Origin of the sequence: Aquipuribacter aurantiacus (genome assembly GCF_051216895.1) — a bacterium.
Classification (GTDB): Bacteria; Actinomycetota; Actinomycetes; order Actinomycetales; family JBBAYJ01; genus Aquipuribacter.
Genome location: NZ_JBPKAO010000005.1, coordinates 230,687 through 287,635 on the forward strand (window position 1 = coordinate 230,687; position 56,949 = coordinate 287,635).

52 protein-coding genes (2 of these 52 only partly in view) are annotated in these 56,949 nt (G+C 74.4%); 31 read left to right on the plus strand and 21 right to left on the minus strand.

The features are described 5' to 3' along the window. A protein-coding gene (locus tag ACR80Q_RS09300) for a hypothetical protein (protein ID WP_435377322.1) crosses the window boundary here: on the minus strand, window positions 1-104 show its beginning. The gene continues 370 nt to the left of window position 1, outside the view; the window shows 104 of its 474 coding nt (coding positions 1-104); the start codon lies at window positions 102-104; its stop codon lies off the left edge, out of view. A gap of 209 nt (window positions 105-313) precedes the next feature. Here ACR80Q_RS09300 and ACR80Q_RS09305 point away from each other — a divergent pair, with 209 nt between their 5' ends. The 3 genes from ACR80Q_RS09305 to ACR80Q_RS09315 all read left to right on the plus strand — a co-directional run bounded on the left by ACR80Q_RS09305 (window position 314) and on the right by ACR80Q_RS09315 (window position 2,928). Continuing rightward, window positions 314-1,471, plus strand: a complete 1,158-nt coding sequence (locus ACR80Q_RS09305; RefSeq protein ID WP_435377323.1) for an XdhC family protein — start codon at window positions 314-316, stop codon at window positions 1,469-1,471. 121 nt (window positions 1,472-1,592) lie between these two features. After that, entirely contained in the window at window positions 1,593-2,429 is an 837-nt protein-coding gene (locus ACR80Q_RS09310; protein WP_435377324.1) for an SRPBCC domain-containing protein, read from the plus strand. 43 nt (window positions 2,430-2,472) lie between these two features. After that, window positions 2,473-2,928 (plus strand): molybdenum cofactor biosynthesis protein MoaE, encoded by a 456-nt coding sequence (locus ACR80Q_RS09315; protein WP_435377325.1) that lies wholly within the window; start codon window positions 2,473-2,475, stop codon window positions 2,926-2,928. Between the two features lie 12 nt (window positions 2,929-2,940). Here the strand turns inward: ACR80Q_RS09315 and ACR80Q_RS09320 are convergent, their stop codons facing one another. Both ACR80Q_RS09320 and moaA read right to left on the minus strand, forming a co-directional pair. Further along, complete coding sequence (locus tag ACR80Q_RS09320) at window positions 2,941-3,198, minus strand: MoaD/ThiS family protein (protein WP_435377326.1); 258 nt, start codon at window positions 3,196-3,198, stop codon at window positions 2,941-2,943. Next, complete coding sequence (moaA, locus tag ACR80Q_RS09325) at window positions 3,191-4,267, minus strand: GTP 3',8-cyclase MoaA (protein ID WP_435377327.1); 1,077 nt, start codon at window positions 4,265-4,267, stop codon at window positions 3,191-3,193. The genes ACR80Q_RS09320 and moaA overlap by 8 nt, the downstream gene beginning before the upstream one ends. A gap of 145 nt (window positions 4,268-4,412) precedes the next feature. Here moaA and ACR80Q_RS09330 point away from each other — a divergent pair, with 145 nt between their 5' ends. Genes ACR80Q_RS09330 through ACR80Q_RS09360 form a run of 7 tightly spaced genes read left to right on the plus strand, consistent with a single transcriptional unit; the run spans window position 4,413 to window position 11,841 of the window. Then, window positions 4,413-5,300: an FAD binding domain-containing protein gene (locus tag ACR80Q_RS09330; protein ID WP_435377328.1), complete on the plus strand. Its 888-nt coding sequence runs from the start codon at window positions 4,413-4,415 to the stop codon at window positions 5,298-5,300. Further along, window positions 5,297-5,818, plus strand: a complete 522-nt coding sequence (locus tag ACR80Q_RS09335; protein ID WP_435377329.1) for a (2Fe-2S)-binding protein — start codon at window positions 5,297-5,299, stop codon at window positions 5,816-5,818. The genes ACR80Q_RS09330 and ACR80Q_RS09335 overlap by 4 nt, the downstream gene beginning before the upstream one ends. Next, complete coding sequence (locus ACR80Q_RS09340; RefSeq protein ID WP_435377330.1) at window positions 5,815-8,226, plus strand: aerobic carbon-monoxide dehydrogenase large subunit; 2,412 nt, start codon at window positions 5,815-5,817, stop codon at window positions 8,224-8,226. The genes ACR80Q_RS09335 and ACR80Q_RS09340 overlap by 4 nt, the downstream gene beginning before the upstream one ends. A 1-nt stretch (window position 8,227) precedes the next feature. Next, a complete protein-coding gene (locus ACR80Q_RS09345) occupies window positions 8,228-9,121 on the plus strand; it encodes an XdhC family protein (RefSeq protein WP_435377331.1) in 894 nt (297 codons plus the stop codon). Between the two features lies 1 nt (window position 9,122). After that, entirely contained in the window at window positions 9,123-9,734 is a 612-nt protein-coding gene (locus tag ACR80Q_RS09350) for a nucleotidyltransferase family protein (RefSeq protein WP_435377332.1), read from the plus strand. Next, entirely contained in the window at window positions 9,731-10,636 is a 906-nt protein-coding gene (locus ACR80Q_RS09355) for an AAA family ATPase (protein WP_435377333.1), read from the plus strand. The genes ACR80Q_RS09350 and ACR80Q_RS09355 overlap by 4 nt, the downstream gene beginning before the upstream one ends. Then, window positions 10,633-11,841 carry a vWA domain-containing protein gene (locus ACR80Q_RS09360; protein ID WP_435377334.1) on the plus strand — a complete coding sequence of 403 codons (1,209 nt, stop codon included), beginning with the start codon at window positions 10,633-10,635 and terminating at the stop codon, window positions 11,839-11,841. The genes ACR80Q_RS09355 and ACR80Q_RS09360 overlap by 4 nt, the downstream gene beginning before the upstream one ends. Here the strand turns inward: ACR80Q_RS09360 and ACR80Q_RS09365 are convergent. Continuing rightward, window positions 11,825-12,784, minus strand: coding sequence for a LysR family transcriptional regulator (locus ACR80Q_RS09365; protein ID WP_435377335.1), 960 nt, complete (start codon window positions 12,782-12,784; stop codon window positions 11,825-11,827). The genes ACR80Q_RS09360 and ACR80Q_RS09365 overlap by 17 nt on opposite strands. A gap of 79 nt (window positions 12,785-12,863) precedes the next feature. Here ACR80Q_RS09365 and ACR80Q_RS09370 point away from each other — a divergent pair, with 79 nt between their 5' ends. After that, entirely contained in the window at window positions 12,864-14,234 is a 1,371-nt protein-coding gene (locus ACR80Q_RS09370; RefSeq protein ID WP_435377336.1) for a GH1 family beta-glucosidase, read from the plus strand. 46 nt (window positions 14,235-14,280) lie between these two features. Here ACR80Q_RS09370 and ACR80Q_RS09375 read toward each other — a convergent pair whose 3' ends face one another. After that, window positions 14,281-14,571: a WXG100 family type VII secretion target gene (locus tag ACR80Q_RS09375; protein ID WP_435377337.1), complete on the minus strand. Its 291-nt coding sequence runs from the start codon at window positions 14,569-14,571 to the stop codon at window positions 14,281-14,283. 168 nt (window positions 14,572-14,739) lie between these two features. Between ACR80Q_RS09375 and ACR80Q_RS09380 the strand changes: the two genes are divergently transcribed. Continuing rightward, a complete protein-coding gene (locus tag ACR80Q_RS09380; protein WP_435377338.1) occupies window positions 14,740-15,024 on the plus strand; it encodes a DUF4031 domain-containing protein in 285 nt (94 codons plus the stop codon). Here the strand turns inward: ACR80Q_RS09380 and ACR80Q_RS09385 are convergent. Continuing rightward, window positions 14,984-15,634, minus strand: coding sequence for an HD domain-containing protein (locus tag ACR80Q_RS09385; protein ID WP_435377339.1), 651 nt, complete (start codon window positions 15,632-15,634; stop codon window positions 14,984-14,986). The genes ACR80Q_RS09380 and ACR80Q_RS09385 overlap by 41 nt on opposite strands. 22 nt (window positions 15,635-15,656) lie before the next feature. After that, on the minus strand, window positions 15,657-16,949 hold the full coding sequence (locus ACR80Q_RS09390; RefSeq protein ID WP_435377340.1) for a S1C family serine protease: 1,293 nt from the start codon (window positions 16,947-16,949) through the stop codon (window positions 15,657-15,659). Window positions 16,950-17,108: 159 nt separating this feature from the next. On the opposite strand from ACR80Q_RS09390, the gene ACR80Q_RS09395 reads away from it, so the two are divergent. Beyond that, complete coding sequence (locus ACR80Q_RS09395; RefSeq protein ID WP_435377341.1) at window positions 17,109-18,899, plus strand: ABC transporter ATP-binding protein; 1,791 nt, start codon at window positions 17,109-17,111, stop codon at window positions 18,897-18,899. A 22-nt stretch (window positions 18,900-18,921) separates the two neighbouring features. Here the strand turns inward: ACR80Q_RS09395 and ACR80Q_RS09400 are convergent, their stop codons facing one another. The 6 genes from ACR80Q_RS09400 to ACR80Q_RS09425 all read right to left on the minus strand — a co-directional run bounded on the left by ACR80Q_RS09400 (window position 18,922) and on the right by ACR80Q_RS09425 (window position 26,682). Further along, window positions 18,922-20,520, minus strand: a complete 1,599-nt coding sequence (locus ACR80Q_RS09400) for a sensor histidine kinase (RefSeq protein WP_435377342.1) — start codon at window positions 20,518-20,520, stop codon at window positions 18,922-18,924. Next, complete coding sequence (locus tag ACR80Q_RS09405) at window positions 20,513-21,223, minus strand: response regulator transcription factor (RefSeq protein WP_435377343.1); 711 nt, start codon at window positions 21,221-21,223, stop codon at window positions 20,513-20,515. The genes ACR80Q_RS09400 and ACR80Q_RS09405 overlap by 8 nt, the downstream gene beginning before the upstream one ends. A 59-nt stretch (window positions 21,224-21,282) precedes the next feature. Beyond that, window positions 21,283-21,720, minus strand: coding sequence for a hypothetical protein (locus tag ACR80Q_RS09410; RefSeq protein WP_435377344.1), 438 nt, complete (start codon window positions 21,718-21,720; stop codon window positions 21,283-21,285). Window positions 21,721-21,770: 50 nt separating this feature from the next. After that, window positions 21,771-23,459 carry a DNA repair helicase XPB gene (locus tag ACR80Q_RS09415; RefSeq protein ID WP_435377345.1) on the minus strand — a complete coding sequence of 563 codons (1,689 nt, stop codon included), beginning with the start codon at window positions 23,457-23,459 and terminating at the stop codon, window positions 21,771-21,773. A 5-nt stretch (window positions 23,460-23,464) separates the two neighbouring features. Then, on the minus strand, window positions 23,465-24,259 hold the full coding sequence (locus tag ACR80Q_RS09420; protein WP_435377346.1) for a hypothetical protein: 795 nt from the start codon (window positions 24,257-24,259) through the stop codon (window positions 23,465-23,467). A 62-nt stretch (window positions 24,260-24,321) separates the two neighbouring features. Next, a complete protein-coding gene (locus tag ACR80Q_RS09425) occupies window positions 24,322-26,682 on the minus strand; it encodes a helicase-associated domain-containing protein (protein WP_435377347.1) in 2,361 nt (786 codons plus the stop codon). A gap of 56 nt (window positions 26,683-26,738) precedes the next feature. On the opposite strand from ACR80Q_RS09425, the gene larE reads away from it, so the two are divergent. The 3 genes from larE (at window position 26,739) to ACR80Q_RS09440 (ending at window position 29,515) form a co-directional block, all read left to right on the plus strand. After that, window positions 26,739-27,593 (plus strand): ATP-dependent sacrificial sulfur transferase LarE, encoded by an 855-nt coding sequence (gene larE / locus ACR80Q_RS09430; protein WP_435377348.1) that lies wholly within the window; start codon window positions 26,739-26,741, stop codon window positions 27,591-27,593. Window positions 27,594-27,716: 123 nt separating this feature from the next. Continuing rightward, window positions 27,717-28,100, plus strand: coding sequence for a cold-shock protein (locus ACR80Q_RS09435; RefSeq protein ID WP_435377349.1), 384 nt, complete (start codon window positions 27,717-27,719; stop codon window positions 28,098-28,100). Window positions 28,101-28,102: 2 nt separating this feature from the next. Continuing rightward, complete coding sequence (locus ACR80Q_RS09440; protein WP_435377350.1) at window positions 28,103-29,515, plus strand: DUF3027 domain-containing protein; 1,413 nt, start codon at window positions 28,103-28,105, stop codon at window positions 29,513-29,515. Here the strand turns inward: ACR80Q_RS09440 and ACR80Q_RS09445 are convergent. Then, entirely contained in the window at window positions 29,479-29,733 is a 255-nt protein-coding gene (locus tag ACR80Q_RS09445) for a DUF2530 domain-containing protein (RefSeq protein ID WP_435377351.1), read from the minus strand. The two genes, ACR80Q_RS09440 and ACR80Q_RS09445, sit on opposite strands and share 37 nt — an antisense overlap. 37 nt (window positions 29,734-29,770) lie before the next feature. Here ACR80Q_RS09445 and ACR80Q_RS09450 point away from each other — a divergent pair, with 37 nt between their 5' ends. The 5 genes from ACR80Q_RS09450 (at window position 29,771) to ACR80Q_RS09470 (ending at window position 36,526) form a co-directional block, all read left to right on the plus strand. Beyond that, complete coding sequence (locus ACR80Q_RS09450) at window positions 29,771-30,538, plus strand: SDR family NAD(P)-dependent oxidoreductase (RefSeq protein ID WP_435377352.1); 768 nt, start codon at window positions 29,771-29,773, stop codon at window positions 30,536-30,538. A 70-nt stretch (window positions 30,539-30,608) separates the two neighbouring features. Continuing rightward, window positions 30,609-31,070, plus strand: a complete 462-nt coding sequence (locus ACR80Q_RS09455) for a MarR family winged helix-turn-helix transcriptional regulator (protein WP_435377353.1) — start codon at window positions 30,609-30,611, stop codon at window positions 31,068-31,070. Window positions 31,071-31,080: 10 nt separating this feature from the next. Then, complete coding sequence (locus tag ACR80Q_RS09460) at window positions 31,081-32,382, plus strand: MFS transporter (protein ID WP_435377354.1); 1,302 nt, start codon at window positions 31,081-31,083, stop codon at window positions 32,380-32,382. Then, window positions 32,382-33,617 (plus strand): class I SAM-dependent methyltransferase, encoded by a 1,236-nt coding sequence (locus ACR80Q_RS09465; RefSeq protein WP_435377355.1) that lies wholly within the window; start codon window positions 32,382-32,384, stop codon window positions 33,615-33,617. The genes ACR80Q_RS09460 and ACR80Q_RS09465 overlap by 1 nt, the downstream gene beginning before the upstream one ends. A gap of 137 nt (window positions 33,618-33,754) precedes the next feature. Next, window positions 33,755-36,526 carry an NACHT domain-containing protein gene (locus ACR80Q_RS09470; protein WP_435377356.1) on the plus strand — a complete coding sequence of 924 codons (2,772 nt, stop codon included), beginning with the start codon at window positions 33,755-33,757 and terminating at the stop codon, window positions 36,524-36,526. Between the two features lie 45 nt (window positions 36,527-36,571). Here the strand turns inward: ACR80Q_RS09470 and ACR80Q_RS09475 are convergent, their stop codons facing one another. The 3 genes from ACR80Q_RS09475 to ACR80Q_RS09485 are packed head-to-tail and all read right to left on the minus strand — an operon-like array spanning window position 36,572 to window position 40,019. Beyond that, complete coding sequence (locus ACR80Q_RS09475; protein WP_435377357.1) at window positions 36,572-37,813, minus strand: MFS transporter; 1,242 nt, start codon at window positions 37,811-37,813, stop codon at window positions 36,572-36,574. Further along, window positions 37,810-38,931 carry a phosphoserine transaminase gene (serC, locus tag ACR80Q_RS09480; RefSeq protein ID WP_435377358.1) on the minus strand — a complete coding sequence of 374 codons (1,122 nt, stop codon included), beginning with the start codon at window positions 38,929-38,931 and terminating at the stop codon, window positions 37,810-37,812. Before serC ends, ACR80Q_RS09475 begins: the two co-directional genes overlap by 4 nt. Window positions 38,932-38,942: 11 nt before the next feature. Continuing rightward, window positions 38,943-40,019 (minus strand): citrate synthase 2, encoded by a 1,077-nt coding sequence (locus ACR80Q_RS09485; RefSeq protein WP_435377359.1) that lies wholly within the window; start codon window positions 40,017-40,019, stop codon window positions 38,943-38,945. Between the two features lie 57 nt (window positions 40,020-40,076). Here ACR80Q_RS09485 and pdxH point away from each other — a divergent pair, with 57 nt between their 5' ends. Together pdxH and ACR80Q_RS09495 are read left to right on the plus strand one after the other, a co-directional pair. Then, window positions 40,077-40,784, plus strand: a complete 708-nt coding sequence (gene pdxH / locus ACR80Q_RS09490) for a pyridoxamine 5'-phosphate oxidase (RefSeq protein ID WP_435377360.1) — start codon at window positions 40,077-40,079, stop codon at window positions 40,782-40,784. 295 nt (window positions 40,785-41,079) lie between these two features. Beyond that, window positions 41,080-41,583 (plus strand): NUDIX domain-containing protein, encoded by a 504-nt coding sequence (locus ACR80Q_RS09495; protein WP_435377361.1) that lies wholly within the window; start codon window positions 41,080-41,082, stop codon window positions 41,581-41,583. A 12-nt stretch (window positions 41,584-41,595) separates the two neighbouring features. Here ACR80Q_RS09495 and ACR80Q_RS09500 read toward each other — a convergent pair whose 3' ends face one another. Further along, window positions 41,596-43,623 (minus strand): putative bifunctional diguanylate cyclase/phosphodiesterase, encoded by a 2,028-nt coding sequence (locus ACR80Q_RS09500; RefSeq protein ID WP_435377362.1) that lies wholly within the window; start codon window positions 43,621-43,623, stop codon window positions 41,596-41,598. A 99-nt stretch (window positions 43,624-43,722) separates the two neighbouring features. Next, window positions 43,723-45,153, minus strand: coding sequence for a cryptochrome/photolyase family protein (locus tag ACR80Q_RS09505; protein ID WP_435377363.1), 1,431 nt, complete (start codon window positions 45,151-45,153; stop codon window positions 43,723-43,725). Between the two features lie 331 nt (window positions 45,154-45,484). Here ACR80Q_RS09505 and ACR80Q_RS09510 point away from each other — a divergent pair, with 331 nt between their 5' ends. From ACR80Q_RS09510 to ACR80Q_RS09520, 3 genes are read left to right on the plus strand one after another with little or no spacing between them, the layout of a single operon-like run. Then, complete coding sequence (locus ACR80Q_RS09510; RefSeq protein ID WP_435377364.1) at window positions 45,485-45,982, plus strand: HNH endonuclease; 498 nt, start codon at window positions 45,485-45,487, stop codon at window positions 45,980-45,982. Window positions 45,983-46,019: 37 nt separating this feature from the next. Further along, window positions 46,020-47,876, plus strand: coding sequence for a gamma-glutamyltransferase family protein (locus tag ACR80Q_RS09515; RefSeq protein ID WP_435377365.1), 1,857 nt, complete (start codon window positions 46,020-46,022; stop codon window positions 47,874-47,876). Between the two features lie 56 nt (window positions 47,877-47,932). After that, complete coding sequence (locus tag ACR80Q_RS09520; RefSeq protein WP_435377366.1) at window positions 47,933-48,406, plus strand: hypothetical protein; 474 nt, start codon at window positions 47,933-47,935, stop codon at window positions 48,404-48,406. Between the two features lie 7 nt (window positions 48,407-48,413). Here ACR80Q_RS09520 and ACR80Q_RS09525 read toward each other — a convergent pair whose 3' ends face one another. Further along, window positions 48,414-50,621, minus strand: coding sequence for a Gmad2 immunoglobulin-like domain-containing protein (locus ACR80Q_RS09525; RefSeq protein ID WP_435377367.1), 2,208 nt, complete (start codon window positions 50,619-50,621; stop codon window positions 48,414-48,416). A gap of 183 nt (window positions 50,622-50,804) precedes the next feature. On the opposite strand from ACR80Q_RS09525, the gene zwf reads away from it, so the two are divergent. The 4 genes from zwf to ACR80Q_RS09545 all read left to right on the plus strand — a co-directional run bounded on the left by zwf (window position 50,805) and on the right by ACR80Q_RS09545 (window position 55,094). Then, window positions 50,805-52,193, plus strand: a complete 1,389-nt coding sequence (gene zwf / locus ACR80Q_RS09530) for a glucose-6-phosphate dehydrogenase (protein WP_435377368.1) — start codon at window positions 50,805-50,807, stop codon at window positions 52,191-52,193. Between the two features lie 59 nt (window positions 52,194-52,252). Then, a complete protein-coding gene (locus ACR80Q_RS09535; RefSeq protein WP_435377369.1) occupies window positions 52,253-53,080 on the plus strand; it encodes a MerR family transcriptional regulator in 828 nt (275 codons plus the stop codon). A gap of 71 nt (window positions 53,081-53,151) precedes the next feature. Next, window positions 53,152-54,630, plus strand: a complete 1,479-nt coding sequence (locus ACR80Q_RS09540) for a glutamate synthase subunit beta (protein ID WP_435377370.1) — start codon at window positions 53,152-53,154, stop codon at window positions 54,628-54,630. Between the two features lie 71 nt (window positions 54,631-54,701). Then, the gene (locus ACR80Q_RS09545; protein ID WP_435377371.1) at window positions 54,702-55,094 is read left to right on the plus strand and encodes a DoxX family protein; all 393 of its coding nucleotides are present in this window, start codon (window positions 54,702-54,704) and stop codon (window positions 55,092-55,094) included. Here ACR80Q_RS09545 and ACR80Q_RS09550 read toward each other — a convergent pair. Beyond that, a complete protein-coding gene (locus ACR80Q_RS09550) occupies window positions 55,059-56,555 on the minus strand; it encodes an MFS transporter (RefSeq protein ID WP_435377372.1) in 1,497 nt (498 codons plus the stop codon). The two genes, ACR80Q_RS09545 and ACR80Q_RS09550, sit on opposite strands and share 36 nt — an antisense overlap. A gap of 87 nt (window positions 56,556-56,642) precedes the next feature. Between ACR80Q_RS09550 and ACR80Q_RS09555 the strand changes: the two genes are divergently transcribed. Continuing rightward, window positions 56,643-56,949: the start of an SDR family oxidoreductase gene (locus ACR80Q_RS09555; protein ID WP_435377373.1), read on the plus strand. Its footprint extends 497 nt past the window's final position; only the first 307 of its 804 coding nucleotides appear in the window; the start codon lies at window positions 56,643-56,645; its stop codon lies off the right edge, out of view.

Consider the following 56,949-nt stretch of genomic DNA (forward strand, 5'->3'; position numbering starts at 1 on the left):
TTGCCCTTGCGGTTGGGGGCCGCGGTGGCCGGTGCGGCGAACGCGGTGGCGGCGAGGGCGGCGGCGCCCACGAGGGCAACGGCGGCGGTGGCGGTGCGCTTCATGATCCATCCTTCGGTCGGTGGAGGTCGGTCGGGTGACGGGGTCACCTGCCTGGGGTTACCGGCGGTCGGCGGGGTCCGGATGCACCCGGTTCGCACGGGATGTCGACCGGGTGGTGTCGCCGGGGCCACGGCGGCAGGTCGGGCCGGGTGCGATGCTTGAGCAGTGAACGACACCGCTGTCGCCCCGCCCCCGTCGCCGCGAGCCGTCCGTGCGTGAGGTCCTGACCGAGCTGCTGCACTGGTGGCGGACGGGTGAGCCGGTCGGGGTCGCGACGGTCGTGGGCACCTGGCGCTCGGCGCCGCGGCAGCCCGGGGCGCTGATGCTCGTCGGCCCGCACGGGCAGGTCGTGGGCAGCGTGTCCGGCGGCTGCGTCGAGGGCGCGGTGTACGAGCAGGCCGGTGAGGTGCTGCGCACCGGGACACCGGTCCTGCAGCGCTACGGCGTGAGCGACGACGACGCGTTCGCGGTCGGCCTGTCGTGCGGCGGCGTCCTCGACGTGTTCGTCGAGCGGGTCGACCCGGACGGCTTCCCCGAGCTCGCCGGTGTCGCCGCCGACGTCGAGGCGGGGCGGCCGGTCGCGGTCTGCACGGTCGTCGCGCACCCCGACCCGTCCCGGGTGGGCCGTCGGCTGGTGGTGCGACCGTCGTCGGTCGAGGGCACGACCGGCTCGGCGAGGGCCGACGACGCGGTGGCCGCGGACGTGCGGGGCATGCTGGCGGGCGGGCGGTCGGACGGGTTGACCTACGGCCCCGACGGCGAGCGTCGGGGCGAGGGCATGCGGGTGTTCGTCGCCTCCTACGCGCCGCGCCCCCGCATGATCGTGTTCGGCGCGATCGACTTCGCCTCCGCCCTGGCCCGGATCGGCGCGTTCCTGGGGTACCGGGTGACCGTGTGCGACGCCCGGGCCGTGTTCGCCACCACGACGCGCTTCCCCGACGCCGACGAGGTGGTGGTGCAGTGGCCCCACCGCTACCTGGCGGCCGAGCGCGACGCCGGCCGCGTCGACGACCGCACGGCCCTGGCGGTGCTGACCCACGACCCCAAGTTCGACGTCCCGGTGCTCGAGGTCGCGCTGCGCCTGCCGCAGGTGGGCTACGTGGGGGCGATGGGCAGCCGCCGGACCCACGAGGACCGGTGGCGCCGGCTGCGCGAGGTGGGTCTCACCGAGGCCGAGCTGGCCCGCCTGTCCTCGCCCATCGGGCTGGACCTGGGGGCCCGCACACCCGAGGAGACCGCGGTGTCGATCGCCGCGGAGATGCTGCAGCTGCAGTGGGGTGGGACGGGCGCGCGGCTGGGTGACGTCGACGGCCCGGTGCACCACGGCCTGGACCGGGACGAACCGGTGACGTTCGCCGGTAGTCCTTGACGGTTCAACCTGCCCTGGGCACACTCCGGCCATGCGACCGACCTCGACGACGACGTCCAGGCACCTCCGACCTTCCGACGCGCTCCGGTGCGCCGCCCCCGCCGTGCGGGAGGCCTGACCGATGGAGCTCCAGCACCGCTTCCACGTGCCGATCGGCATCGACGAGGCCTGGACCACGTTCAACGACCTCGAGCGCATCGCGCCGTGCCTGCCGGGCGCGCAGCTGACCAGCCTGGAGGGCGACGAGTTCGCCGGCAAGGCCAAGGTCAAGGTGGGCCCGGTGTCGATGCAGTTCGCCGGGTCGGGCCGTTTCGTCGAGCGTGACGAGGCCGGCTACCGCGCGGTGCTCGAGGCCACGGGCAAGGACAGCCGCGGCAACGGGACCGCCGCCGCGACCGTGACCGCCCGTCTGGAGGCCGACGGTGACGGCACCAACGTGATCGTCGACACCGACCTCAAGGTGTCGGGCAAGGTCGCCCAGTTCGGCAAGAGCATGATCAGCGAGATCGGCGGCAAGCTGCTCGACCAGTTCGCGTCCTGCCTGGCGGAGACGCTCGCCGCGGGCGACGACGTCACCGAGGCCGCCCCCACCACCACGCCCGCCGACGTCGCCACCTCGGCCGGGACCACCGCGTCCGCGGCCGGCGCCGGTGCCGGGGCGAGCGTGCAGGACGTGGCGCCCGCCGACCTGCGTCCCGCCGGCTCCGGCCCCGTCGGTGCGCCCGACCCGGCCGTCCCCTCGCACACCCCGCAGGCGGGCCCCACCGCCAGCACCACCGGGACCACCTCGCCGATCCCGCCGCGTCGGGCCTTCCAGCCGCAGCCCGAGCCCGAGGCGCTCGACCTGGGCTCGGTCCTGCTGCCGACCCTGCTGCGGCGCTACGGGCCGCTGGTCGCGGCCGGTCTCGTCGCCGGCCTGGTCGGCTGGCTGCTCGGTCGCCGCTCGGCCTCCGCCTGAGGTGCGCGTGGGCGGGGCCGCGGCCCCGCCTACCCTCGTGACCATGAGCACCCCAGGCTGCGTCGTGGTCCTCGCCGGCATCAGCGAGGCACCGATCGGCGTCGAGGACCTCCGAGCCCGGGTCGCCGGGCCGACCCACGGCGCCGTCGTCACCTTCGACGGCGTCGTGCGCGACCACGACACCCCCGGTCGTGGTGCGGTGACCCTGCTGGACTACGAGGCCCACCCCGACGCGGCCGCGGTCGTGCAGCGGGTCGCCGAGGAGGTCGCCGCGACGTCGTCCGCGGGGGCGCTCGCGGTGCTGCACCGGGTCGGTCCGCTCGTGGTGGGCGACTGCGCCCTGGCCGTGGCGGTGTCCGCGGCGCACCGCGGCGACGCGTTCACCACCGCCGCCGCCCTGGTCGACGCGGTCAAGGACCGGCTCCCGGTCTGGAAGCACCAGCACTTCGCCGACGGCAGCGACGAGTGGGTCGGCCTGGGCGAGCTCGACCCCCGCTGAACGTCAGTGGGGTCAGCCCCCGCTGAACGGGGGCAGCACGTCGAGCTCGGCGGCGCCGCCGACGGGCGCGTCGGCGCGGGCCGACACCCCGTCGAGCAGGAACGAGCAGGCCGGCACCACGCGGGCCAGCGCGGGCCGGTCGGCGCTGAGGCGCCCCAGCACGTCGGCGACGGAGTCCGCGTCCTGCACGGCGACGGTGGTCTCGCGCGTACCCGCGGCGGCTCGGGCGCCGGCGAAGAACCGCACCCGCACGTCCGGGACCTCAGCCACCGATGGCGCTCATCGGTCGGTCCGGGCGGACGAAGCCCTCGTCGTCGCTGCCGTGCCCGGCCTTCTTGGCCCAGGCGTTGCCGCGCCACGCCGCGGCCAGGGTCTCGTCGTCGGCCCCGGAGCGGATCAGCCCCCGCAGGTCGGTCCCGCTCGCGGAGAACAGGCAGCTGCGCACCTGGCCGTCGGCGGTCAGGCGCATCCGGTCGCAGTCACCGCAGAACGGCCGGGTGACGGAGGCGATGACGCCGACGGTGCCGAGCCGGACGCCGCCCTCGAGCACCTCCCAGCGCTCCGCGGGGGCGCTGCCGCGCTGCGCCACGGGCACCAGCTCGAAGGCCGTCGACAGGGTGGCGAGCACCTCGGCCGCGGTGACCATGCTCGAGCGGTCCCAGCTGTCGTGGGCGTCCAGCGGCATGTGCTCGATGATGCGGAGCTCGACGCCGGTCGCGCAGGCCCAGCGGACCAGGTCGACCGGCTCGTCCTCGTTGACGCCCCGCACCACCAGCGTGTTGATCTTGAGCGGCGTCAGACCGGCGGCCAGGGCGGCGTCGACCCCGAGCAGCACGTCGTGGAGCCGGTCCCGCTGTGTGATGGCCTGGTAGCGGCTGCGCTGCAGCGTGTCCAGGCTGATGGTCACCCGGTCCAGACCCGCGGCGGCGAGGTCGCCGGCACGGCGGTCCAGGCCGATGCCGTTCGTGGTCAGGGCCGTCTTCACCGGCCGGCCGTCGGGGGTGCGCAGCGAGGACGCGGCCTCGACCAGGGCCGGGAGGTCCTTGCGCAGCAGCGGCTCGCCACCGGTGAACCGGACCTCGTCGATGCCCAGGTCGCGCACCGCGAGCCGGACCAGGCGGACGATCTCCTCCGAGCTCAGCAGCTCCGGACCCGGCAGCCACGGCAGGCCCTCCGGCGGCATGCAGTACGAGCAGCGCAGGTTGCACCGGTCGGTCAGCGAGACGCGCAGGTCACGGGCCCGGCGGCCGTAGGTGTCCAGCAGGCCCGTCTCGCCGGCCGGGCGGGGTGTCCTGGCCGTCACGGGGAGGGTGGGCATCCCCAGGCCGACGCTCGTCATCACATCAGGGTAAGCGCGAGCACCGACGGGCTGTTCCGTCGGCCGGGCGCACCGGCTAAGGAATCACTTAGGTGGCTGTTGACAGATCACCTACTTCGGCAGGGATAGTCAGTACTCGCCACCGACACCGACGTCTGGGGTTCACATGCAGGTTCCCGCACCCTTCGAGTACGAGCGAGCGACGAGCGTCGACCACGCCATCGGGCTGCTCGAGCGCTACGGCGACACGGCCCGGCTGATCGCCGGCGGGCACAGCCTGCTGCCGATGATGAAGCTCCGCCTGGTCAACCTTGAGTACGTGATCGACATCAACGGCCTGCACGACGAGCTCGGCTACGTCACCGTCGGCGGCGACGAGGTGCGGATCGGGGCGATGACGCGTCACCGCGAGCTGCTGGACCACGACGCCCTGGCCGGCCTGTTCCCGATCATCCGGGACGCCGAGAAGGTCATCGCCGACCCGATCGTCCGCAACCGGGGCACGCTCGGCGGCTCGCTCTGCCAGGCCGACCCGTCGGAGGACCTGTCGGCGGTGTGCACGACGCTGGACGCCAGCTGCGTCATCCGCAGCGCGGGCGGCGAGCGCGTCGTCAGCATGGAGGACTTCCACCGCGGTCCCTACGAGACGGCCGTGGGCGACGCCGAGATGCTCGTCGAGGTCCGCATCCCGATCCGCCGCGGCGGTTCCAGCGCCTACGAGAAGGTCGAGCGGCGGGCGGGCGACTGGGCCGTCACCTCCGTCGGTGCCGCCGTCTGGATGGCCGACGGCACGATCACCGACGCCCGCGTCGGCATGGCCGCGGTCGGGCCCAACACCACCGGCATCCCCGCGATCTCGGCGGCGCTGCGGGGCAGGGCGCCCAGCGAGGAGCTGTTCGCCGAGGCCGGGGCCATCGCCGCGGCCGCGTGCGACCCCAGCACCGACAGCCGCGGCACCGAGGACTACAAGCGCCACCTGGCCGACGAGCTGACCCGTCGTGCCCTCCGCCGATCCGTCGCCCGACTGATGAGCACCACGGGAGCCTCAGCATGATCGTCACGATGACCGTCAACGGCACCGAGGTCAGCGAGGAGATCGAGGCGCGCATGCTCCTCGTGCACTTCCTGCGCGACACCCTCGGCCTCACCGGGACGCACTGGGGCTGCGACACCAGCAACTGCGGCACCTGCGTGGTGTGGCTGGACGACGAGCCCGTCAAGGCCTGCTCGGTGCTGGCCGCGATGGCCGACGGGCACGCCGTCCGCACCGTCGAGGGGCTGGAGACCGAGAAGGGCCTCGACCCGGTCCAGGAGGGCTTCATGCAGTGCCACGGCCTGCAGTGCGGCTTCTGCACCCCGGGGATGATGATGACCGCGCGTGCGCTGCTCGACAAGAACCCGGACCCCGACGAGCACACCATCCGCGAGGCCATCTCCGGCCAGATCTGCCGGTGCACCGGCTACTCGACCATCGTCCGCTCCGTGCAGTGGGCGGCGAAGCACGAGGCCGACGCCCGCGAGGCCGAGGCCACGCCGGTGGCCGCCGCCGCGACCGAGGGGAGCAACGCGTGACCACCGTCGAGGACCGACCCGACACCGACGCCGGCGCCACGGACCCGCACGCCAGCAACGACCACAAGCCGGTCGGCTACGGCCGGATGATGCGCAAGGAGGACCCGCGCTTCGTGCGCGGGATGGGCCGCTACGTCGACGACGTCGTGCTGCCCGGCATGCTGCACATGGCCATCCTCCGCTCGCCCGTCGCCCACGCCACGATCGTGTCGATCGACACGTCCGCGGCCAAGGCCCACCCCAAGGTCAAGGCCGTCCTCACCGGTGAGGACTTCGCCGCGCTCAAGCTGGCGTGGATGCCGACGCTGTCCAACGACGTGCAGGCGGTGCTCGCCACCGACAAGGTCCGGTTCCAGGGCCAGGAGGTCGCCGTCGTCGTGGCCGAGGACCGCTACGCGGCCCGCGACGCGCTGGAGCTCATCGACGTCGAGTACGACATCCTCGACCCGGTCGTCGACGTCCGGAAGGCGCTCGAGCCCGACGCCCCCGTCATCCGCACCGACCTCGAGGGCAAGACCGACAACCACTGCTTCGACTGGGAGACCGGCGACAAGGACGCCACCGAGGCCGTCTTCGCCAGCTCCGAGGTCACCGTCACAGAGGACATCGTCTACCCACGCGTGCACCCCGCGCCGATGGAGACCTGCGGCTCGGTGGCCCACTTCGAGAAGGTCGAGGGCCGGCTCACGCTGTACTCGACCACGCAGGCCCCGCACGCCCACCGCACCGTCTACGCCCTGGTGGCGGGCCTGCCCGAGCACAAGATCCGGGTCATCAGCCCCGACATCGGCGGCGGGTTCGGCGGCAAGGTCCCGATCTACCCCGGCTACGTCTGCTCCATCGTCGCGTCCATCGTCACCGGCAAGCCCGTCAAGTGGGTCGAGGACCGCTCGGAGAACCTGATGAGCACCGGCTTCGCCCGGGACTACATCATGCGCGGCGAGATCGCGGCCACCAAGGACGGCCGGATCCGCGCCATCCGCACCCACGTGCTCGCCGACCACGGCGCGTTCAACGGCGTGGCCAGCCCGGTCAAGTACCCGGCCGGGTTCTTCGGCGTCTTCACCGGCTCCTACGACCTGGAGGCCGCGTACTGCTCGATGACGGCGGTCTTCACCAACAAGGCCCCGGGCGGTGTCGCCTACGCCTGCTCGTTCCGCATCACCGAGGCGGTCTACCTGGTGGAGCGCCTCGTCGACTGCCTGGCCTACGAGCTGGGCATGGACCCGGCCGAGCTGCGGCTGAAGAACTTCATCCAGCCCGAGCAGTTCCCCTACGAGTCCAAGACGGGCTGGACGTACGACTCCGGCGACTACGAGCCCACCATGCGCCTGGCCATGGACATGATCGGCTACGACGACCTCCGCAAGGAGCAGGAGGAGAAGCGGGCCCGCGGCGAGCTGATGGGCATCGGCATCTCGTTCTTCACCGAGGCCGTCGGCGCCGGGCCCCGCAAGGACATGGACATCCTCGGCCTGGGCATGGCCGACGGCTGCGAGCTCCGGATCCACCCGACCGGCAAGGCCGTCGTCCGGCTGTCGGTGCAGTCGCAGGGCCAGGGCCACGAGACCACGTTCGCGCAGATCGTGGCCGAGGAGCTCGGCATCACGCCCGACGACATCGACGTCGTCCACGGCGACACCGACAACACCCCGTTCGGCCTGGGCACCTACGGCAGCCGCTCCACCCCCGTGTCGGGCGCGGCGGCCGCGCTGGTCGCCCGCAAGGTCCGCGACAAGGCCCGCATCATCGCCTCCGGCATGCTCGAGGTGAACGTCACCGACCTGGTGTGGGACAAGGGTCGCTTCCACGTCGCGGGTGACGACTCCGCGTCGGTCACCATCCAGGAGATCGCGTTCAAGGCCCACGGCGCGGGCGACCTGCCGGAGGGGATCGAGGGCGGGCTCGAGGCGCAGATCTGCTACAACCCGTCCAACCTCACCTACCCGTTCGGGGCCTACATCTGCGTCGTCGACGTGGACCCCGGCACCGCGGTGGTGAAGGTCCGCCGGTTCGTCGCGGTCGACGACTGCGGCACCCGGATCAACCCGATGATCATCGAGGGCCAGGTGCACGGCGGCCTCACCGACGGCATCGGGATGGCGCTGATGGAGATGATCGCCTTCGACGAGGACGGCAACTGCCTGGGCGGCTCGCTGATGGACTACCTGATCCCGACCGCGATGGAGTGCCCCGACTGGGAGACCGGCCACACGGTGACGCCGTCGCCGCACCACCCGATCGGGGCCAAGGGGGTGGGGGAGTCCGCCACCGTGGGCTCGCCCCCGGCCATCGTCAACGCCGTCGTCGACGCGCTGAAGCCGTTCGGGATCCGTCACGCCGACATGCCGCTCACGCCCTCGCGGGTGTGGGACGCCATGCGCGGTGCGCCGACCCCGCCGATCTGACGTGGGCACCCCGAGGCTGGACGAGCGGATCGAGGACCTGCTGAGGCGGCGGGTGCCGTTCGTCCAGGCCACCGTCGTGCGGGCCGAGCACCCCACGTCCGCCTCGCCCGGCGACACCGCGGTCGTCCTGGCCGACGGCTCCCTGGAGGGGTTCGTCGGCGGCGACTGCGCCCGCACGTCGGTCCGGACCGCCGCGCTGCAGGCGCTGGACTCCGGGGAGTCGGTGCTGCTGCGGATCCTCCCCGACACCACCGCGGCCTTCCCGGACGTGCCCGGGGCCGTGGTCGCGGTCAACGAGTGCCTGTCCGGCGGCGCGCTGGAGATCTTCCTGCACGCCCGGGTGCCGGCCCCGGTCGTCCACGTGGTCGGGGACACCGAGAACGCCCGGGCCATCACCGCGGTGGCCGAGTCCGCCGGACTGGCCGTGCGGACGGGACCGGTCGTCGACCTGGTGCCCGGCACGGTCGCCGTCGTCGAGGCGAGCCACGGCGACGACGAGACGACGTCCCTGCGGGCGGCGCTGGACGCCGGCATCGGCTTCGTCGGGATGATCGCGAGCGAGCGGCGCGGGGCGGCGGTGCTGGACGGGATGGGCCTGGACGCCTCCGAACGGGCCCGGGTGCACAGCCCGGTCGGTCTGCCGATCGGTTCGGTGACCCCGGGCGAGATCGGGCTGTCGGTCGTCGCGCAGGTCGTCCGCGCGCTGCGGACGGAGGGCCTCACCGCGCCGGCGGGCCTGGGGGCCGTGGCCGTCACGGTCCGGGTCGAGGTCGACCCCGTCTGCGGGATGGACGTCGTCGTCGACGCCGACGCCCTGCGCGGGGTGCGCGAGGAGCAGGAGTGGTTCTTCTGCGGGGCCGGCTGCCGCGAGTCGTACCTGGCCGGGGTCGGCTGAGGTGCGGGTCACCGGACTCGTCCTCGCCGCCGGCGGGTCGCGCCGGCTGGGCCGGCCCAAGCAGCTGCTGCCCTACCGGGGCACGACGCTGCTCGGCGCGACGCTCGCCCGGGCCTCCGGTCTCGGCCTCGACCAGCTGCTGGTGACGGTCGGCGGCGCGGCCGAGGACGTCCTGGACCAGGTGGACCTCGCGGGCGCCGAGGTCGTGGTCAACCGGGCGTTCACCACCGGCTGCAGCTCCTCGATCGCGGTGTCGGTGGACCGGGTGGACCCGGGCTCGGCCGGGGTGCTCCTGCTGCTGGGCGACCAGCCCGAGGTGCCGGCCGCGGCGGTCGAGGCCCTGCTCGCCGCGGTCGCCGCCGCCCCCGGTGGCCCGGAGGCGGCGATGGGGGCCTGCCGGTACACCGACGGCGTGGGTCACCCGTTCTGGCTGGGGCGGGACGGGTTCGAGGAGCTCCGCGGCCTGCACGGCGACAAGGGCGTGTGGCGGCTGCTGGACGCGCGGCCCGACGCGGTCCTGGTCGACGTGGCCGTCCCCGTGCCGCGCGACGTCGACACCTGGGACGACTACACCGCCCTGGTCGACGCGGCCCCGGCGGAGCTGCCGCGGTGAGCGCGGTCGCGTCGCCGCCCCCGGCCCCGGACAGCCCCGCGGACCTGGTGGCCCGCCTGGACGCCGCGGACTACCTGGTGGACGACGGACTGGCCATGGCGTTGTTCCTGTCGCTGCGCCTCGGCCAGCCGCTGCTGCTGGAGGGCGAGCCCGGCGTGGGCAAGACGTCGGCGGCCAAGGCGCTCGCGGCCGGTCTGGGCGCCCCCCTGATCCGGCTGCAGTGCTACGAGGGGCTCAGCGCGGGGGAGGCCCTGTACGAGTGGAACTACCAGCGCCAGCTGCTGGCCATCCGGCTGGCCGAGTCGCGTCACGAGCGCCTGGCCGACGCCGACCTGTTCACCGAGGAGTTCCTGCAGGAGCGGCCCATCCTGGCCGCGGTGCGCAACCGCGGACCGGTCGCGCCCGTGCTGCTCATCGACGAGGTCGACCGGGCGGACGACGAGTTCGAGGCGCTGCTGCTGGAGTTCCTGGGCGAGGCAGCGGTCACCGTGCCCGAGATCGGGACCTTCACCGCGCAGCGGCGCCCCGTGGTGGTGCTGACCTCCAACCGCAGCCGCGAGCTGCACGACGCGCTGCGTCGACGCTGCCTCTACCACTGGCTGGAGTTCCCCGGCCCGGAGCGCGCCACCCAGGTCCTGCGTCGCTCCGTGCCGCACGCGGGCGAGGACCTGCTGCGCAGCACCACGGACTTCGTCACCCGGGTCCGCGGCCTGGACCTGGACAAGGCACCGGGCCTGGCGGAGGCGATCGACTGGGTGTCGGCCCTCGCGGTGCTCGGGGTCAGCGAGCTGACCCGCGACGACGTCGCGGCCACCGTCGGCTGCCTGGCCAAGACCCTGGACGACCGGGTCGCGGTGCTGGCCGCCCTGGACGGCCCGGGTCACCTCGACGGTCCGCCGTGACGACGGCCGCGCCGGCCCAGCTGCTGCGCGGGGTCGACCGCGCCGCCTTCGCCGTCGCGCTCGCCGTGCGGCTGCGGGACGCCGGGGTCGCGGTCCACCTGTCGTCGGTGCAGGCCCTCGTCGAGGGCTGGGGCGCCTGCCCGCCGCGGGGCCGGACCGCCCTGTACTGGCTGTGCCGGGTCTGCCTGGTCCGCCGCTACGAGGACCTGCCCGCCTTCGACGTCGTGTTCGACGCGGTGTTCGGCGACTCGGTGCTGGCGCTGGACCCGGTCGCCCGCGGCTCGGACCCGGCCGGACCGTCGCCCGGGGACGACGCCCTGGTGCGGCTGCCGTCCGGGGCCGACGACCGCGTGGGCGAGGAGGAGGCCGGCCTGCCGTGGGCGACCGCCGCGGCCGTGGTCGCGGTCGGCGGGGACGACGACGGCACGCTGGTCCCGGAGCTGGGCCCGAGCGGGCTGGACGCCCAGTCCGACACCCCGTTCGACCGGCTGGACCCCGCGCTGCTGGCCGACCTCGAGGACTGGCTCGCGGCCGCGCTGGTCCGTTGGCCGACCCGACGCAGCCGACGGACCCGCAGCCACCCCTCCGGGCGCCGGGTGTCGCTGCGGGCCACCCTGGCCCGCGCCCGCCGGACGGGTTTCGAGACCGTCGACATCGCCCGGTCCCGCCCGGTGCTGCGCCCGCGGCCGCTCGTGGTGGTCTGCGACCTCAGCGAGTCCATGCGGGGGCACGCCTCGGCCTACCTGCACCTGATGCGGGCCGCCGCCCGGGTCACCGACGCCGAGGCGTTCGGCTTCTCGACGCGGCTCACCCGGCTCACCCCCCAGGTGCGGCTGACCTCGCCGGAGGAGGCCGCGCGGCAGGCGAGCTCCGCGTGCAGCGACCGGTTCGGCGGCACCCGGATCGCGAGCAGCCTGCGAAGCCTGCTGCAGTCGCACCACGTCAACCGGCTGCGTGGCGCGGTCGTCGTCATCGCCTCCGACGGCTGGGACTCCGACGACCCCGCCGAGCTGGGCGCCGCCATGGCGCGGGTGCACCGGCTGGCCCACCGCGTGGTCTGGCTCAACCCGCGCGCCGCGGCCCCGGGGTTCCAGCCCCGCACCGGCGGCATGGCCGCGGCCCTGCCGTGGTGCGACGTGCTGCTCCCGGCGCACACCCCGGCCGGGTTGCGCGAGGTGCTGCAGGTGGTCACCGCCAGAGCGTGACGTGGACCGACGGCCGGAAGTGGCCGATGGTCACCCCGGCCCCGTGGATCATCGCCTGGGTCGCGCGCGGGGTCGTGACGAACCGGGCCAGCTCGGCGCCCGCGGCCAGGCCGACCGGCTCGGGCAACGTCATCACGTGCCAGCGGCGGTCCCCGGGCGCGGCCGCCACCGGCACCTGGACCAGCCGCCCCGCCGTCAGGTCGTCCGCGACGACGAACGACGGCACCGGGGTGATGCCGTGGCCCCGCCGGGTCTCCTCCAGCGCCGCGGCCGTGCTCTGGAAGATGCGCTGCCCCTGCTCGGGCACCTCGAGGCGACGCAGCAGGGTCGCCACCGTGCTGGCGGCGCTGTTGGCCGACGGGCCGAGCAGCCAGCTCTGCTGCCGCAGGCCGGCGGTGCCACCGGTCATCGCGGTGAGGTCCGGGTGGGAGGGGCTCGCCACGACGGCCAGCTGGTAGGAGAAGAACGGCGTGCAGCTGATGGTCGCGGGCAGCCGGTCCGGGCGGGGGCCGATGGCGACGTCGACCTCGCGGTTGGCCAGCAGGTCCGCGAACTCCCACGGCTCACGCACGCTCAGCTCGACGTCGAGGTCCTTGGCCCGGCTGGTGAACAGCGCGATCAGCCCGGGGGCGGCGTGCTCGGCGAACAGCGCCGACGCGGCCACGTGCATCAACCGGCGCCCGTGCCCGGCGTGACCGACCTCGCGGATGGTCTGCTCCTGCAGGCCCAGCAGCTCCGTCGCCCGTCGGGCCAGGCGGAGCCCGCCGGGCGTGAACGCGATCCCGGACCCCGTACGGACGAACAGGTCGTCGTCCAGCTCCTTGCGCAGGTGGGCGACGTGCATCGACACGGCCGCCTCGCTCACGCCCAGCTCGGCCGCCGCGGCCTTGACCGACCCCAGCCGCACGACGGCGGCGAAGGCGCGCAGCCGGGTGGGGGTCACGAGGACAGCATGCCTCCGGTCGGAGGGCGCCCGGGCCCGGTCGGCGAGGTGGGAACGATCCCAACGATAGGGTGGCGCCATGGTCTTGCTGCCGACGACGTTCACGTGGGGGGCGGCCACCGCCTCGTTCCAGATCGAGGGGGACCGGGCCGGTCGTGGGGACACGATCTGGGACGCGTTCTGCGACGTCCCGGGTGCCGTGCTGGACGGTACCGACGGCGACGTCACCTGCGACCACGTCCACCGCTACCGCGACGACGTGGCGATCATGAAGGACCTGGGCGTCGACGCCTACCGGTTCTCGGTGGCCTGGGCTCGCGTGCAGCCGACCGGCGACGGCGAGTTCTCCGAGGCGGGGCTCGACTTCTACGACCGCCTCGTCGACGAGCTGCTGGGCGCGGGCATCGAGCCGTGGGTGACGCTCTACCACTGGGACCTGCCGCTGGAGCTGCAGCACCTGGGCGGCTGGGCGTCGCGCCGCGTCGTCGAACCGTTCGTCGAGTACGCGCTCGAGGTGCAGAAGACCCTGGGGGACCGGGTCAAGCGGTGGGCCACCCACAACGAGCCGTGGTGCGCGGCCTGGCTCGGCTACGGCGGCGGCGTCCACGCCCCCGGCATCCGCGACCACGCCCTGGCCACGCGCGCCACCCACCACCTGCTGCTGTCGCACGGGCGCGCCGTCGCCGCGATGCGCGAGCAGGACGCGGACGCCGCCTACGGCATCGTCCTCAACCTGGACAACGTGCGTGCCGTCGACGACGAGGCCGTCACCCGCGACGCGCTGCCCGCCTACGACGCGGTCCGCAACCGCGTCTGGCTCGACGCCCTCGCCGGGCGCGGCTACCCCGGGGACGCCCTCGAGCTGCTCGCCCCGCACCTGGGTGGCGCGGCGCTGGACGGAGACATGGCGCAGATCGCCACGCCGATCGACTTCATCGGCCTCAACTACTACAACGACGAGCGGCTCGAGGCGGCCGACGGGCAGGTGCCGGTCGGCGACACCGTGCAGCCGGGCATGGAACGGGTCCGCACGGCCGACCCGGGCGCCGGGGCCACGGCGATGGACTGGCCCGTGACGCCGGACGGCTTCACCGACGTGCTGCGCCGCATCCACACCGAGTACCCCGAGCTGGGCCCGATCTACGTCACCGAGAACGGCTCGGCCTGGGACGACGACCCCGCACCGGCCGCCGACGGCGTGGTCGAGGACCCCGACCGGGTCGCCTACCTGCACGCCCACCTCGACGCCCTGGCCAAGGCGAAGGCCGACGGCGTGGACGTGCGCGGGTACTTCGCGTGGTCGCTGCTGGACAACTTCGAGTGGGCGCTGGGGCTGAGCAAGCGCTTCGGCCTGGTGCGCGTGGACTTCGAGACCCAGGAGCGCACGGTCAAGCGCAGCTGGCAGGCCTACCGGGACCACATCGCCGCGGCCCGTGCCGAGCAGGCCTGAGGCGCCCGCGCGTCGTCGAGGGGACGGACCGACCCGCCCGGGCCGCTCAGCCCTGGAACATGCGTGCCGTGGCGGCCTCCGTCTCGGCGTACTGCCGGCCCGCCTGCGCCAGGGCGACGCGGATGCTGTCCAGGGTGTCGCGGACCTGCACCTGCGTCGCCCGCCACTGCGCCGTGAGGGTGGCGAACCCGCTCGCGGCCTGACCCCGCCAGACCCCCTGCAGGTCCTCCAGGTGCCGCATCATGGCGTCCACCTCGGCGGTGATGGCCGCCGACGTCGCCCCCACCTGCGCGCTCGCGGCGTCCACCCGTGCGCTGTCGACCTCGAACCTCGTCATCGTCCTGCTCCTCCCGGGCGACCCCCTGCCGCCCCGGTCACCAGGGTGCCCCGGCGGGGCCTCCGCCCGCGGGCGTCGTCCACAGGCCCCGGGGGCGACCGCCGTGGGCGCTGCCCGAGCCTCGCACCCGGGCGCCCGGCCCGGGTGGGCCCGGCCTACGATCCACCGGTGACCGTGCTCATCGACCCGCCGCTGTGGCCGGCGCACGGCCGGCTGTGGTCGCACCTGGTCAGCGACCTGTCCCTCGCCGAGCTGCACGCGTTCGCCGGTGCGAACGGCATCCCGGCGCGCGGCTTCGACCTGGACCACTACGACGTGCCGGACTCCGCCCACGCGGCCCTCGTCCAGGCCGGCGCCGTCCCGGTCGCCGCGGGCGAGCTGCTGCGGCGGCTGCGCGCGTCCGGGCTGCGGGTCACCGCTGCGGAGCGCCGAGCCCGTCGAGCTCGCGGCTGAGGTTGTCCCGCGCGGTCTGCTCCCAGGCCGTCGCGGTCGGGGTCCGGAACAGGTGCCGGTGGGACAGCAGCCGGCGCAGCACCGCCGCCCGACCGGCCGCGAACAGCTCGTCGGGGACGTGCCCGTACTCCTGGCGGACGTCGGCGGCGTACTCGTCGTAGCGGGACCGGTCGGTGGCGAGGATCCCGAGGTCCGCGTCGCAGAGCACCGCCGCGTCCGGCTCGGCGGGGTCACCCGGGTCGTGCGAGATGGTCACCAGGACCAGGTCGGTGACGGCCCGGACGTGGCGCCCGGCCACGCCCAGCGACACCAGCTGCTCGTGGGCCAGCGCGGCGCTGGCGCGCTCGTCGTCACCGGCCCGCCCGTCGTGGACCGCGTCGTGCCACCAGGCCGCGCAGCGGACCAGGTCGGCGTCCTCCGCGTGGGCGGACAGCTGCTCCACCCGCTCGAGCACCTCCTCGAGGTGGCGGCGGTCGTGGTAGGTCCGGTGGGGCTCCGACCAGCGGCCGAGCAGGTCCACCTGGACCTGCTCGGCGGGTCCCGGGGCGGCGCCGAGGCGCAGGAGCACCGGGACGAGCGGGTGGCGCGGCGTGACGTCGGGCGGGCTCACGACCCCAGCCTGCCAGCCCGGCTCAGACCTCGGCGGCCTCCACGGTGACCGGCACCTCGACGGCCTGGCCGTCGCGCTCGACGACGAGGGTCGCGGTGTCGCCCGGCTGCATCACCCGGACCAGGGCGGTCAGCGACTCCGCCCCGGTGGCGGCCCGACCGTCCACGGCGACGACCACGTCACCGGGGCGCAGCCCGGCGGTGTCGGCGGCCGAGCCGGGCTCGACGTCGGCGAGCCCGGCGCCCAGGCGCTCGCCCGCCCACTCGCCGTCGGTGACGGAGGCGGTGGTGTCCTCCAGGTACACCCCCAGGCGCGCGTGCTCGGCGGTGCCGTCCTCGATCAGCTGCTCCGCGACCGCGGCGGCCGCGTCGACGGGGATCGCGAAGCCCAGCCCGATGGAGCCCGCCGTGCTGCCGGTGCCGAGCCCGGCGATCGAGGAGTTGATCCCGATGACCTGGCCCCGCGCGTCGACCAGCGGCCCGCCGGAGTTGCCCGGGTTGACCGCGGCGTCGGTCTGCACGGCCGCGGTGACGACCGGCTCGCCGGAGGCCACCCCGACGGACTGGGTGGTCACCGGCCGGTCCAGCGCGCTGACGATGCCGGTGGTGACCGTGCCGGACAGCCCGAGCGGGTTGCCGATGGCCATCACCGGGTCGCCGACCTGGACGTCCTCGGAGCGGCCCAGCTCGGCCACCGTGAGGTCGTCGGGGGCGTCGACCAGCCGGAGCACCGCGAGGTCGGTCGACGGGTCGAGACCGACGATCTCGGCCGCCAGGACGCGGCCGTCCGACAGCGTGACCCGGACCTGACCACCGCTGGCCGCCGTGGCGACGACGTGGTTGTTGGTGAGCACGTGACCCTCGGCGTCGATCACGACACCGCTGCCCTCGCCGCCCGAGCCGTCGGCGGAGGCCACCTGGATCGCCACGACGCCGGGCTGGACCCGGCTCGCGACCGCACCCCAGTCGACGCCGTCGACGGCAGCCGCCGGGGCGGCGTCGGTCCCGCCCTGCTCGTCGTCCTGCCCGGCGGTCCCCTGGTCGGTCTGCTGCCCGGTCCCGGTCGCCACCGCCGGCGCGGCGCGGAGGGCGGCCAGCACGTCGTCGGCGTTGGAGACCACGACGGCGCCTCCCGCGATCCCCGCGGCGGCCATCACCAGGGTGGCCCCGACCGCCGTGGCGACCAGGGGCAGACGCCGCCGCGGCCGCGGCGGCACGGCGCTGCCGGGCGACGGCCGACCGGTGCCCTGCGTCCGGGCCTCGACGGGCAGGGACGAGGCGGGCTGGGGCTGGGGACGGCTGGGGGTCTCGGTCATGACAGCCATCAGACCCCCTCGGGCTGTCGTGCAGCCGGGAGGAGGCTGGACGTCACCTGTGAACCCGCCGCCCCCGGCTCCCGCGACGGACCCACGAGCCCCTTCTGCCTCCAGGGGAACGGTGCGGGCGCCGCCTCGGCCGTGGGTGAGACTGAGCGGGTGAGCGACGAGTCCCCGCCCGGTCAGGCCGTCGACGACCCGAGCGGTCGACGCGCCGACCTCGCGGTCCTGTTCCGCCTGCTGCGCCCTCACACCACGGCGCTGGCCGTCGCGGGCGGCCTGGGCCTGGCCAACGCCGTGGCCGCCCTGGCCCAGCCGTTGCTGGTCCGTGAGGTCATCGGGGCGATCGAGGAGGCCGCCTCGGTCACCACCCCCGCGGTGTGGCTGGTGGTGGCGCTGGTCGTGGCGGCGGTCCTGTCCGGGATCCAGTCCTACGTCCTGCAGCGCACCGGGGAGGCCGTGGTGCTGCGGACCCGGACCCGGCTGGTCGGGCGGCTGATGCGCCTGCCCGTGGCCGAGCTGGACCGCCGCAGCAGCGGCGACCTGATCTCGCGCGTCGGGGCGGACACCACGCTGCTGCGGACCGTGGTGACCAGCGGTCTGGTCGACCTGGCCTCCGGTGTCGTCATCATCGTGGGGGCGCTGGTCGCCATGGCCGTGGTGGACCCGCTGCTGCTGGGCGTCACGGTGACCGCGGTGGCCGTGGGCATGGCCGGTGCGCTGCTGGTGGTCCGCCGGGTGCGGGCGGCCTCGCTCGCGGCGCAGACCGCCGTGGGCGTCATGACGGCCGGGGTCGAGCGCTCCCTGGGCGGGGTCCGCACCATCCGCGCGGCGGGTGCCGAGGAGCGTGAGGCCGTCACGGTCGGCCGGTCCGCGACCGGCGCGTTCGTCGCCGGTCTGCGCCTGGCCCGGCTGCAGGCGGTGCTCGGCCCCGTCGCCTCGATCGCGGTCCAGGGCGCGTTCCTGGCCGTCCTGGGGGTCGGGGGCGCGCGGGTGGCCGCGGGCGAGGTGTCGGTCGGCGACCTCGTCGCGTTCGTCCTGCTGCTGTTCCTGCTCGTGCAGCCGCTGGCGCAGGGCATCTCGGCCTTCGCCGCGATCCAGACCGGTCTGGGGGCCCTGGCCCGGATCGAGGAGGTGCTCGACCTGCCGGAGGAGGCCGCCGGTGACGTCGTCACGGTGCGCGGGGTGCTGTCCCACGCCCCGGTGTCGGTGTCCCTGCAGGACGTCTCCTTCGCCTACCCCGACCCCGATGCCGCCGGCGGCCTCGGTGAGCCCGTCCTGCTGGGGGCCACCTTCACCGCCCCCGCCGGGCGCCGGACGGCCCTGGTGGGTCCGTCCGGGGCGGGCAAGTCGACCGTCCTGGCCCTGGTCGAGCGGTTCTACGACGTCGACGGGGGGACGGTGCGCGTCGGTGGTCACGACGTGCGGGACCTCGACCGCGCCGAGCTGCGGGCCGCCACGGCCTACGTCGAGCAGGACGCGCCCGCCCTGGCCGGCAGCATCCGCGACAACCTGCTGCTGGGCCGGCCCGGCGCCCACGACGACGAGCTGCGGGCGGTGCTGGCCCAGGTCAACCTCACCGACCTGCTCGCCCGCGGCGACCGCGGGCTGGACACCCAGGTCGGCGACGACGGGATCCTGCTGTCGGGCGGGCAGCGGCAGCGGCTGGCGATCGCGCGGGCGCTGCTGGCCCGACCGGCGCTGCTGCTGCTGGACGAGCCGACGTCGAGCCTGGACGCCCGCAACGAGCAGGCCCTCGCCGACGCCGTGCACGCCATCGGGCCGGACACCACGGTGCTGGTCATCGCGCACCGGTTGTCGACCGTGGTGGACGCCGACCGGATCGTCGTGATGGACGGGGGCCGGGTGGTGGCCGAGGGCACCCACACCGAGCTCGTCGGGTCCTCGCCGCTGTACCGGGACCTGGCGGCCCGGCAGCTGCTGGTCTGAGCCCCTCGCCGGGGTGGCCGCGTCAGGCCCGTCCGGGGGACCCCGGGGGGGCGGGGACGGCCTGGGGGGTGGGCCCGGGCGCGGGCAGCACGACGCGGAACGTGGCCCCGCCGCCGGGGGTGTCCAGGACGCTGACCTCGCCGCCGTGGCCGTGGACCACCGCGGCGACGATCGACAGGCCCAGCCCGGCGCCGCCGGTGTCACGCGTGCGGGAGGCGTCCAGGCGGGCGAACCGGTCGAACACCCGTCGCTTGTCGGCGTCGGGCACCCCCTGGCCGTGGTCCCGGACCTCCATCACCACCGCCGACCCGCCGGACACCGTGACCAGCCCGACCGCGAGGTCGACCGGTGTCCCGGCCGCGGTGTGCCGGACGGCGTTGCCGACCAGGTTGGTCAGCACCTGACGCAGCCGGTCGGGGTCGCCCTCGACCGCCACGGGCCGGACCGGGCCGCCGTCCAGCGCCGCCACGCGCACCGGCCGCGTCGGGTCCAGCGCGCGGACGTCGCCGCCCGCGTCGAGCACGAGCGAGGCCAGGTCCACCGGGACCCGGCGCAGCGGCCGCTGCTCGTCCAGGCGGGCCAGCAGGAGCAGGTCCTCCACGAGCACGCCGAGGCGGCGGGCCTCGCCCTCGATCCGGCTGAAGGTGGCGGGCACCTGCTCCGGGGGCACCGCGCCCTGGCGGTGCAGCTCGGCGAAGCCGCGGATGCTGGCCAGCGGGGTCCGCAGCTCGTGGGAGGCGTCGGCCACGAAGCGCCGCATCCGGTCCTGGGAGGCGTCGCGCTGCCGGATGCTGTCCTCGATCCGGGTCAGCATGCCGTTGAGCGCGGTCGTCAGCCGGCCGACCTCCGTGTCCTGCCCGCCCTCGGGCACGCGGGCCGTCAGGTCGCCGCGGGCGATCGCGACCGCGGTCTGCTCGACGTCGGCCAGCGGGCGGAGCGAGCCGCGCACCGCCACCACGCCGAGCACGGCCGCGGTCACCACGACCGCCGTGCCGATGAGCAGCGTGACGAGGGCCAGCCGCTTGGTGCTGTCGTCGGCGTCCAGCGGCAGCGCGACGGACACCGAGGCGTTGCCCTGCGCGGCGGGCAGCGAGAGGACCTGCCACCGTCCGCTGCCCTCGCGCGCGCCCACGGTGAACGGCTCGCGGTCCAGGTCCGCGGCCTCCTGGCCCGTGATGAGCGGGATGTCCGGCGTGCCCTCACGGCTGCGGAACTCCGGCTGGAACTCGACGGTGGAGTCGAAGGCGGCCACGTAGACCACGACGACGTACTCGCTCGGCAGGTCCGCCACCAGCGACGTCGACCTCCCGGGCTGCAGCGGCGCCTGGATGTTGTCCGCCGTGTACTGGGCCAGGTTGGGCCCGGTGCGCTGCAGCTGGCTGTTGACCTGGTCGACCAGCTGCTGGCGCTGGACGAGGACGAGCGCCGCCCCGACCACGGTGGTGGCCACGGCGACGGCCAGCACGACGATGGCCACCAGCCGCAGCTCGAGGCTGACGCCGCTGCCGGGTCGGGTCGGCCGGGTCTCCAGCGGGCCCGTCGGCATCGGGTTCGTCCGGAACGGGCGGACCAGGACCGGGCGGCGCTCCTGCTCCTGCTGCGGCGGGGGCCGCTCAGGCATCCGGCGGCAGGCGCAGCACGTATCCGACGCCGCGCTTGGTGTGGATGAGCGGGGGGCCGCCGGTGTCCACCTTGCGACGCAGGTAGGAGATGTACGACTCGACGATCGCGCCGTCACCGCCGAAGTCGTAGTCCCACACGTGGTCGAGGATCTGCGCCTTGGACAGCACCCGGTTGGGGTTGAGCATGAGGTAGCGCAGCAGCTTGAACTCCGTCGGCGACAGGTCGACGACCGTGGTGCCGCGGCGCACCTCGTGGGCGTCCTCGTCCAGCTCCAGGTCGTGGAACGTCAGCAGGTTGCCCTGCTCCTCGGCCACCACGCCGGTGCGGCGCAGCACGGCCCGGATCCGGGCGACCACCTCCTCCAGGCTGAACGGCTTGGTGACGTAGTCGTCCCCGCCCACCGTCAGCCCCGTCACCTTGTCCTCGACGTCGTCGCGGGCCGTCAGGAACAGCACGGGCATGTCCCGGCCGCGCTCACGCAGCTTGCGGGTCACCTCGAAGCCGTCCATGTCCGGCATCATCACGTCGAGCACGACCAGGTCCGGGCGGTGCTTCTCGGCCTGGGCCAGGGCGCCGGTCCCGTTCTCGGCCGTGACGACGTCGTACCCCGCGAACCGAAGCGACGCGCTCAGCAGGTCGCGGATGGACGGCTCGTCGTCGACGACGAGCAGCCGGGGCGCGGGGGCTGGGGGCGCGGTCACACCACCACAATGCTCGCCGCCCCTGGGAAGTTCCTGGGAGCGGGCGGCGCGGGCTCCGGTCAGGCGACGGCGACCCAGCCCAGGGCGAGCAGGCCGGCGGCCAGCACGACGCGGGCCAGGTCGGCCCGGGCCAGACGGCGGTGCAGGAGCACCCGGCGGGCCGGGTCGGGCTCGGCGACGATCGCCTCGTGGGCGGGGACCGCCGCCAGCCCGGTCACCGCGAAGGTGGCGAGCACCAGGGCGAGGCAGGCCACGACCAGCGGGGTCGGGGCGACGACGACGAGCCCGACCGAGGCCACGACGAGCAGGCCGTAGACCGGGGCGACCGCCACCGACATGCGGCGCACGTGCTGCTCGTGGGTGCGGCGTGCGGTGACCGGGCTGCTGCTGGACACGTCGGCCAGGGCGGGGTAGACGACCAGGTGGACGACGAGCTCGAGCCCGAGGTGCAGCGCCGCCGCGACCAGCAGGAGCTGGCCCCAGGCCCCGTCGGTCACGGGGTCATCGTGCCTGCGTCTGCGTCCGGGTGCCCGCCGGGCGGAGCCAGTCAGCCCAGGGCGGCGGCGACGCCGGCCGGTCCGCCGGTCAGGTCGTCGGCGTCCACGATCCGGTAGGCGTAGCCCTGCTCGGCGAGGAACCGCTGCCGGTGCTGGGCGAACTCCTGGTCCTGGGTGTCCCGGGACACGACCGCGTAGAAGCGGGCGGTCCGCCCGTCGGCCTTGGGTCGCAGGACCCGACCGAGCCGCTGGGCCTCCTCCTGGCGGGACCCGAACGCCCCGGACACCTGGATCGCGACCGCGGCCTCGGGCAGGTCGATGGAGAAGTTGGCGACCTTGCTGACCACCAGCGTGGTGATCTCGCCGGTCCGGAAGGCCTCGAACAGACGCTGCCGCTCCTTGACCGTCGTCTCGCCCTTGATCAGGGGGGCGTCGATGCGGGCGGCGATGTCGTCCAGCTGGTCGATGAACTGCCCGATCACCAGCATCGGCTCGCCGGCGTGGCGGGCGACGAGTTGCTCGACGACCTTGGTCTTCTGCTCGCTCGTCGCGCAGAGCCGGTACCGCTCCTCGGGCTCGGCCACGGCGTAGACGAGCCGCTCGTCCTCCGGCAGCGTGACCCGGACCTCGACGCAGTCCGCCGGCGCGATGTAGCCCTGGTTCTCGATGTCCTTCCAGGGCGCGTCGAACCGCTTGGGTCCGATCAGGGAGAACACGTCGCCCTCGCGGCCGTCCTCACGCACCAGCGTCGCCGTCAGACCCAGTCGGCGGCGGGCCTGCAGGTCCGCGGTCATCCGGAAGATGGGCGCCGGCAGCAGGTGGACCTCGTCGTAGATCACCAGGCCCCAGTCGCGGGCGTCGAACAGCTCCAGGTGCGGGTAGACGCCCTTCCGTCGTGTCGTCATCACCTGGTAGGTGGCGATGGTGACGGGACGGATCTCCTTGCGCTGGCCGGAGTACTCGCCGATCTCGTCCTCGGTGAGCGACGTCCGCCGCAGCAGCTCGTCCTTCCACTGCCGCGCCGAGACGGTGTTGGTGACCAGGATCAGGGTGGTGGCCTGCGCGCGGGCCATGGCCCCGGCCCCGACCAGGGTCTTGCCGGCCCCGCAGGGCAGGACGACGACGCCGGAGCCGCCGTACCAGAAGCCGTCGACGGCCTCGGCCTGGTAGGGCCGCAGCTCCCAGGCGGGGGAGCCGTCCGTGCCGTCGTTGGCCAGGTCGATGGCGTGCGCCTCGCCGTCGACGTAGCCCGCGAGGTCCTCGGCCGGCCAGCCCAGCTTGAGCAGGACCTGCTTGATGTTGCCGCGCTCGCTCGGGTGCACCACGACGGCGTCCTGGGCGATCCGGGCCCCCACGAGCGGGATGACCTTCTTCGAGCGCAGGACCTCTTCCAGCACCGGCTGGTCGACGGCCGTCAGGACGAGACCGTGCTCCTCGGACTTGGACAGCGTGAGCCGGCCGTAGCGGGACATGGTCTCGGCCACGTCCACCAGCAACGCGTTCGGCACCGGGTAGCGGCTGTGGCTCAGCAGCGCGTCGACGACCTGCTCGGCGTCGACGCCCGCGGCCCGCGCGTTCCACAGCCCCAGCGGGGTGAGCCGGTAGGTGTGGACGTGCTCCGGGGCCCGCTCCAGCTCGGCGAAGGCCGCGATCGCCCGGCGGCACGCCGCTGCCTCGGGGTGGTCGACCTCGAGCAGCAGCGTGCGGTCGGACTGGACGATCAGGGGGCCATCGGTCACCTAGGTCAGAACCCGCCGGTGGACGCGGCTGTTCCGAACGCTTCGAGGAACCCGAAGGCGAACACGAAGATGATGATCAGCAGCCACAGCGCGAAGCCGACGGCGAAGAGGATCCACGACCACTTGGTCAGGTTGCGCGAGGCCTGGACGTCGTCGCGCGCCTTGCCGATGGCGACGGCCGCGCAGATCACGCCGCCGATGGCGAGCAGGTTGCCGCACAGGAAGATCGCGAGGCCGTTGAGGATGGTCCAGAGGATGGCGCCGGAGCGGGCCTTCTCGGCCTCCGGGGACAGCGGCGGCGGGCCGTAGGCGTACGGCTGCGGCGTCGAGGTGTACTCGGCGCTCTGGCCGTACCCGCCGGACGGCGTCGGGTACGGGGCGGGCGCCTGGCCGTAGGGGGAGGAGGGCTGGCCGTAGGGCTCGCCCTGCTGGCCCTGGGGTGCCTGGCCGTAGGGGTCGCCGGTGGGCGGGTACGGCGCCGCGGGCGGGTACTGCGCGGGCGCCTCGGGGACCGAGCCGTAGGCCGGCGGGGCGTCGTAGGAGGGCGGGGCGTCGTAGGAGGGCGTCGGGTCCGCCGCCGACGAGCCGTCGGCCGGCGAGCCCGAGGTCCCGTCGCCCGTCGCGGAGCCCTGCGGGTCGTCCTCGGGGCGGCGGGGGGCGGCACCGGACGGGTCGTCCCAGGAGAACCCGGTGAGCACCGACTCCGGCGTCGCCTCGTCACGGCCCTGCGGCTGCTCGGGCTCAGGCGTCGTGCCGTCGGGACGAGTCTCGTCGTCCGGGCGGCCGGTCTGATCGGTCATGGCACTACCTCCTGCGCTGGAGCGGTTCCCGTCCACCGTCCGGTCCCCGCCGGACGGCCGGATCAGTGTTCCACCTCCGGGACGACGGCCACGCCGGTCACCCGGTGCACCGAGTAGGTCCGGGTCCCCGGTCGACCGGCCTCGACCGCGGTCAGCCGGCCGCCCGACAACGCCAGCGGCTCCAGCAGTCGTCGGGTCGTGCGCCCGGTCTCGTCGACGTAGCCCACCCAGACCGCCCGCCCGGCGGTCACCGCGTCCCGCAGCACCTCCAGGCTGACGCGGGGCTCGAGGTAGGGCAGGTCGACGCTGCCCGGGCGCGGGCCCGACTCCGCGAGGCGCCACCGGGCCACGGCCTCGCCGAGCTCGTCGGCCGACGGGGTCCGCGGGGCCGGGGCCGCCGCCGACCGGCGCCGCCGGGCCGGGGCCCGCTTGGCGGTGCGCCCGGTCAGCAGCAGCGTGCCGTCGGACCCCTCGGCCGCCGGGGCCAGACCGATCCGACGCAGCGTGTCGAGCACCACCGGGCCCTCGGCCTCGGCGGCGAGCACGGTCGGGGCCAGGCGCCGCAGCCCGAGGGTGACGAGCCGGCGGTCCACCAGGAGCTCCTCGAGGGCGGCCGGGTCCTCGGCGCGCAGGAACGACGACGCGCGTCCGACCCGGACCAGGCCGTGGCGGCGGGCCACGTCCCGCACCAGGTACGACAGCGGCTGCGGCACGCCGTTGGGGCTCGCCTGCTCCAGGGTCGCGAGCAGCTCGTCCGCCGTGGTCCCGGCGTCCAGGGCCCGGCGCACCGAGTCGGCGCCGAACCGGTAGACGGTGGCGGTGCCGCGGGACTCCACGTCCGCGGCCTGCTCGACCACGGCCGCCAGCTCCGGGGTCAGCGGCCCCGGGGCGACGGCCGTCAGGTCGGCCTGCAGCAGCAGGTGGTCGACCGGCTCGGGCAGCAGCGTGCCGAGCGCCTCGACCGCACCGGCCGGGTCACCGGCCAGCAGGGCGCGGGCCGGCGCGGACAGGACCCCCTGCCCGGTCAGGCCCAGCCACGCGGCCTCCTGCAGCAGCCGGGCGACCAGGTCGTCGCGGCCGGGACCGGCGCGACGGGGGGAGCGGTGGTCCAGGCGGGCGATCAGCTCCTCGCGGGTGGCGGCCCGGTCGGGGCCGACCGCGGCCAGCTCGGTGAGCAGGTCCTGGCGCAGGGCCCGGGAGCTCGGCCGGCGGACGTCGTCGGTCAGCGCGGCCCGCACCCCGCCGCTGCGGTCACGCGTGCCGACGAGCGAGGCCACGACGTCGCCGTCCAGCCAGGCCGCCGCCAGCGCGGCCCAGCGGGCCGGGACGGGCTGCTCGGCCCAGTCGTCCACGGCGTGCGTCGGCACCCACGACGGGGACTCCTCGCCGTCGGCGTCCAGCAGCCCCGCCCCGTTGGCCAGCTCGACGACCAGCGCGGCGACGACCTCGTCCACGTCGAGCGCCACGGCGACCCGGCGCAGCTCGCGCACCCCGAGCCCGCCCGCCCGCCGCACCGTCAGGGTGGTCCGCTCCGCGACGCCCAGCAGCTCGGTCGTCAGCCGCACGGCGTCGCTCGCCGACCCCGCCGCCGCGTGCTCGGCCACGCCCGGACGGACCGGCTCGCCGAGGACCGGCGGGGACGTCGAGGCGGGGGTGCGGTGGGTCCGACCGCCGCGCAGGGTGAGCGCCACCTCGCGCGGCAGCACCACCCGGCCGGGCTCCGGCACCGCGAGCAGGCCGTGGCGCAGCAGCCAGCCGACCGGCCCGTCGTCGTCCAGCCCGGGGTGCTCGCCGACGGGCGACCCCCACAGCAGCCGGTCCAGGACCTCGCGCACGCCGGGCGGCCCGGTGCCCAGCAGCGCCTGCAGCGTGTCGGCGTCGGCGAACGTGCGGGCCAGCTCGTCCGCCGCGCGCACCGGGTCGCCGATCTCACCCAGGCCCAGGTGCTCGGCCAGGGCGGCGAGGCGGGCCGGGCTGCGCCGTTCGAGCAGGTCCGCCAGGGGCGGGCCGAGCCCGGCGGGGTGCTCGCCCAGCACCTCGCGCGCCACCCGCACCAGGCGCAGCGCCCGGGGCGTGCCCCAGACCAGGGCGAGGCGGCGCAGGCCGGCCAGGTGCTCGCGGGCGTCGGCGCCCCAGGCGCGGCTGACGGCGGTCGGGGTGACGGGCTCGGGCAGCACGGCCAGCGCCTCGACGACCTGCAGCGCGGGGGCGTCCAGCTGGTCCAGGGCGCGCTGGACGCTGGCGCGGGTGGTGGCGCGCACCGCCAACGAGCCCACGTCGGTGGGGACGGGGACCGCCAGGTCGGCGCGGGCCTGCAGCAGCGCGACGAGCTCGGCGTCGTCCCGGACGCGGAGGTCGTCGGCGAGGCTGCGGGGGGGCTCGCGCCGCCCGCGTGCCTTCACCGGTGCAGGGCTCGTCGACATCCTCTCCACGGTACGCCCGCACCGACGGACCGCCGACGACGCGTACCGTGCCTGCCGTGGACATCGCCCCGGCCCCGCGCGACGTCGGCACGCTCGCCGCCGCCCTGCTGGGCGCGTTCGACGGTGCCGGGTCCGTCCTGGTCGCGTTCTCCGGCGGGGCCGACTCGGCCCTGGTGCTGGCCGGCGCGGTGCGGGCGCTGGGTCCGGACGCGGTGGCCGCCGCCACCGCGGTGTCCGACGCCGTGCCGGGCGCCGAGGTCGTGGCCGCGCGCGAGCTCGCCGGCCGGCTCGGCGTCGGCTGGCACGAGCCGCGGACCGACGAGATGGCGCGCGAGGGCTACCGCGCCAACGGCGCCGACCGCTGCTACTTCTGCAAGACCGAGCTGATGTCCGTGCTGGTGCCGCTGGCCGGGGACCTGGGGCTGGCCCACGTCGCCACGGGCACCAACGCCGACGACCTGCGGGCCGGTTTCCGTCCGGGCATCCGTGCCGCGGCCGAGGTGGGGGCCCTGACGCCGCTGGCCGACGCCGGCCTGACGAAGGCCGAGGTCAGGTCGCTGTCGGCGCACTGGGACCTGCCGACCTGGGACAAGCCCGCGGCGGCCTGCCTGAGCAGCCGCATCGCCTACGGCGTGCAGATCACGCCCACGCTGCTGCACCGGGTCGAGGCCGCCGAGCGGGCGGTCCGGGACCTGCTGGGGGCCCGGGTGCGTGACCTGCGGGTCCGGGACCTGGGCGACGGTGCGGCGCGGGTCGAGGTGGACCAGGCCTGCCTGTCCGCGCTCGGGGCCGAGGAGCTGGACCGGGTCCGGGCGGCGGTGCTGGCGCTGGGCCATGGTCGGGTGGAGGTCCGGCCGTTCCGGTCCGGGTCGATGAACGACCTGCTCGCGGCCCCGTCGCCGACCGGCTGAAGGCCGATCAGGCGGCGCTCGACAGCCCGCGCGATACCCTGGGCCGCTGCTGCACGCCAGCCGCCCGTCCGACATCAGTACGCGCTCCCACGAGACGTACGCAATCCTGGTTTTGAGGTCCACGTGCCCACAGGCAAGGTCAAGTTCTTCGACGCCGAGAAGGGGTTCGGCTTCGTCGCCTCCGACGACGGCGGCGAGGTGTTCGTCCACGCCAACGCGCTGCCGGAGGGCACGACGGTGCTCAAGCCGGGCTCCCGGGTCGAGTTCGGGGTCGCCGACGGCCGCAAGGGGCCCTCCGCCCTGAGCGTGCGCGTCCTGGACGCCCCGGCGTCGGTGCGCGCCAACCAGCGCAAGCCCGCGGACGACATGGCGGCGATCGTCGAGGACCTGATCAAGCTCCTGGACGGCGTCTCGGCCCAGCTGAACCGGGGCCGCTACCCCGAGAAGGCGATGTCGGGCAAGGTCGCCATGGTCCTGCGCGCCGTCGCCGACGACCTGGACGCCTGAGCGTGGCCACGACACCGGGGACCAACCCGGAGCGCAGCGCACGGGCCGTGAAGGCCGCCGCCACCCGGGCCGCGAAGAAGGCGGCCGCCCAGCAGGCGGCGGCCGCCGCCCTGGTCGACGGGCAGGCCGGCACCGGGGCCGACGTACCGGCGGACGGGTCCGCCCCTCCCGTGGTCGAGGTGGCGGTCGTCGACACGCCTGCGACCGTGGACCAGGTCGCCCCCATGGCGGAGCCGGTCGCCCCGCCCGCCGAGGCCGCGGCCAGGACGCCCGCCCCGGCGAAGCGGGCGAGCCGGGCCCGGGCGAGCCGGGCCAAGAAGAGCACCGTCCCCGTGGCGGAGGCGCAGCCGGCCGACGAGCCCGTGGTCGAGCCGGCGGCCGTGGTCGAGCCCGCCGTCGAGGAGCGCCCCGTCGTCGAGACCGCCCCGGTCGAGCCCGCCCCGGTCGAGCCCGCCCCGGTCGAGCCCGCCCCGGTCGAGCCCGCCCCGGTCGAGCCCGCCCCGGTCGAGGCGGTCGTGGTCGATCCCGCGGTCGTCGAGCCCCCCGCTCGGACCGCCGCCCGCCGGGCCCCCGCCCGGACCGCCCCGCCCAAGCTCGACCCGATGGGCGCGAAGGCCGTCGAGGAGGCCCGCGCCGCCGCGGTCGAGGTCGCCGGCCCCGACGAGGTCGGTGAGCACCTGGGGGTGTCGGCGGAGTCCGACCGGGTCACGGTGCACCGCTTCGCCACCACCCACCCCGGCTACCGGGGCTGGACCTGGACGGTCGTGCTGGCCCGCATCCCGCGGGCCCGCGCGGTCACGGTCAGCGAGGTCGTCCTGCTGCCGGGCGACGAGGCGCTGCTGGCGCCGTCGTGGGTGCCGTGGGCCGACCGGGTCGAGCCCGGCGACCTCGGCCAGACCGACGTGCTGCCCTACCGCGACGACGACGCGCTGCTGGACGAGGGTCTCGAGCAGGTGCCCGACGGCTTCGACCAGGCGTTCTCCGGTGACGAGGCCGCGCTGGTCTGGGAGCTTGGCCTGGGCCGTCGTCGCGTCCTCAACCGCGAGGGCCGGATCGAGGCCGCCACCCGGTGGTACCGCAGCGACAACGGCCCCGACAACGCCGAGACGCGCGCCTCGGACGCCCCGTGCTCGACGTGCGGCTACCTGGTCGGCATGACCGGGACGTTCAGGCAGTCCTTCGGGGTGTGCGCGAACGCCTGGTCGCCCGAGGACGGACGGGTCGTCAGCATGGACCACGGCTGCGGGGCGCACTCCGAGACCGGTCAGACGGCCGAGGAGGCCGACGAGCTGCCCGAGCCGCTGATCGACGACCTCCGTCAGGAGCTCGACACCGAGCCCCTGCCCGAGGAGGCAGCGGCGACCAGCGACACCGCGGCTCAGCCGGTCGCGGCGGAGGAGCGGCGGGGCGACTGACGGCGGGCCCGTCGTAGCGCCACGGCGCAGCCGACGACCCCCAGGACGAGCCCGACGGCGGCCGTCCACGTCCACCACTGCTGACCGGGCGACAGCCGGTCGCCGAGCAGGACGAGGACCACGAGACCGACCGCCCAGGCCACCGTCCCCAGCACCAGGGGGCGCAGGGGGTCCATGGGCAGCGGCTCGGTGATCCGGACGAGCTGACGGCGACCCACGGCAGCAGCCTAGGAGAAGCGTGGCAGGCTGGCGGCCATGGCTGCCCTCTCGGATGTCGCCCGCGGAACGGCTCTGGTCACCGGGGCCAGCTCCGGGATCGGCGCCGCCAGCGCCCGCGCCCTGGCGGCGGCGGGCTTCCACGTGGTGTGCGCGGCCCGTCGGCTGGACCGCTGCGAGGCGCTGGCCGCCGAGATCGGCGGGCGCGCGGTGCGGCTCGACGTCACCGACGACGCCTCCGTCGCCGCCCTGGACGAGGCGCTCGCCGACCTGCCCTCGGTCGAGCTGGTGCTGCACTGCGCGGGCGGGGCGCTGGGGATGGAGCCCGTCGTCGAGGCCGACGTCGCCCGCTGGGCCTGGATGTACGACTGCAACGTCCTGGGCGTGGTCCGGGTGACCAAGGCCCTGATGCCCCGGCTGCGGGCCAGCGGTGCGGGTCACGTGGTCGTCATGGGGTCCATCGCCGGGTCCGAGGTGTACCCGGGGGGCGCGGGCTACGTCGCGGCCAAGCACGCCCTGCGCGCCGTCACCGAGACGCTGCGCTGGGAGCTGCACACCGAGGCCATCCGGGTCAGCGAGGTCGCGCCGGGCATGGTCGAGACCGACGAGTTCTCGCTCCGCCGCTTCGACGGCGACGCCGAGCGCGCGGCGGCGGTCTACGCCGGCACCCACCCGATCCACGCCGAGGACGTCGCCGAGGTGGTGGCCTTCGTGGCGACCCGCCCCGCCCACGTCGACGTGGACCGGGTGGTCGTCAAGCCGGTGCTGCAGGCCAACGGCCACGTGGTCCACCGCCCCGCCCGTTGAGCCCGCACCTCGAGGTCCCTCACCCAAGGTAATTACCTTGGGTAAGTAGTTTCTGCTAGCCTGGCCGACGATGACCGCCACCGAGCCCGACCGCCGCCCCCGGGGCCGCAGCGACGCCCCCGGTGCCCTGTCCGCGGACCTGCGGGTCTCGCTGATGCGGATCGTCCGACGGCTACGGGCCGAGAAGTCCGACGCCGACATCACCGACACCCAGTACGCCGTCCTCGGTCTGCTGGACCGCCACGGCGCCCAGACCGCGGCCGTCCTGGCCGAGAAGGAGCGGGTCCGCCCACCGTCGATGACGCGCATCGTCGGCGCCCTGCTCCAGGCCGGCCTGGTGGAGCGGGCCGCCCACCCCGTGGACGGTCGCGCCCAGCTGGTCACGCTGACCGACGCCGGCCGCGCAGCGGTGGACGAGACCCGCCGTCGCCGCGACGAGTGGCTGTGCCACCAGCTGTCGGCGCTGCCCCCGGAGGACCGCAAGGTCCTGGCCCGGGCCGCGGTCCTGCTGTCCGAGCTCACCGAGTCATGAGCCCGGACCTGTGAGCCGCGCGCTGCACAACACCTTCCGCTCCCTCGCCCACCGCGACTACCGGCTGTGGGCCGGCGCCGCCATCGTGTCCAACACCGGCACCTGGATGCAGCGCATCGCGCAGGACTGGCTGGTCCTGGTCGACCTGACCGAGGACTCCGCCCTGGCCGTCGGCATCGTGACGGGGCTGCAGTTCCTGCCGATGGTGCTGCTGGCGCCGTGGGCCGGCCTGATCGCCGACCGGTTCGAGAAGCGCCGCATCCTCCAGATCAGCCAGACCCTGCAGGGGGTGCTGGCGCTGGGGCTGGGCGTCCTCGTGCTGACCGGCGCCGCCCAGGTCTGGCACGTCTACGGCTTCGCGCTCGCGCTCGGCGTCGTGACGGCGTTCGACGCCCCGGCGCGGCAGACCTACGTCACCTCGCTGGTGCCGCCGGCGGACCTGCCCAACGCCATCGGGCTCAACGCCGCGACGTTCCACCTGGGGCGGCTGCTGGGGCCCGCCACGGCGGGGCTGCTCATCGCCTGGGTGGGCACCGGACCGGTGTTCCTCATCAACGCGGTGTCGTTCGGCTTCACCGTCGTGGTCCTCGCGATGACGCGCTCCCGCAGCCCCGGGCAGGGCACGGGCGGGATGAGCGGGCTGCAGCGGATGGCCGAGGCGCTGCGCTACGTCCGCACCCGCGCCGACATCATGCTGGTCATGCTGCTGGTGTTCGTGGTCGGCACCTTCGGGCTCAACTTCCAGCTGACCACCGCCGTGATGGCCCGCATCGAGTTCGACCGGGGGCCGGGGTCGTACGGCCTGCTCGGCTCGTTCCTCGCGGTGGGCTCGCTCACCGGGGCGCTCGTCGCCGCCGGCCGCAGGCGGGCCCGGCTGCGGCTGGTCCTGGGTGCGGTCATCGCGTTCGGCGTCACCTCGTCCGTGGCCTCCCTGATGCCGACCTACTGGACCTTCGCCGCCTCGCTCACCCTGGTCGGGCTCAGCGCGCTGACCCTGATGACGGCGGCCAACGCCACCGTGCAGCTGTCGACCCCGCCGGAGATGCGGGGGCGGGTGATGGCGCTGTACTTCGCCGTCTTCATCGGCGGCACCCCGCTCGGGGCGCCCCTGATCGGCTGGGTCGGGGAGACGTTCGGGGCCCGGTGGACCATCGCCATCGGCGGGGCCACCGCGCTGATGGCCGCCACGGTCGTGCTGATCCACCTGGTGCGCCGCTCCGAGGTCGAGGTCCGCTACCGCGCCCACGCCCGGCCCCGCCTGGTGCTCCAGACCGGCCCCCGCACCGACGCCGACACCGAGAAGGTGGCCTGATGCCCGAGTCCCTGGACGTGGCCCTCGCCGAGGTGCGGGCCCTGCTGCTGTCGCCCGACCTGGTCAAGGCCGTGGCCGCCGGCCGTCGCCGCGGGGCCACGCCGCGGGCCCCGCGCGTGGAGCTGCGACCGGTGACGGTGTCCGCCGGGCGTCGGGTCGTGCTGACCGAGCGGCACGAGCGCGCCCCCCTGACCCGGACGCTGGACGCCGACGCCCTGCCCGGCGCCGTGGACGAGCTGCTGGCCGAGCCGTTCGGCAACTGGCACGTCGACCACGCCGGGGGCACGCTGCAGCTGCGCGTCACCAAGAAGGGCGAGGCCCAGGTCCACCGCTCGGGCGTGGCCCCGGGGACCGGTGCGTCCGCCACCGCCGGCTGGCCGGCCGCGTCCCACGACCGGGTCAAGCAGCACCGCCTCGCCCCGGACGACCCGCTCTTCGACGCCGTCGGGGCCGGCGCGGCCAAGCGCCGTCAGGTGGACGCGTTCCTGGGCCGCCTCGACGACGTCGTCGGTGACCAGCCCGCCGACCGGCCGTTGCGCGTGGTGGACCTGGGCTGCGGCAACGCCTACCTGACGCTGGCCGCGCACCGCTGGCTGTCCCGTCGGGGACCCGTCACCACGGTGGGGGTCGACGTCCGTGACGACGTCATCGCCCGCAACACCGGGCTGGTGGACCGGATCGGCGAGACCGGCGTGGAGTTCGTCGTCGACTCCGCGGGCGCCTGGCGACCGGACGAGGCCCCCGACGTGGTGCTGGCCCTGCACGCCTGCGACACCGCGACCGACGAGGCGCTCGCCCAGGCCGTCGGCTGGGGTGCCCGCACCGTGCTGGCCGCGCCGTGCTGCCACCAGGACCTGCGTCGCCAGGTCGACGCCCGCGGTTCGTCGGCCGTCGACGGCGCCGTCGCGGGCGCGGCCGCCGCCCTGCGCCCGATGCTGCGCGACGGCATCCTGCGGGCCCGGTTGCTGGACACCGTCACCGACGCCCTGCGCGCGGACCTGCTGCGCCTGCACGGCTACCGCACCGACGCCGTCGAGCTCGTCGACCCCGAGCACACCCCCCGCAACACCCTGCTGCGCGCGGTGCGCACCGGCGAGGCGCCCCCGCCCGGCCTGGCCGCCGACGTCGACGCCACCTGCGCGGCCCTCGGCGTCCGTCCGGTGCTTGCCAATCTGCTCAGAGGCATGCACGGCCCCGTGGCTGACGGTAAGTTGTCGATTGTGGGGACGACGTAGTCCCACGGTGCGGGGGTCTCGTGATCGAATCAGTTCTTGCGACAGCTCTCGGTGGTGTCCTGGAGAGAGCCGCTGTTAGTGCCTTTTCGGGGTTGTCGGCTACCGAGTCCACCCGCGTGGCGAAATTGCAGGCGGACGTGTTGCTGGCGGATGAGCTCTTGCTTTCAGGCCCACAACAGGCTGAGCTCGCAACGGTGCTCGCTACAAGCGAGTTCACGTCGCTTGCGGGGTCATACGCGATTGCTAGGGCGCTCATTGGGCCTGCCGAACAGATGGAATCGGAAGCAAACTTACGGAATCTTGCGCGCTTGGCTTTTCGTCAGATATCTGTACGCGCGGTGGGGCAGGTCGAATGGATAGAGTCCAGCGACCTGGTGTGGATGGAACTCATTGAGCCCTCCTTCGCTTGGGTAACGCCTGGGCAACTGTTACGGGCGTTGACCGCTCAGCAGCAGACCGCCATCGACAAAACCCTTGCAAGTGGAGAGCAGAGTGGCCTCCCGCGGTTTGTTCGACAGTCGTTGACTGCTCTGGGTAACGCGCAATCACTGCGTGCTTTGTGTGCGCTAAGTCACGACATTTGCGCGGCCGTGCCCCACACTTTCGGCACGCTGAAACTGCGCCACATCTCGGGCGATAGGAGGCCGGCCGGTCTGGAGGAGAGCGCATCAGAGTTATATATCGAACGGCTCTTGCATCCTCTCGCGGGACATGCTTTAGCCTCCTCCCGTGAAAACGGTGACCTCGATTATGCGGATCTGACAGCGCAGTCTTTTCCGGCCCTGAGAGCTGTCGTCGTCGGCGATCCTGGCGTTGGCAAGTCGACTCTTGTCGAGAGGACAGCGACTCAGTTGGCTAGTGATGGACGGTACGCGCCACTAGTCCTCCGGTGTCGTGACCTGAATGGTTCGGCTGATCAGAGTTTGATGGAGTCCATGAGCGACTCACTTCGAAAAGACTTGGCAGTAACCGATGCCTCGGTGGAGTCCGTTGAGCATCTGTGCGCCCTTGGCAAGGCGTTTGTTATCTTCGATGGTCTTGATGAGATTACAACATCCCTCGAGCGGCAGGAGACCGCAACACGCATTCGTCTCTTCTGTTCAACCTACCCAACGACACCCGTTATGGTCACGGCGCGCAAGATCGGCTACTCAGCCGACTGGTTAGATCACCGCTCGTTCGCGAAACTTGGCCTGGAAGAGTTCTCGGAGGCGCAAGTCGCGGAGTACGCAAACACCTGGTTTCGCCGCGTCGCAGGTCGTGTTGAGTTGGCCGCGCCCTTCCTGTCCGAAGTGACGTCGCTCGGCGAAATTAAGAACAATCCCCTGATTCTATCGCTCATCTGCTCGGTCTACGTTGACCAGGGTTACATTCCTAGAAATCGACGCGAGATCTACCGTGAGTGCTCGCTTCTCCTGATGCGCAAGTGGGATTCTCAGCGACAAATTCACGTACCCTTCGACCATCTTGAGTACGGCATGAAGATCATGCGGGATCTTGGCGACTTCTTCTCGAAGAACGCGAAGAACAGAGGTGTCGAGGAACGGCAGTTGCGCAGTCTCCTGACTACGTTCTTTACTCAGACTGCAGGCGTGGATCACGACGTAGCGGCAGACCGGGCGCAGGATTTCCTAGATTACTGCGCTGATCGGACGTGGCTCTTGTCCCGAGTCGGAACCAATCAAGCCGGGGACCGACTGTTCGGCTTCACTCACCAGACGTTCCGAGAGTATTTTGAAGCAGAGGCGTTAGTCCGGCGCCAGAAGGATCCTGAGAAGGTTGCGCTGCACCTATACGAGACGTACCGGCAGAATCCGAGTTCGGTGATGCCGGAGTTGATCATGCAAGCCTTCGATGAGGTAAACGAGGGAGAGCTTGGCGCGCTGCCACGAAGGCTGCTTCGCTTGCAGGGTGTGAACTTGAGCCCTATACGCCTTGAGGGCTATGCGCTTCTATTGAGGTTGATCAACTCTTCCCCAGTAGGTGCTTCGGTGATGGACGAGGTATTGAATGCCTACCTCAGTGGGCAGACTAAGCGAACCAGTGCAGAGGCGACGGCCTTCTTCGATCTATACCGCGACCCTCGCGGGCGCGCGCTCCGGGCGGCTGACGCCCAACCTAAGTCCGTAATGAGAGAATTGAGTCGTGAATACGCCTCCCTGGTCTTGACTGGTCGACGCCCGCAGGTCGAAGACCCGTGGTACGGCCCATTAGGCAGACAGTACGACTCCTCCGGTCCCGCTCCGATTCTGTGGAAGCACCTTGAACTCGACATCGGGGCCCTTTCGGTAGATTCTCTGCGTTCTGGTCCTCGCGCCGCCGTGGACCGGGCGCTGACCTCTCTGCTCATCTCCGAGGACGTTTGGGGCAATTCCTACTCGATCTTGATGCGCTGTCTTAGCCGCCTCGCGTCGCCAATCAACAAGCAGGAACATGATGAATCCCTGTTGGCTGAACTACTTGAGGTTGGCGTTCAGACCTATAGGCTGCCCGAACGGGCAATGTCGCAGCTGGTCGCTGAGTCCGAGGAGACTATTGCTGGTTGGGACAACCAACACATAGCGCAGTTTCGAGCAGTCTTCCTGGATCAGCAGTCGGTTCGAGATTGCGTTGTTTGGTTAGCTGCCGCCGCCTACGAGACGGATCCGACGCGAATCGCGCGCACTCAGATTCTCTTCGACGCTGCCGTGGGTGGTCAGGTCTGGCGTGACGCCATACGAGTCGGAATAGAAGATGAAGCGATGATCGATGCGATACGACAAGGCAGGGACGTGGGAGACCAGTTGAAATCTCTGCTCGTGCATACTTCGCCGCGTGTTGGAACGGCCTGGCTGCGTGGCGCTACGTTCGTGAACTTCAAGACGGGGGGCGGTGTACTTCGGCAGCGGCGCAACATCGCGGCACCTTGAATTGAGCGTCGCTGCCACGAGGACGTAAGTGAGTTGCCCTTGCCCTCAGTCGTGGACCGCGCGCGAGCGCAGCACCGCCAGCCCGACGGTGACCAGGGCCAGGCCGAACGGCACGAACAGCAGGGCCAGGTGGATCCCGACGGCGTCGGCGACCACCCCGACCCCGAACGGGACCACGCCCGCGGCGAGCCCGACGCCGATCGACACCCGGGCCATGCCGCGCTCGGCCTGCCCGGCCGAGCTGCGCACGAGCCACGCGGACCCGATCGGGAAGAACGCCCCGGCCCCGGCCCCGCTCAGCGCGAGACCCAGGACCGCCAGGGTCACCCAGCTCGTCGTGGACAGCGTGGCCACCCACATCAGGGTCCAGCCGAGGGCGAGGACGACCAGGGCGACGCGCAGCAGCCGGCTGCTGGTCCAGCGCTGCGCCAGCGGCACCGCGACGAACCGGCCGATGGTCATGCCCAGCGCGAACGCCGCCACGGCCGCGCTCGCGCCGGCCGCGTCGAGCACCGTGCGTTCGCGCAGCAGCTCCGCGGACCACGTGTTGAGGCTGACCTCCATGCCGACGCCGCTCATGATCACCGCGAGGATGACCCAGACCCGCCGGGGCAGCGGGAACCGCTTGCCGTCGGAGTCGGTGGCCGAGGCCGGGACCGCCCGCAGCGGCGAGGCGTCGAGGCGGCCCTGGTGGTCCAGCTCGAGCACCCGCCGCAGCAGCAGCAGCGCGGCCAGGGCGACCAGCAGCATGGCCAGCAGGGCGGGGCGCCAGGTCAGACCCAGCGCGACGCTGGCCCCGATCAGCAGCGGCGCCAGGACACCCAGCCCGGAGCCCAGCCCGTTGGCCTCGCTGACCGCGGCGTTGGAGGCCCGGCCGTGGTGCTCGTCCATCACGGCCGACGACGTCGCGATCAGCATCGTGCCGCCGAAGCCGGCCGACACCATGCCCGCCAGCGTCATCGTCAGGCCCCACCCGGGGAACAGCGACCCGACCGACAGCAGCACCGCCGCGAGGCTGACCAGGCCGCAGCCCAGCGCCATCGCGCCCCACCGTCGGACCCGTCGCACGACCGGCACCAGCAGGGGGGCCGAGGTCACGCTGCCGATGGACAGGAACGTGGCGTGCAGGCCGACCAGGGTCTTGGACAACCCCATGTCCAGACCGATCAGCGGCAGGATCGGCCCGGACGCGAACACGAACCAGCCCCACGTGATGACCGCGCTGTAGGCCGCGGCGGTGATGGCCGAGCGGCGCAGCGGTGGAGCCAGGGGGGTACCGGCGCTCACGCCGTCAGCCGCTCGACGACGTGGTCCACGCAGGCCAGCAGCGCGCGCACGTCGTCGGGCTCGACCGAGGGGAACGTGCCCACGCGGAGCTGGTTGCGGCCGAGCTTGCGGTAGGGGTCGACGTCGACGACGCCGTTGGCCCGCAGCACCCGGGCGACCTCCGCCGCGTCGACGCCCACCAGGTCCACCGTCACCACGACCGGGCTGCGCAGCGCGGGGTCGGAGACGAACGGCGTCGCGAAGTCACGCTGCTCGGCCCAGTCGTAGACCAGCCCGGAGGACTCCAGGCACCGGGCGGCGGACCAGGCGAGCCCGCCCTGGCCCAGCAGCCAGTCCAGCTGCTCGGCCATCAGCAGCAGCGTCGTCAGCGCCGGGGTGTTGACGGTCTCGTCCTTGCGGGACGCGGCGATCGCGGCGGGCAGCGACAGGAAGTCCGGCACCCAGCGGTCGGAGGACCGGAGCGCCTCGGTGCGGGCCACCGCGGCCGGGGACAGCACCGCCAGCCACAGCCCGCCGTCGGAGCCGAACGCCTTCTGCGGGGCGAAGTAGTAGGCGTCGGTCTGCGACACGTCCACCGCCACCCCGCCGGCCGCGGACGTCGCGTCGACCAGCAGCAGGGCCTCCGGGTCCGCGCCCGCGACCCGCTGCACGGGCGCCAGCACCCCGGTGGACGTCTCGTTGTGCGGCCAGGCGTAGGTGTCGACGCCGGCCACGGCGTACGGCGTGCCCATCGACCCCGGCTCGGCCAGGACGTCGTCGGACTCGGCCACGAACGGGGCGCGGGCGGTGCAGGCGGCGAACTTGGCCGCGAACTCCCCGTGCACCAGGTGCTGCACGCGGGAGCCCACCAACCACCCGGTGGCGACGTCCCAGAACGCGGAGGACCCGCCGTTGCCGAGGACGACCTCGTAGCCGTCGGGCACGCCCAGCAGCTCCGCGACCCCGTGCCGGACCCGGCGGACCAGGGCCCGGACGGGTTCCTGCCGGTGGGAGGTGCCCAGCAGACCGGACCCCGCCGCGGCCAGGGCGTCGAGCTGGGCGGCGCGGATGCGGCTCGGGCCGGAGCCGAACCGACCGTCGGTCGGGAGCAGGTCGGCGGGGATCCTCACGGCCGCCATGGTCGCAGGTGTCAGAGGCTGCGAGGGCCCCTGCCCACGTAGCGTGCGGAGGGGCGGATGAGGCGCCCGGTCTGCTTCTGCTCCAGCACGTGCGCGGCCCAGCCGGCGGTGCGCGCGCACGTGAACATGGGCGTGAACATGGCCGGTGGCACCTCGGCGAAGTCGAGGACCACGGCCGCCCAGAACTCCACGTTGGTGGCGAGCACGCGGTCGGGCTTGCGGGCCTGCAGCTCGGCGAGGGCGGCCTCCTCCAGCGCGGCCGCCGCCTCGAACCGGGGCGCGCCGAGCCGCTCGGCGGTGGCGCGCAGGACCCGGGCCCGGGGGTCCTCGGCCCGGTAGACCCGGTGCCCGAAGCCCATCAGCCGCTCCCCGGCGTCCAGGGCCCCACGGACGTAGGCCAGCGCGTCGCCGCGCTGCTCGACGCCGTCCAGCATGTGCAGCACCCGGCTCGGCGCCCCGCCGTGCAGCGGCCCGCTCATCGCCCCGACGGCGGCGGCCACCGCGGCGGCGACGTCGGCCCCGGTGGAGGTGACCACGCGGGCGGTGAAGGTCGAGGCGTTCATGCCGTGCTCGGCGGCACTCACCCAGTAGGCGTCCACCGCCTCGACGTGGCGGGGGTCGGGCTCGCCGCGCCAGCGGACCATGAAGCGCTCGGCCGCGGTGCTCGCCTGCTCGACGCGCGGCACCGGCACGACGGGCTGCTCGCCGCGGGCGGACTGGGCGGTGAAGGACAGGACGGCGTCGCTGACCCGGGCCAGGTCGTCGCGGACCGTGGTGGCCTCGACGTCCAGCACGGGCTTCAGCCCCCAGGTGGCGGCCAGGGTCGGCAGGGACGCCTGAACGTCCACCCGCACGTCCCCGGTGGCCACCGGCAGCGGCAGCGGCTCGCCCGGGACCAGGCCGGGTCGCGGGGCGTCGTCCACCAGCAGGCCCCAGACCTGCTGGAACGGCACGACGCCGGCGAGCTCGGTGATGTCGACACCGCGGTACCGCAGCGCGCCGCCGTCCCGGTCGGGCTCGGCGATCGTCGTCTCGAAGGCGACGACCCCCTCGAGGCCGTGGGCGACCTGCTGGTCGGTGGTGCTCATGCGCGCTCCCCGTCGAGTCGTGCGGCTGTGCGGCCGGTGGTCCGGGTCGTGGTGCCCGTGGACACCGACGACACTACCGAGATGGCCCCCGACGAGTTCGCCGACCTCCGCCTCAGCTACGAGGCGGGCGCCCTGCACGAGGCCGACCTGGCCCCCACGCCGGCGGCCCAGTTCCGTGCCTGGTTCGACGACCTGCAGCACGTCCCCGCGGTCGTCGAGCCCAACGCCGTGGTGCTGAGCACGGTCGACGCCGACGGGGCGCCGTCGTCGCGGACGGTGCTGCTCAAGGGGCTGGCCGACGACGGCTTCCGGTTCTACACCAACCTGGGGTCGCGCAAGGGCCGCGACCTGGCGGGCAACCCGGCCGCGGCGCTGCTCTTCGGCTGGTACCCGGTGCAGCGGCAGGTCGTCGTGCGGGGCCGCGTCGCGGTGCTGGCCCGGGACGAGGTGGCCGCCTACTTCGTGAGCCGGCCCTACGGCTCCCGGATCGGGGCCTGGGCGTCGCAGCAGTCCGCGCCCGTCGACTCCAGGGAGACCGTCGAGGCCCGCGAGGCCGAGCTGCGCGAGCGCTGGCCGGACACGGGGTCCGGCGACGACGTCCCGCTGCCGGAGCACTGGGGCGGGTTCCGGCTGCAGCCCACCGAGGTCGAGTTCTGGCAGGGCCGGCCGTCGAGGTTGCACGACCGGCTCGTGTTCGTCTCGCGGGGTGGGACGGGGCGCCTGGAGGCGGCCGAGGACTGGCGTGTCGAGCGCCGCTGGCCCTGAGGGCAGGGGACAGCCCCCGGGGTGCCGGCCGACGATGCGGACCGGCGGTCGCGTGGACCAGTGGCGACACCCGGGGGCTGCGGTGGCTGACGGAGATTCGCCGGCAGTCAGGTCCTGGCGGGCCGCGTCAGCGGACAGCCACCTCACAGGTCCGAGAAGACGTCATGCTTTCGGATCACCTCCCTTCCGTGTGGCAGAACGGTAGGTCGACATCGGCGTCGACGCCAGGGGGTTTGCCGGACCGGTTCGGACGGGGCCGGCGGTCGGCGTCCGGGGCGGGTGCCAGGGTGGGCCGGTGAGCTTCCAGGACAGCCATCTCGGTCGGCTGCGGGCCGTGGTCGGCCCCGTGCCGCTGCTGGTGCCCGGCGCGCAGGTGGTGGTGGAGGACCGCTCGGGGCGGCTGCTCCTGCAGCAGCGCGTCGACGACCACGAGTGGGAGGTGCCGGCCGGCTCGTGCGAGCCGGGCCAGTCGTTCACCGCGACGGCGGTGGCCGAGCTGCAGGAGGAGACCGGTCTGCTCGCGTCCGAGGCCGACCTCGTGCCCTTCGCCTGCCTGTCCGACCCCGGCGAGCACACCCTCGTCTACCCGAACGGGGACGTCGTGCTCGCCTACGCGATGTGCTTCCTGCTGCCCGGGGTGGACGCGGCGGCCGTCCACCCCCGCCCCGACGCCGTCGAGACCCGGTCGGTCGGCTGGTACCTCCGCGAGGACCTGCCGGCGCCGCTGCGCAGCAGCACCGGGGTCGTGCTCGCCCTGCTGGAGCGGTTCCGCGCCTCGGGCGCCTTCCAGGCCCGCTGAGGCGCCGGACGCTCAGCGGGCGGGCTGCTCGCTGAGGGACCCGGCCCGCTGGGCGGGCACCCGGTCACGGGCCTCGAGCCAGTCGTCCATGGCCTCGACGCTCATCGGCCTGGCCACGAGGTAGCCCTGCACGACGTCCACCGACTCCTCGTGCAGCGCCGACAGGGTGGCGTCGTCCTCGACGCCCTCCGCCACCACCGCGAGGCCCAGGCGGTGACCGAGCTCGACGGCGCTGCGGACGATCACGGCGTCGTCGCTGGACGTGGTCATGCCCAGGGTGAACGAGCGGTCGACCTTGAGCTCGTCCACCGGCAGCTCGCGCAGGTGGGTGAGCGAGGAGTACCCGGTGCCGAAGTCGTCGATCGACAGGCCGACCCCCTGCGCCGACAGCGCGAGCATGGTCTGCAGGACCGCCGCCGGGTCGGTCATCAGCGACGACTCGGTGACCTCGATGCGCAGCGACGCCGCCGGCAGGTCGCGGCGCCGCAGCAGCGCGGCGACCCGGTCGGGGAACTCCGGGTCCAGCAGGCACCGCGGTGGCACGTTGACCGCGACCTGGAGCGGTCGACCGGCGTCGCGCCAGCGGCGCACCTGCGCCATCGCCTGGTCGAGCACCAGGTCGGTGAACGGCAGGGCCAGGCCCGTGGACTCCACGTCGGGCACGAAGTCCGCCGGCATCAGCAGGCCGCGCTCGGGGTGGTTCCAGCGGACCAGCGCCTCGGCCCCGGAGACCAGCCCGCTGCTCATGTCGAGCTTGGGCTGGTAGTGCAGCACCAGCTGCTCCTCGGTGATGGCCCGGCGCAGGTCGGACAGCAGCGCCAGGCGGGAGCGGCTGTGGTCGTCCTCGCGGGAGGAGTAGGCCAGCGCACCGCTGCCGGAGCGCTTGGCCGCGTACATCGCGACGTCCGCGCGACGGAGCAGGTCGTCCAGGCAGGGGCGGGTGGCGCCTCCCGTGCCGTCCGCCGGGGCCCGGGACCCGCGGTCGCCGGTGCCCACGGTGGCCGCCGTGTGCTGGCGCGGGTCGAACGTGGCCACGCCGACGCTGGCGTCCACGTCCAGGTCGATGCCGTCGACGACGAAGCCCTGCCGCAGCCGCTCCCGGAGCCGTTCGGCTACGTCCATGGCCTGCTCGGCCACCAGCCCGGGCAGCAGCGCCGCGAACTCGTCCCCGCCGAGGCGGGCGAGGACGTCGCCGTCGCGCAGCCCGCCGTGCAACCGGGGCCCGACCTCGCGCAGCAGGGCGTCGCCCCAGGCGTGACCGAGGGTGTCGTTGATCAGCTTGAAGCGGTCGAGGTCGACCATCAGGACCGTGAGCGGGCGGTCCTCCCGCACCGAGGAGTCGATGAGCTGCTCGGCGTGCTCGTGCAGGGCGGCCCGGTTGGGCAGACCCGTCAGCTCGTCCACCCGCGCCTGCGCCGCCAGGTCGCCGTGCAGCTGCTGCTCGACCGTGCGGGCGCCCTCGTGCAGGCGCCAGTTGACGATGGAGCCCAGGCAGGCGAAGCCGAACAGACCGGCGTGCACGCCGGCCCAGAGCCAGGGGTCCTGACGGGCGCCCTCGTGGTTGTAGACCGCGTCGCTGAACACGGTCCCGAGCACGCCGTGGTGGGCCAGGACGAACCCGACCGCGAGCCCGAACGGCCACCAGGACTCGTAGAGCGCGACGACGCCGATCATGACGAAGAAGTGGAAGTGGGCCTCGATGACGCCCCCGGACACCTGCACGACGACCGCGGAGACCACCATCAGCCCCAGGCCGGCGACCGCGGCCCGGACCTGGCGCGGCAGCCGGGGCGATGCGGCCACGCCCGTCATGACCAGGGGCACCAGCGCGGACAGCAGCACCGTCGGGTCCGGCCCGACGAGGACCAGGGCGGCCAGGGGCAGGACCGCGGCCTGGACCCCGAGGACCAGGAGCACGGAGCGGTGGCGACGACGCCAGTCCTCGGCCGGCAGCGACGTCCCGCGCGGCAGCCAGGCCAGGGCGCGCGGGGCGTCCGTGGCGGGTCCGGCGGCGTCGGCGGGGGCGTCTGTTCTGGTCACGCTGAGTGATCGGCAACGGGGTGAGGGGCCTTGACGCCCGCTCACCCGACCGGATCAGCGCGGACGCGGCCTCGCCCGAGCAGGGTCCGGGACGAGCCGTCAGCCCGTGACCTCGGACAACCGCTCGAGCGCCTCGAGGCGTTCGGCCTTGTGGTCGACGATGCGCTCGGGGTAGCCGTGGGCGTAGCCGTCCGCGGCGTCCCAGGGCTCGTGGACGGCCTTCCCGCTCAGGTGGGCGAGCTCGGGCACGTAGCGGCGGACGTACTCGCCGGTGGGGTCGAACTTCTGGCCCTGCGTGACGGGGTTGAACACCCGGAAGAACGGTGACGCGTCGGTGCCGGACCCGGCCGCCCACTGCCAGCCGTGGTTGTTGCTGGCCAGGTCGCCGTCCCGCAGCCAGCGCAGGAAGTGCCTCGCGCCGAGCTGCCACTCCATGTGCAGGTCCTTCACCAGGAAGCTGGCCACCACCATCCGGATCCGGTTGTGCATCCAGCCCTCGGCCTTCAGCTGCCGCATCCCGGCGTCCACGACCGGGAACCCGGTCCGACCCTCCTGCCAGGCGGTCAGCCGCTGCCGGCCCTGCTCGGAGGTGGGGGAGTCGTAGCGCATCGCGGCGTACTGCTCGCGGTGGTACTCCCGGGCCGTGCGGGGGTTGTGCCAGAGCACGTCGGCGTAGAACTCCCGCCACGCCAGCTCGCTGCGGTAGGTGTCCACCGAGTCCAGGGCGTCCTTGGTGAGCCGCTCGTCGCCGGCCAGCCGGGACAGGTCGGCGAGCAGGGTCCGCGGGTGGACCTCGCCGTACTTGAGGTGGGCGCTCATCGCGGACGTCCCGGCCTCGGCGGGCAGGTCGCGACGGGCGGCGTAGTCCAGCAGGTCCTCGTCGCGGAACTCCTCCCACCGGGCCAGGGCCGCGGCCTCACCCGCCTCGGGCAGCACCAGCGCGCCCAGGTCCGGCTCGTCGGGCCAGTCCCGACCCGCGACGGCCTCCCACCGGATCCCCCCTGCGGACGCGGCCGGGGCCGGCCAGCCGTTGCGCTGCCAGGCCCGGTAGAAAGGCGTGAACACCTTGTACGGCTCGCCCGAGCCGTTGAGGACGCTGCCCGGGCCGACCGCGTACGGGGTCCCGGTCCGGACCAGCTCCACGTCGTCGCCCAGGGCGCCCTCGACGGCGCGGTCGCGCCGACGGCCGTAGGGGCCGTTGTCCGCCGTCACGTGCACCGCCGTGGCGCCCGCGTCGCGCGCCACGGCGGGGACGACGTCGACCGGGTCGCCGGTGCGCAGGACCAGCCCGCCGCCGATGGCGGCGTCCAGGGCCCGCAGCGACCGCACCAGCCACGCCCGCCGCGGGTCGCCGGCGGGTCCCCACAGCGCCGGGTCCACGACGAACAGGGGCACCACGGCGGTGTCCCCCGGGCCGCCCACGCCGTCGGAGCCGCTGGCCGCGAGCAGCGCGGGGTGGTCGTCCAGGCGCAGGTCGCGCCGGAACCACATGACGGTGGGGGTGGGGTCGGAGGACGAGGTTCTGGCCACCTCGCGAACCTACGACCGCGCCACCTCACCCGCGAGGCGGGGCGGGCGGGGCGACACGTCGCACGTCGGAGCCGTGACCACCTGCCCGGCAGCGGCCCCGGCGGGCTACGCTCGGGCCCGTGCACGGTCCGCACCGCACGGTGGTGAGGGCCCGAGGCCGAGGGCCAGTCCCCGCCGGGCCCCGCGCGGGCCTGCGCCCAGGACGCCCGACCGGTCACCGCGACGTCTTCGTCCGTCGCCATGTGCACAGCCACCCGGGCAGTCGGAGCTGCCGTGCTGTCGAGGCGTCGTCCCGTACGGGGCGGCGCCTCTGTCGTCCCAGGAGGCGCTGATGCGGACCCTCGTGCTGAACGCCGGCTACGAGCCGCTGGCGGTCGTGTCGTTCCGGCGGGCCGTCGTGCTCGTGCTGACCGGCAAGGCCACCGTGCTGGCCGCCCACGCCGAGGAGGTGGTCTCGACGTCGAGCCGCTTCATCAGACCCTCGGTCATCATCCTGCGCCGCTACATCCGGGCCCCCTACGCGACGCAGGTGCCCGTCAGCCGGCGGGGCGTGCTGCGACGGGACGGGCACCGCTGCGTGTACTGCGGCGGCGGGGCGACCACGGTCGACCACGTCATGCCCCGCAGCCGCGGCGGCGCCGACACCTGGTCCAACCTGGTGGGCTGCTGCGTGCGCTGCAACAACGTCAAGGGCAACCGGACGCCGGAGGAGATGGGCTGGAGCATGACCTCCCGGCCCTACACCCCGCGCGGGTCGGCGTGGGTGGTCAAGGGCGCCGAGCAGCGCGACCCCGCGTGGGACGCCTTCCTCAGCCCGGTCGCCGCCTGACTCGCCCCGTCCGGGCCGCCACGGCACCATCGGGCGGATGACCACGACCCGACCCGAGCTGACCGGCACCTTCGGCATGGTGGCGAGCACCCACTGGTTGGCCACCGCGGTCGGGCAGTCCGTGCTCGAGCGCGGCGGCAACGCGTTCGACGCGGCGGCGGCGACCGGGTTCGCGCTGCAGGTCGTCGAGCCGCACCTGAACGGCCCGGGCGGCGAGGTGCCGATCGTCCTCAAGCCGGCCGGGGCGCCCGTGCAGGTGCTGTGCGGGCAGGGCGTCGCGCCCGCCGCCGCGACCGTCGAGGCGTTCACCGCGCTGGGCCTGGACCACGTGCCGGGCACCGGTCTGCTGGCCGCGACCGTGCCCGGGTCGTTCGGGGCGTGGGCGCTGCTGGTGTCCCGGTGGGGGACCTGGTCCGTCGCCGACGTCCTGGCGCCCGCGATCACGCTCGCCGCCGACGGCGCCCCCGTCCTGGACCGGGTGTCCGCGACCATCGCCCGGACCGCGGCGCACCTGCGCGAGCACTGGCAGCCCTCGGCCGAGGTGTACCTGGTCGGCGACGGCCCCGACGGCGTCCCCCGGCCCGGGTCCCGGCTGCGGCTGCCGGCGCTCGCGGAGACCTACCGCCGCGTGGTGGCCGAGGCGGGCACCGGGTCGCACCCCCAGCAGTGGGAGCGCGCGCACCAGGCGTGGTACAGCGGCTTCGTCGCCGAGGCCGTCGACACGTTCTGCTCGACCACGAGCTGGGTCGACACCACCGGTCGGGCGCACCCCGGCCTGCTCCGGGGGGAGGACCTGGCCGCCTGGCGGCCGGGCGTGGAGGAGCCCGCGACGCTGGAGCACCGCGGCGTGACGGTCTGCAAGACGGGGACCTGGGGGCAGGGGCCGGTGATGCTGCAGACCCTGGGCGTGCTCGACGCGCTCGGGGTCGGTGGCGCCGCGCTGCGGGACGCCGACGGCCGCGAGGACCCCGCCTGGCTGCACGCCTGGGCCGAGGCCACCAAGCTCGCCATGGCCGACCGGGAGGCCTGGTACGGCGACTCCGCCGACGACCCGGTCCCGGTGACGGACCTGCTCGACCGGGACTACCTGGCCGCGCGGGCCACCTTGGTGGGCGACCGGGCCGACGTCGACCTGCGGCCCGGCTCGCCGGGTGGGCGCGAGCCCCGGCTGGCCGCCGTGGTCCGGGACCCCGCGTCGTCGCAGGGGGCCGCGGGGGACGGGTCCGGCGCGGTGGGGGTCGGGGAGCCCACGGTGCAGCGGGACGGCGCGACCCGGGGCGACACCGTGCACCTGGACGTGGTCGACCGCTGGGGCAACGTGGTGTCGGCCACCCCGAGCGGGGCCTGGCTGCAGTCCAGCCCCGTCGTGCCCGGGCTGGGCTTCCCGCTGGGCACCCGCGCCCAGATGTTCCGGGTGGAGGCCGGTCTGCCGGCCTCGCTGCGCCCGGGGCGGCGCCCCCGGACCACCCTGTCGCCGACGCTGGTGCTGCGCGACGGGGATCCGTGGCTGGCCCTCGGCACGCCCGGCGGGGACCAGCAGGACCAGTGGACGACGGTGTTCCTGGTGCGCGCGATCGCGGCGGCCGAGCACGGCCGCCGGGCGGGGACGGGTCCGGAGCTGCTGACGCCGTTCCAGTCCCTGCTGGACGAGCCCATGCTGCACAGCGACCACGCACCCGGCTCGTTCCACCCGCGCCTGGCCGAGCCGAACTCGCTGGTGGTGGAGGACCGGACCGCCCCGCACGTCGTGGCCGACCTGCGCGGGCGTGGTCACGCCGTGCAGGTGACCGGGGGCTGGCAGCTGGGGCGGACGTGCCTGGTGGGGGTCGAGGGCGGGTTCCTGCGGGCGGCGGCCAACGCCCGCGGTGCGCAGGGGTACGCCGCGGGACGCTGAGGAACGGCCGGGCTCAGGTGGTTGATACCTGGACGGCCTCTGCCAGACTGCGGGGGATGATCATCCCCGTGGTGCCGCGCGCGGCCCGCCCCCGTCGGGCCGGGCTGGTCGTCGCGGGCGCGGCGGCGCTCGCCCTGTCGGGGCTGGTCGGGTGCGCCGAGGCGGAGCAGGCGGCCCGCTCGGCCACCGACCAGGTCGCTCGCGACGCCGTCGTGCAGGCGACCGCGGCGGCCGACGGGGCTGCCTCCGGCGCGGCGCGCGCGCAGGCGCAGCAGGCCCTGGGGCACTCGCTGGCCTCGCTGCCCGGCACCTGCGACGACGTCCTCGCGCTGCCGGCCAGCACCCGGGAGGAGCAGGCGCTGACCGTGCTCCGGGCGTTCTGGCTCGCCGACCTCGTCGCCGAGGACCCGCCCGCGGACACCGTCGAGCAGTTCGAGGAGGCCGTGGTCGAGCAGTGCCGTGACGCCCGCGAGACCGGGGCCGCGACCGTCCTGCGCGAGGTCTGGGACACCGGGTCCTTCGGACCCTGAACCGGCCTCAGGTCAGCGTGACCGTGGTCTCGTCCTGCAGCAACGACTGGTTGACGTCGCTCTCGCCCGACGACTCGTCCGGGACCCAGACCCGGAACGTGAAGGTGCCCGCGGGCAGCGCCACCGGGACCTGGAAGGTGTCGAAGGTGCCGTTGGCCCCGGTCTGCGCGGTGCCGGACGCCCGGACCGTGCTGCCCTGGACGACCTCCCACATCAGCGTGCCCTCCGGTGCGGTCGCGACCCCGCTGAAGACGGTGGTGCCGCTGGCGGCGGCCAGGGCGGTCGGCGTGCGGATCTCCACCTGCGCCCCGCCGGCGGGCGGCACGACGGTGCTCGGTCCGACCCCGTTGCGGTGCACGACCAGGGTGGCCCCGGCCGCGTCCTGCGACTCCACCGTGAGGCGGGTGACGCCGGAGGCGGTGGTCATGCTGGTCCCGGCCGGGAGCGCGGAGCGCCAGTCGCCGTCGCGGCTGCCCGTCGTGACCGACCCGTCCAGCAGCAGGATCTTGCGCGCGTCGCTGGGGGAGCGGCGGTGGACGATCACACCGGCGTCCAGGCCCTTGTAGTTGTTCGACAGCCAGGCGTCCCAGCCGGAGGCCGTGCGGTACTCCACGTAGTACGCCCCGCCCGGGTCGTCGACCCGCAGGACGCGCAGCCCGTCGGAGCTCGCCGGCACCAGGTGGACCCGCACCGGCTGGGAGGTGACGAGCTGCTCGGTGGAGCGGAGCAGGCCCAGGGCGTCGGCGTGGGGGGCGGCGAGGGAGCCCAGCTGGCTCCAGGAGACGCCCATGACGTCGTAGTAGTCGCGGTAGCCGTAGGTGGCGCAGCCGCTCTGCCAGCTGCTGCCGCTCCAGGTGCCGTCGGACCGGCCGGTGCACAGCAGGCCGTCGGAGTGGCCCAGACCCATGTTGTGCCCGAGCTCGTGGGCGATGATCGACACGGAGTTCAGCGACACCCAGGACCGTCCGCCGGAGTCCGGGCCGCCGCCCACGGTGCCGAGCCCGGCCCCGCAGCCCGCGCCGGAGGGCAGGTAGACGAGCAGGTGCTTGCGGGCCCCGGCGGTCCAGCCCACCTTGCCGGCGACCTCCGACCACAGGGCCATGGGGTCCGAGCAGTCCCGGGCCAGGGTCTGCCAGTCGTGCTGGGCGACGACGCGGACGCCCCGCTGGCCGCGGCTCTGCTGGCTCCAGAAGGTGTTGACGCCGCCGTTGACGGTGGCCGCGACGGCGGCGCGGGTGGTCGAGTCCTTGACCGCGCCCTTGGGGACGGCCAGGACGACGGTGACGTCGTGGACGACGGTCGCGGCCGCGGCCCCGAACACGTCCGTGCTGCCCTCGCCGAAGGTCACGGCCCCCTCGACCTGCGGCGCGGGGGCGACCTGGACGAGGCGCTCGACGGGGTACGGCGCCTCGGTGGCGGGCGCTGCGCCCAGCTCGACGGTGACGGTGCTGCCGTCCTCGACGCCGACGACGTCCGTGGGCGGCACCTGGTAGGCGCGGTCGGTCGTCTCCACCCAGGCCTGCAGCGACGCCGCGGCCTGGTCGGTGGCCGTGCCGTCCCCGTCGTCGACGGCGTGCACGGTGGCCGGGTCGGTGTCCTCGGTGACGTGCTGCTCGGCCCAGAGCCGGACCAGCGTGCCCGAGACGGTGCCCGGCGCCGCCGGGGCCTGGGGGGCGACCGGGGTGACGGCGTCGTCGGGGGTGACCGCGCCGGGCTCCGTCGGCGGGGCGGGGCGCGGTGCGACGGGGGCGGGTCGGGCGGGCGCCGCCGCGGGGTCGGCGGGCGCGGGGCCGGCGGGCGCGGGCTCGGACGGGGCCGGGTCGGCGGGCGCCGGGTCGGCGGGCGCGGGGTCGGTGGGAGCGTTGCCGACCCGGGCGCTGCCGGTCGACGTCGCCCAGGTGGCGCCGCTGCCGTCCGGGGAGGTGCCGTCCGGGGTGGTGCCGTCAGCAGAAGGGCCGTCAGGGGTGGTGGCGTCAGGGGTGGTGCCGGCCGGGACCCCCTCGACCGCGCGGGGCGGCAGCGGCAGGTCGTCGGTGGGCTCGGGTGACCGGGGCAGGGAGAGGGTCAGGTCGGGCGCGGCCACCGCGCTGTCCTCGCCGGTGCTCGCGGCCGGGAGGACGACGGCGGCCGCCACGAGGGCTGCGGCGACGACGGCGACGACGGAGCGGGAGCGGGGTCGTGGCCTCCGGGCACCGGCGATGGGTCGTGTCCGCACCTGAGGTCGTCCTCTCGTCAGCTCGTGGGTCGGCCCCGCGTCCTGGGTGGGCCGTCTGTCTGTGCATCGGCGCCGCGGCCCGGGCCTCGTAGCCGACCGCGGGCCTGTCACCCGGATGGAGCGCCGTGGGGCACGCTGCGTCACCAGCAGGACTCGCGGGTCGACCCGTGGTGAGGTAGAGGCATGACTCGCAGCGACGCACTCGTCCTGTTCGGTGCCACCGGGGACCTGGCGTTCAAGAAGCTCTTCCCGGCCCTGTACGAGCTCGAGGCCAAGGGCCGGCTGGGCGTGCCGGTGATCGGCGTCGCCCTGAGCGAGAGCGACGACGAGACCCTGCGCGCCCGCGCCCACGAGGCGGTGACCACCCACGTCAAGGGCCCGGTCCGCGCCGAGGCGGTGGACGCCCTCTGCGCCCGCCTCCAGTACGTCCAGGGCGACTACCTCAAGGACGACACCTACACCCGTCTGGCGCAGGTGCTCGGGGACGCGCAGAACCCGGCCCACTACCTGGCCATCCCGCCGGCGCTGTTCCCGACCGTCATCTCCGAGCTGCGCGAGCACGACCTGACCGAGGGTGCCCGCGTCATCGTCGAGAAGCCGTTCGGTCGGGACCTGGCCAGCGCCTGCGAGCTGAACGAGACCATCCGCGGGGTCTTCCACGAGGACCAGGTGTTCCGGATCGACCACTTCCTGGGCAAGGAGACGGTCGAGAACCTGCTGACGTTCCGGTTCGCGAACTCGCTGTTCGAACCGGTCTGGAACCGCGACAAGGTCGCCAGCGTGCAGATCACCATGTCCGAGGACTTCGGCGTCGCCGGTCGCGGGTCGTTCTACGACTCCGTCGGCGCCGTCCGCGACGTGGTGCAGAACCACCTGCTGCAGATCGTGTGCGTGCTCGCGATGGAACCGCCCGCCGGGGGCGGGGCGGAGGCGCTGCGCGACGAGAAGGTCAAGGTGCTGCGGGCCACGCGCAGCATCACCCCCGACGACGTCGTCTACGGGCAGTTCGACGGCTACCTGGACGAGCCCGGCGTGGCGCCGGACTCCCAGGTCGAGACCTACGCGGCCCTGCACCTGGAGATCGACTCCTGGCGCTGGTCGGGGGTGCCGTGGTTCATCCGCACCGGCAAGCAGATGACGACCACCGCGCTGGAGGCCGTCATCGAGCTCAAGCCCACCCCGACGCTGCTGTTCGCCGGGGAGGCCGCCCCCCGGCCGCACCCCAACCTCATCCGGTTCCGCCTGGGCGGCGACGGCGGGGTGTCGGTGTCGATCGAGGCCAAGCGTCCCGGCAAGACGTTCGCCACCAAGCCCATCGCGCTCAAGGTCGACTTCGAGTCCAGCCTGGGGGAGTCCGACGACCCCTACGAGCGGCTGCTGGAGGACATCCTCGACGGCAACCCGCGCCGGTTCGCGCGCCAGGACACGGTCGAGGAGGCCTGGCGGGTGGTGGAGCCCCTGCTCGGGGCCAGCATCCCGGTCTACCCCTACGAGCCGGGGGGGATGGGCCCGAACGAGGCCTCCCGGCTGCTGTCCTCCGGGCTGCACTGGTACGACCCCGAGAAGAAGTGACGGGCCGCCCGCATCATCGGCCTTGACCCTGACGTGGCGTGAGCCACCACGCTCGGTGCATGAGGAGGACGTCGGTGGTGGAGGCGGAGCAGCAGTGGACGGTCGGCCCGGCCGCGGACGCGGTCGGGACCACGGTCCGCACGCTGCACCACTACGACGCCATCGGGCTCGTGGTGCCGGGCGGTCGCACCCGGGCCGGGTACCGCGTCTACACGGGGCGGGACCTGGACCGGGTGCGGCAGGTGCTGGTCTACCGCGAGCTCGGGTTCGCGCTGGAGCAGGTCGCCGTCCTCCTCGACGGTGACGACGACGACAGGACCCGGCAGGTCGCCGGGCAGCTCGCCGCCGTCGTCGCCCGCATCGACCGCCTGCAGCAGGTGCAGGTGGCGCTGGAGGAGCAGATGGAGAGGCAGATGAGTGGTGTCGACCTGACCCAGGCCGAGAAGCGGGAGCTGTTCGGCGACACCTGGGTCGAGAACGAGCAGGAGTACGCGGCGGAGGCCGAGGAGCGCTGGGGCGGCACCGACGCCTGGGCGCAGGCCCGCTCGCGCGAGAAGTCGTACACGAAGGGCGACTGGACGCAGATGAAGGCCGAGGCCGACGACATCGACGCCCGGTTCGTGACGGCGATGCAGGCCGGGGAGCCGGCCGACGGCCAGGTGGCCCGCGACCTGGCCGAGGAGCACCGGCAGCTGATCTGCCGGTGGCACTACGACTGCAGCCTGGAGATGCACGCCGGGATCGGCCTCCTGTTCCCCCAGCGCGGGGCGCCGGGGGTGCCCCCACTGCAGGACCCCCGGTTCACGAGGACGTACGAGGACAAGGCCGCCGGGCTGGCGGTCTACGTGTCCGACGCCATGCAGGCCAACGCGGCCACCCGCGCCTGAGCCCTCGCGGCGGCTGGGTCCGGGACCTGGACCGCGTGTCCACGCCCCGGACCCGGCCGTAGGATCGGCGCATGCCCGTCGACCCCTGGGGATTCACCAAGACGCCCCGTCAGGACATCCCCAAGCGTCCTGTCGAGCTGCGCCTTCGCGACTTCGACCCCGTCTACGCCCGTCAGCAGGAGGACGTCGTCCGCCAGCAGGCGTCCCGCTGCATGGCCTGCGGCGTCCCGTTCTGCCACCAGGGCTGCCCGCTGGGCAACCTGATCCCGGAGTGGAACGAGCTCGTCCTGGACGCGGACTGGAAGCGGGCCATCGACCGCCTCCACGCGACCAACAACTTCCCCGAGTTCACCGGCTGGTTGTGCCCGGCGCCCTGCGAGGCCGCCTGCGTGCTGGCCATCAGCGACGACCCGGTGTCCATCAAGCAGATCGAGCTGTCGATCATCGACAAGGCCTGGGACTCCGGCTGGGTGGTGCCGCAGCCGCCCGAGCGGATGACCTCGCACACGGCCGCGGTCGTCGGCTCCGGTCCTGCCGGCCTGGCCGCCGCGCAGCAGCTGACCCGGGTCGGCTGGACCGTGGTGGTCTACGAGCGCTCCGACGAGGTCGGCGGCCTGCTGCGCTACGGCATCCCCGACTTCAAGATGCCCAAGAAGGCGATCGACCGCCGCATCGAGCAGATGCGCGCCGAGGGCACCCGGTTCGTCACGGGCGTCGACGTCGGCTCCGAGGCCATGCCGATGGACCGGCTGCGCCGCAAGTTCGACGCGGTCGTGCTGGCCGTCGGTGCGCTGGAGCCGCGTGACCTGACCGTCGAGGGTCGTGACCTGGCCGGTGTGATGCAGGCGATGGACTACCTGCCCGAGGTCAACCGGTACGTCGCGGGCAAGGCCGAGGACCAGGGCCTGGTGTCCGCGAAGGACAAGCACGTCGTCGTCATCGGCGGCGGTGACACGGCCGCGGACTGCCTCGGCACGGCCAACCGCCAGGGGGCGCTGTCGGTGACGGTGCTGGACCACAACCCGACGCCGCCGGTGGTGCGCGACCACGTGTCCAACCCCTGGCCGCAGTGGACCCGGGTCCACCGCAAGAGCCCCGCCCACGAGGAGGGCGTCGTCGAGTCCTGGGCGACGCAGACCGTCCGCTTCGTCGGCGACGAGTCCGGCCGGGTCACCCACGTGCGGGTCCGGACCGTCGAGCGGACGTTCGACGAGAACGGCCTGCGGTCCTTCACCCCGGTCGAGGGCTCCGAGCGGGACCTGCCCGCCGACCTGGTCCTGCTGGCCACCGGCTTCATCGGCACCGGCGCGGACGACCTGCTGGGCGCGACCGGCATCGACGTGGCCGGCGAGCGCGGCACCGTCGGGGTCGACGACCGCTGGCGCACCGGCGCCGACGACGTGTTCGCCTGCGGCGACGCCACCCGCGGGGCGAGCCTCGTGGTGTGGGCGATCGCCGACGGGCGGGCCTGCGCCGCCGCCGTCGACGCCGCCGTGCGGGGCAGCACGAGGCTCCCGGCCCCCGTCGGACCACGCGACCGCGCCCTGTGAGGTCCGCGCGCCCGGGCGCCTCTCGGTCGCCGCGCCCGGCCGGTGGCGCCCGACGCGCCGCGGTCCGGTCCGTGCCGGTCGAGGCGCCCGCCGCCCCGGCCGAGCACCGGGTGCTCGCGGCCGTGCTCGTCGGCTCCGGGGTCCTGCACCTGCTGCGGCCCCGCGTCTTCGACTCGATCGTGCCGCCGTGGCTGCCGCCGTCGCGGCGGTTCTGGACCGTGGCCAGCGGGGTCGCCGAGCTGGGCGTGGGGCTGGCGGTGTCGCAGCCACGGACGCGCCGCGCCGGGGGCTACGCCGCGGCGGCCCTGTTCGTGGCCGTGTTCCCCGGCAACCTGTGGATGGCGTGGCGGTGGCGGGACAAGCCCCTGCCCTACCGGGTCGGCGCGCTGGCGCGCCTGCCGCTGCAGGTGCCGCTGGTCGCCTGGGGGCTACGCGTCGCCGGTGCGGCCGCCCCAGGCCGCTGACGGCCGGGCGGTCAGCAGCACCACCACCGCCACCGCCGGGGCGAGCGCCGCCAGCGCGAGCGCGCCCGGCAGCGTGAGCAGGTCGCCCAACCCCCCGACCACCGCGGACCCCAGCCCGGACCCGGTGAAGAACACCAGCGTGAACAGGCCCAGGGCGGCCCCGCGGACCTCGCCGGGCACGGCCGCGGCCACGGAGCCGACCAGGGACGGCTGCGCGAGCGCGTACCCGGTCGACAGCCCGACGAAGCCCAGCCCCGCCAGCCAGGGCGAGAAGCCGACGGTGGCCGCCACCAGCGCGCCGAGCGTCGACAGCGCCAGCCCGAGCACGGCGGTGCCGCGCCGCCCCAGCCGCAGCACGACACGGGCCCCGTTGAACGACACCGCGGCGCCCAGCAACGCCCCGGGCAGCAGCAGCAACCCGTTCTGCATCGGGTCCCAGCCCTGGCCCGCGAGCACCAGCGGGACGGCGACCAGCCCGGCGAAGTAGACGACCGGCATCGCCGCGGCCGCCACCCCGGCGCGGACCACCACGTCCTCGCGGACCACGGCCAGCGGGACGAACCCGTGGGGGTGGCGGCGGACCCGCAGCACCACCAGCACGAGCAGGGGCACGGCCAGCACGGCCGCCACCCCGGCGCGGACCACCACGTCCTCGCGGACCACGGCCAGCGGGGCGAACCCGTGGGGGTGGCGGCGGACCCGCAACACCACCAGCACGAGCAGGGGCACGGCCAGCACGGCCGCCACCACGGTGAGCGGTCCCGGCTGCCCGATGGTCTGCACGGTGACGAGCACCGCCGCGGCCGCGGAGGCGACCAGCCCGGCCCCCAGCGCGTCCACCCGGGCCCCGGTGCCCCGGGACGGGGCCAGCTTGTAGGCCACGGGGAGCAGGGCCAGGGCCAGCACCGGCAGCAGCACCGACCCGCGCCAGCCGACCAGGACGCCGATCGTGCCGCCCAGCAGCGGGCCCAGGCTGGTCAGGACCAGGACCACGGAGTTGGACCGCCCCAGCGCCACGGAACGCTCGGCGCCCACGTAGCGGGCCGACAGGGTGGTGGTCGACAGCACCGGGATCGCCCCCGCACCCAGGCCCTGCAGCAACCGGCCCAGCACGAGCAGCTCGAAGGACGGGGCGAGCGAGGACAGGCCGGCCCCGACGGCCAGCATCACCCCGCCCACCAGGAACGGGGTCCGGGTGCCGACCGAGTCCGCGACGCGGCCCCAGACGGCCGTCGAGGCCGCCAGTGCCAGGGCGAAGGAGGTGAGCACCCACGCGCTGCCCGCCGTGGACAGGCCCAGGTCCTGCGACAGCGGGCCGAGGACCACGCTGGTGGCGGAGGTGCCCATCGCGGCCAGGCCCCACAGGACGCCCAGACCCACCGCGGCCCGGGTCGGGGACCAGCCGGGCCCGTCGTCGGGCGTGCTGGCGGCGGATCCGGTGCGCTCGTCCGTCGTCCTCATCCGCTCGTCCTCACTGCGCCGTCCTCACGGGCCCATCGTGGGTCCTAGGTCCTGTACCGGCCCGTCGGGCTGCGGCATGCTCGCCGGGTGCAACCCAGCAGCAGCCCTGAGCAGTCCCCACCGGCGCCGCCGGTCCCCAGCCGCGGGCGCCCCGTCGTCTGCGTCCTCGGTGCCGGCCCCGGTCTCGGCCTGGCCTCGGCCCGCGCGTTCGCCGCGGCCGGCTACGACGTGGCGCTGGTCGGGCGGCGGGAGAGCGTGCTCGCGGAGCTGGCCCGCCTGGTCGAGGCCGACGGTCACGGGGCCGACGTGGGCTGGGCCACGGTCGACGTCGCGGACGAGGCGGCCGTGACCCGGGCGGTGGAGGTCTTCGTCGCCCACACGGGGCGCCTGGACG

Bases quoted from the DNA above. Each gene is read 5' to 3' on its own strand.
- ACR80Q_RS09310 (WP_435377324.1), top strand. From the start codon at position 1,593: ATGGAGCTCCAGCACCGCTTCCACGTGCCGATCGGCATCGACGAGGCC.
- ACR80Q_RS09315 (WP_435377325.1), top strand. From the start codon at position 2,473: ATGAGCACCCCAGGCTGCGTCGTGGTCCTCGCCGGCATCAGCGAGGCA.
- moaA (WP_435377327.1), bottom strand. From the start codon at position 4,267: ATGACGAGCGTCGGCCTGGGGATGCCCACCCTCCCCGTGACGGCCAGG.
- ACR80Q_RS09330 (WP_435377328.1), top strand. From the start codon at position 4,413: ATGCAGGTTCCCGCACCCTTCGAGTACGAGCGAGCGACGAGCGTCGAC.
- ACR80Q_RS09335 (WP_435377329.1), top strand. From the start codon at position 5,297: ATGATCGTCACGATGACCGTCAACGGCACCGAGGTCAGCGAGGAGATC.
- ACR80Q_RS09370 (WP_435377336.1), top strand. From the start codon at position 12,864: ATGGTCTTGCTGCCGACGACGTTCACGTGGGGGGCGGCCACCGCCTCG.
- ACR80Q_RS09375 (WP_435377337.1), bottom strand. From the start codon at position 14,571: ATGACGAGGTTCGAGGTCGACAGCGCACGGGTGGACGCCGCGAGCGCG.
- ACR80Q_RS09390 (WP_435377340.1), bottom strand. From the start codon at position 16,949: ATGACCGAGACCCCCAGCCGTCCCCAGCCCCAGCCCGCCTCGTCCCTG.
- ACR80Q_RS09400 (WP_435377342.1), bottom strand. From the start codon at position 20,520: ATGCCTGAGCGGCCCCCGCCGCAGCAGGAGCAGGAGCGCCGCCCGGTC.
- ACR80Q_RS09420 (WP_435377346.1), bottom strand. From the start codon at position 24,259: ATGACCGATCAGACCGGCCGCCCGGACGACGAGACTCGTCCCGACGGC.
- ACR80Q_RS09425 (WP_435377347.1), bottom strand. From the start codon at position 26,682: ATGTCGACGAGCCCTGCACCGGTGAAGGCACGCGGGCGGCGCGAGCCC.
- ACR80Q_RS09450 (WP_435377352.1), top strand. From the start codon at position 29,771: ATGGCTGCCCTCTCGGATGTCGCCCGCGGAACGGCTCTGGTCACCGGG.
- ACR80Q_RS09455 (WP_435377353.1), top strand. From the start codon at position 30,609: ATGACCGCCACCGAGCCCGACCGCCGCCCCCGGGGCCGCAGCGACGCC.
- ACR80Q_RS09465 (WP_435377355.1), top strand. From the start codon at position 32,382: ATGCCCGAGTCCCTGGACGTGGCCCTCGCCGAGGTGCGGGCCCTGCTG.
- serC (WP_435377358.1), bottom strand. From the start codon at position 38,931: ATGGCGGCCGTGAGGATCCCCGCCGACCTGCTCCCGACCGACGGTCGG.
- ACR80Q_RS09485 (WP_435377359.1), bottom strand. From the start codon at position 40,019: ATGAGCACCACCGACCAGCAGGTCGCCCACGGCCTCGAGGGGGTCGTC.
- ACR80Q_RS09510 (WP_435377364.1), top strand. From the start codon at position 45,485: ATGCGGACCCTCGTGCTGAACGCCGGCTACGAGCCGCTGGCGGTCGTG.
- ACR80Q_RS09515 (WP_435377365.1), top strand. From the start codon at position 46,020: ATGACCACGACCCGACCCGAGCTGACCGGCACCTTCGGCATGGTGGCG.
- ACR80Q_RS09520 (WP_435377366.1), top strand. From the start codon at position 47,933: ATGATCATCCCCGTGGTGCCGCGCGCGGCCCGCCCCCGTCGGGCCGGG.
- zwf (WP_435377368.1), top strand. From the start codon at position 50,805: ATGACTCGCAGCGACGCACTCGTCCTGTTCGGTGCCACCGGGGACCTG.
- ACR80Q_RS09535 (WP_435377369.1), top strand. From the start codon at position 52,253: ATGAGGAGGACGTCGGTGGTGGAGGCGGAGCAGCAGTGGACGGTCGGC.
- ACR80Q_RS09540 (WP_435377370.1), top strand. From the start codon at position 53,152: ATGCCCGTCGACCCCTGGGGATTCACCAAGACGCCCCGTCAGGACATC.
- ACR80Q_RS09550 (WP_435377372.1), bottom strand. From the start codon at position 56,555: ATGAGGACGACGGACGAGCGCACCGGATCCGCCGCCAGCACGCCCGAC.